The 56,860-nt window shown below is 66.1% G+C and carries 48 protein-coding genes; 11 read left to right on the forward strand and 37 right to left on the reverse strand.

What is annotated here, in order from left to right:
• The first annotated feature begins 45 nt into the window (after positions 1 to 45).
• Complete coding sequence (locus B0E41_RS01810; RefSeq protein WP_143433619.1) at positions 46 to 474, forward strand: thioredoxin family protein; 429 nt, start codon at positions 46 to 48, stop codon at positions 472 to 474.
• Positions 475 to 519: 45 nt separating this feature from the next.
• On the opposite strand, the gene B0E41_RS01815 is transcribed toward B0E41_RS01810, so the two are convergent.
• Together B0E41_RS01815 and B0E41_RS01820 are read right to left on the reverse strand one after the other, a co-directional pair.
• Positions 520 to 939: a PACE efflux transporter gene (locus B0E41_RS01815; RefSeq protein WP_077328326.1), complete on the reverse strand. Its 420-nt coding sequence runs from the start codon at positions 937 to 939 to the stop codon at positions 520 to 522.
• Positions 940 to 953: 14 nt separating this feature from the next.
• Complete coding sequence (locus tag B0E41_RS01820) at positions 954 to 1,166, reverse strand: heavy metal-associated domain-containing protein (RefSeq protein ID WP_077328202.1); 213 nt, start codon at positions 1,164 to 1,166, stop codon at positions 954 to 956.
• 263 nt (positions 1,167 to 1,429) lie between these two features.
• On the opposite strand from B0E41_RS01820, the gene B0E41_RS01825 reads away from it, so the two are divergent.
• A complete protein-coding gene (locus B0E41_RS01825) occupies positions 1,430 to 1,732 on the forward strand; it encodes an RNA-binding protein (protein ID WP_077328204.1) in 303 nt (100 codons plus the stop codon).
• A 68-nt stretch (positions 1,733 to 1,800) separates the two neighbouring features.
• Here B0E41_RS01825 and B0E41_RS01830 read toward each other — a convergent pair whose 3' ends face one another.
• The 4 genes from B0E41_RS01830 to B0E41_RS01845 are packed head-to-tail and all read right to left on the reverse strand — an operon-like array spanning position 1,801 to position 6,651.
• Positions 1,801 to 2,859: a bifunctional nicotinamide-nucleotide adenylyltransferase/Nudix hydroxylase gene (locus B0E41_RS01830; protein ID WP_077328206.1), complete on the reverse strand. Its 1,059-nt coding sequence runs from the start codon at positions 2,857 to 2,859 to the stop codon at positions 1,801 to 1,803.
• A 5-nt stretch (positions 2,860 to 2,864) separates the two neighbouring features.
• Positions 2,865 to 4,565 carry an NAD+ synthase gene (locus B0E41_RS01835; RefSeq protein ID WP_077328208.1) on the reverse strand — a complete coding sequence of 567 codons (1,701 nt, stop codon included), beginning with the start codon at positions 4,563 to 4,565 and terminating at the stop codon, positions 2,865 to 2,867.
• Positions 4,562 to 5,764 (reverse strand): nicotinate phosphoribosyltransferase, encoded by a 1,203-nt coding sequence (pncB, locus tag B0E41_RS01840; protein ID WP_077328210.1) that lies wholly within the window; start codon positions 5,762 to 5,764, stop codon positions 4,562 to 4,564. The genes B0E41_RS01835 and pncB overlap by 4 nt, the downstream gene beginning before the upstream one ends.
• A gap of 23 nt (positions 5,765 to 5,787) precedes the next feature.
• A complete protein-coding gene (locus B0E41_RS01845) occupies positions 5,788 to 6,651 on the reverse strand; it encodes a cysteine hydrolase (protein WP_077328212.1) in 864 nt (287 codons plus the stop codon).
• A 121-nt stretch (positions 6,652 to 6,772) separates the two neighbouring features.
• Here B0E41_RS01845 and B0E41_RS01850 point away from each other — a divergent pair, with 121 nt between their 5' ends.
• Entirely contained in the window at positions 6,773 to 7,492 is a 720-nt protein-coding gene (locus B0E41_RS01850) for an NUDIX domain-containing protein (RefSeq protein WP_077328214.1), read from the forward strand.
• Position 7,493: 1 nt separating this feature from the next.
• On the opposite strand, the gene B0E41_RS01855 is transcribed toward B0E41_RS01850, so the two are convergent.
• Together B0E41_RS01855 and B0E41_RS01860 are read right to left on the reverse strand one after the other, a co-directional pair.
• Positions 7,494 to 8,780 carry an O-acetylhomoserine aminocarboxypropyltransferase/cysteine synthase family protein gene (locus tag B0E41_RS01855; RefSeq protein ID WP_077328216.1) on the reverse strand — a complete coding sequence of 429 codons (1,287 nt, stop codon included), beginning with the start codon at positions 8,778 to 8,780 and terminating at the stop codon, positions 7,494 to 7,496.
• A complete protein-coding gene (locus B0E41_RS01860) occupies positions 8,780 to 9,241 on the reverse strand; it encodes a CoA-binding protein (RefSeq protein WP_077328218.1) in 462 nt (153 codons plus the stop codon). The genes B0E41_RS01855 and B0E41_RS01860 overlap by 1 nt, the downstream gene beginning before the upstream one ends.
• Before the next feature lie 20 nt (positions 9,242 to 9,261).
• Here B0E41_RS01860 and B0E41_RS01865 point away from each other — a divergent pair, with 20 nt between their 5' ends.
• Together B0E41_RS01865 and B0E41_RS01870 are read left to right on the forward strand one after the other, a co-directional pair.
• Positions 9,262 to 9,498 (forward strand): 4Fe-4S binding protein, encoded by a 237-nt coding sequence (locus tag B0E41_RS01865; RefSeq protein WP_077328220.1) that lies wholly within the window; start codon positions 9,262 to 9,264, stop codon positions 9,496 to 9,498.
• Positions 9,499 to 9,567: 69 nt separating this feature from the next.
• Positions 9,568 to 10,176, forward strand: coding sequence for a M15 family metallopeptidase (locus B0E41_RS01870; protein ID WP_077328222.1), 609 nt, complete (start codon positions 9,568 to 9,570; stop codon positions 10,174 to 10,176).
• An 18-nt stretch (positions 10,177 to 10,194) separates the two neighbouring features.
• On the opposite strand, the gene B0E41_RS01875 is transcribed toward B0E41_RS01870, so the two are convergent.
• The 16 genes from B0E41_RS01875 to B0E41_RS01950 form a co-directional block, all read right to left on the reverse strand.
• Positions 10,195 to 12,687 (reverse strand): hypothetical protein, encoded by a 2,493-nt coding sequence (locus tag B0E41_RS01875; protein WP_077328224.1) that lies wholly within the window; start codon positions 12,685 to 12,687, stop codon positions 10,195 to 10,197.
• Between the two features lie 17 nt (positions 12,688 to 12,704).
• Positions 12,705 to 16,235 carry a S8 family peptidase gene (locus tag B0E41_RS01880; protein ID WP_077328226.1) on the reverse strand — a complete coding sequence of 1,177 codons (3,531 nt, stop codon included), beginning with the start codon at positions 16,233 to 16,235 and terminating at the stop codon, positions 12,705 to 12,707.
• Between the two features lie 30 nt (positions 16,236 to 16,265).
• A complete protein-coding gene (locus tag B0E41_RS01885) occupies positions 16,266 to 16,607 on the reverse strand; it encodes a hypothetical protein (RefSeq protein WP_077328228.1) in 342 nt (113 codons plus the stop codon).
• A gap of 15 nt (positions 16,608 to 16,622) precedes the next feature.
• Entirely contained in the window at positions 16,623 to 17,465 is an 843-nt protein-coding gene (locus tag B0E41_RS01890; RefSeq protein WP_077328230.1) for a hypothetical protein, read from the reverse strand.
• Between the two features lie 3 nt (positions 17,466 to 17,468).
• Positions 17,469 to 19,817 (reverse strand): hypothetical protein, encoded by a 2,349-nt coding sequence (locus tag B0E41_RS01895; RefSeq protein WP_077328232.1) that lies wholly within the window; start codon positions 19,815 to 19,817, stop codon positions 17,469 to 17,471.
• A gap of 21 nt (positions 19,818 to 19,838) precedes the next feature.
• Entirely contained in the window at positions 19,839 to 22,529 is a 2,691-nt protein-coding gene (locus B0E41_RS01900; protein ID WP_077328234.1) for a hypothetical protein, read from the reverse strand.
• Positions 22,530 to 22,559: 30 nt separating this feature from the next.
• Positions 22,560 to 25,145, reverse strand: coding sequence for a hypothetical protein (locus B0E41_RS01905; protein WP_077328236.1), 2,586 nt, complete (start codon positions 25,143 to 25,145; stop codon positions 22,560 to 22,562).
• 51 nt (positions 25,146 to 25,196) lie between these two features.
• Positions 25,197 to 26,996 (reverse strand): hypothetical protein, encoded by a 1,800-nt coding sequence (locus tag B0E41_RS01910; RefSeq protein WP_077328238.1) that lies wholly within the window; start codon positions 26,994 to 26,996, stop codon positions 25,197 to 25,199.
• Positions 26,997 to 26,998: 2 nt separating this feature from the next.
• Positions 26,999 to 29,647 carry a hypothetical protein gene (locus tag B0E41_RS01915; protein WP_171984639.1) on the reverse strand — a complete coding sequence of 883 codons (2,649 nt, stop codon included), beginning with the start codon at positions 29,645 to 29,647 and terminating at the stop codon, positions 26,999 to 27,001.
• A gap of 195 nt (positions 29,648 to 29,842) precedes the next feature.
• Positions 29,843 to 30,877, reverse strand: a complete 1,035-nt coding sequence (gene rtcA, locus B0E41_RS01920; RefSeq protein WP_077328242.1) for an RNA 3'-terminal phosphate cyclase — start codon at positions 30,875 to 30,877, stop codon at positions 29,843 to 29,845.
• Positions 30,871 to 31,728, reverse strand: a complete 858-nt coding sequence (locus B0E41_RS01925; protein WP_077328244.1) for a nucleotidyltransferase domain-containing protein — start codon at positions 31,726 to 31,728, stop codon at positions 30,871 to 30,873. Before B0E41_RS01925 ends, rtcA begins: the two co-directional genes overlap by 7 nt.
• 6 nt (positions 31,729 to 31,734) lie before the next feature.
• A complete protein-coding gene (locus B0E41_RS01930; RefSeq protein ID WP_077328246.1) occupies positions 31,735 to 32,721 on the reverse strand; it encodes a ribonuclease Z in 987 nt (328 codons plus the stop codon).
• A gap of 34 nt (positions 32,722 to 32,755) precedes the next feature.
• Complete coding sequence (locus B0E41_RS01935) at positions 32,756 to 33,394, reverse strand: zinc-ribbon domain-containing protein (RefSeq protein ID WP_077328248.1); 639 nt, start codon at positions 33,392 to 33,394, stop codon at positions 32,756 to 32,758.
• 291 nt (positions 33,395 to 33,685) lie between these two features.
• The gene (locus B0E41_RS01940) at positions 33,686 to 35,026 is read right to left on the reverse strand and encodes a hypothetical protein (protein WP_077328250.1); all 1,341 of its coding nucleotides are present in this window, start codon (positions 35,024 to 35,026) and stop codon (positions 33,686 to 33,688) included.
• A gap of 18 nt (positions 35,027 to 35,044) precedes the next feature.
• Positions 35,045 to 36,271, reverse strand: coding sequence for an RtcB family protein (locus tag B0E41_RS01945; protein ID WP_143433620.1), 1,227 nt, complete (start codon positions 36,269 to 36,271; stop codon positions 35,045 to 35,047).
• A gap of 390 nt (positions 36,272 to 36,661) precedes the next feature.
• Entirely contained in the window at positions 36,662 to 38,236 is a 1,575-nt protein-coding gene (locus B0E41_RS01950) for a TROVE domain-containing protein (RefSeq protein WP_077328329.1), read from the reverse strand.
• 199 nt (positions 38,237 to 38,435) lie between these two features.
• Between B0E41_RS01950 and rtcR the strand changes: the two genes are divergently transcribed.
• On the forward strand, positions 38,436 to 40,052 hold the full coding sequence (gene rtcR, locus B0E41_RS01955; RefSeq protein WP_077328252.1) for an RNA repair transcriptional activator RtcR: 1,617 nt from the start codon (positions 38,436 to 38,438) through the stop codon (positions 40,050 to 40,052).
• A 161-nt stretch (positions 40,053 to 40,213) separates the two neighbouring features.
• Complete coding sequence (locus B0E41_RS01960; protein WP_077328254.1) at positions 40,214 to 40,879, forward strand: nitroreductase family protein; 666 nt, start codon at positions 40,214 to 40,216, stop codon at positions 40,877 to 40,879.
• An 18-nt stretch (positions 40,880 to 40,897) separates the two neighbouring features.
• Here the strand turns inward: B0E41_RS01960 and B0E41_RS01965 are convergent, their stop codons facing one another.
• A complete protein-coding gene (locus B0E41_RS01965; protein WP_171984640.1) occupies positions 40,898 to 42,463 on the reverse strand; it encodes a methyl-accepting chemotaxis protein in 1,566 nt (521 codons plus the stop codon).
• A 150-nt stretch (positions 42,464 to 42,613) separates the two neighbouring features.
• Entirely contained in the window at positions 42,614 to 43,033 is a 420-nt protein-coding gene (locus B0E41_RS01970; protein ID WP_077328258.1) for a MarR family transcriptional regulator, read from the reverse strand.
• A 126-nt stretch (positions 43,034 to 43,159) separates the two neighbouring features.
• On the opposite strand from B0E41_RS01970, the gene B0E41_RS01975 reads away from it, so the two are divergent.
• Positions 43,160 to 45,070, forward strand: coding sequence for an FAD-dependent monooxygenase (locus tag B0E41_RS01975; protein WP_077328260.1), 1,911 nt, complete (start codon positions 43,160 to 43,162; stop codon positions 45,068 to 45,070).
• Positions 45,071 to 45,103: 33 nt separating this feature from the next.
• On the opposite strand, the gene B0E41_RS01980 is transcribed toward B0E41_RS01975, so the two are convergent.
• The 3 genes from B0E41_RS01980 to B0E41_RS01990 form a co-directional block, all read right to left on the reverse strand.
• Positions 45,104 to 45,823 (reverse strand): DUF4844 domain-containing protein, encoded by a 720-nt coding sequence (locus B0E41_RS01980; protein WP_171984641.1) that lies wholly within the window; start codon positions 45,821 to 45,823, stop codon positions 45,104 to 45,106.
• Positions 45,824 to 45,851: 28 nt separating this feature from the next.
• Positions 45,852 to 46,364: a DUF5063 domain-containing protein gene (locus tag B0E41_RS01985; protein WP_077328264.1), complete on the reverse strand. Its 513-nt coding sequence runs from the start codon at positions 46,362 to 46,364 to the stop codon at positions 45,852 to 45,854.
• 506 nt (positions 46,365 to 46,870) lie between these two features.
• Positions 46,871 to 47,551 (reverse strand): hypothetical protein, encoded by a 681-nt coding sequence (locus B0E41_RS01990; protein WP_077328266.1) that lies wholly within the window; start codon positions 47,549 to 47,551, stop codon positions 46,871 to 46,873.
• Between the two features lie 189 nt (positions 47,552 to 47,740).
• Here B0E41_RS01990 and B0E41_RS01995 point away from each other — a divergent pair, with 189 nt between their 5' ends.
• Genes B0E41_RS01995 through B0E41_RS02005 form a run of 3 tightly spaced genes read left to right on the forward strand, consistent with a single transcriptional unit; the run spans position 47,741 to position 49,115 of the window.
• Positions 47,741 to 48,079, forward strand: a complete 339-nt coding sequence (locus tag B0E41_RS01995; protein ID WP_077328268.1) for an NIPSNAP family protein — start codon at positions 47,741 to 47,743, stop codon at positions 48,077 to 48,079.
• On the forward strand, positions 48,076 to 48,420 hold the full coding sequence (locus B0E41_RS02000) for an antibiotic biosynthesis monooxygenase (protein WP_077328270.1): 345 nt from the start codon (positions 48,076 to 48,078) through the stop codon (positions 48,418 to 48,420). Before B0E41_RS01995 ends, B0E41_RS02000 begins: the two co-directional genes overlap by 4 nt.
• A gap of 5 nt (positions 48,421 to 48,425) precedes the next feature.
• Positions 48,426 to 49,115 (forward strand): metalloregulator ArsR/SmtB family transcription factor, encoded by a 690-nt coding sequence (locus B0E41_RS02005; RefSeq protein WP_077328272.1) that lies wholly within the window; start codon positions 48,426 to 48,428, stop codon positions 49,113 to 49,115.
• A 79-nt stretch (positions 49,116 to 49,194) separates the two neighbouring features.
• On the opposite strand, the gene B0E41_RS02010 is transcribed toward B0E41_RS02005, so the two are convergent.
• The 8 genes from B0E41_RS02010 to B0E41_RS02045 all read right to left on the reverse strand — a co-directional run bounded on the left by B0E41_RS02010 (position 49,195) and on the right by B0E41_RS02045 (position 56,490).
• Positions 49,195 to 50,292 carry an aromatic ring-hydroxylating dioxygenase subunit alpha gene (locus B0E41_RS02010; RefSeq protein WP_077328276.1) on the reverse strand — a complete coding sequence of 366 codons (1,098 nt, stop codon included), beginning with the start codon at positions 50,290 to 50,292 and terminating at the stop codon, positions 49,195 to 49,197.
• Between the two features lie 36 nt (positions 50,293 to 50,328).
• Positions 50,329 to 51,285 (reverse strand): PDR/VanB family oxidoreductase, encoded by a 957-nt coding sequence (locus tag B0E41_RS02015; protein ID WP_077328278.1) that lies wholly within the window; start codon positions 51,283 to 51,285, stop codon positions 50,329 to 50,331.
• Positions 51,286 to 51,292: 7 nt separating this feature from the next.
• A complete protein-coding gene (locus B0E41_RS02020; protein ID WP_077328280.1) occupies positions 51,293 to 51,871 on the reverse strand; it encodes a MarR family winged helix-turn-helix transcriptional regulator in 579 nt (192 codons plus the stop codon).
• 21 nt (positions 51,872 to 51,892) lie between these two features.
• On the reverse strand, positions 51,893 to 52,594 hold the full coding sequence (locus B0E41_RS02025) for an ABC transporter ATP-binding protein (RefSeq protein ID WP_253194539.1): 702 nt from the start codon (positions 52,592 to 52,594) through the stop codon (positions 51,893 to 51,895).
• Positions 52,595 to 52,602: 8 nt separating this feature from the next.
• Positions 52,603 to 53,349, reverse strand: a complete 747-nt coding sequence (locus B0E41_RS02030) for an ABC transporter ATP-binding protein (RefSeq protein ID WP_077328284.1) — start codon at positions 53,347 to 53,349, stop codon at positions 52,603 to 52,605.
• 61 nt (positions 53,350 to 53,410) lie between these two features.
• Positions 53,411 to 54,409 (reverse strand): branched-chain amino acid ABC transporter permease, encoded by a 999-nt coding sequence (locus B0E41_RS02035; protein ID WP_077328286.1) that lies wholly within the window; start codon positions 54,407 to 54,409, stop codon positions 53,411 to 53,413.
• Positions 54,406 to 55,263, reverse strand: coding sequence for a branched-chain amino acid ABC transporter permease (locus B0E41_RS02040; protein ID WP_077328288.1), 858 nt, complete (start codon positions 55,261 to 55,263; stop codon positions 54,406 to 54,408). The genes B0E41_RS02035 and B0E41_RS02040 overlap by 4 nt, the downstream gene beginning before the upstream one ends.
• 48 nt (positions 55,264 to 55,311) lie before the next feature.
• Positions 55,312 to 56,490, reverse strand: coding sequence for an ABC transporter substrate-binding protein (locus B0E41_RS02045; protein WP_077328290.1), 1,179 nt, complete (start codon positions 56,488 to 56,490; stop codon positions 55,312 to 55,314).
• Between the last annotated feature and the right edge of the window lie 370 nt (positions 56,491 to 56,860).

Below are 56,860 nucleotides of genomic sequence, written 5' to 3' on the forward strand. Positions count from 1 at the left end.
GTTCGGGGGAGGGCGGGTTATGCTGACCAACGATACCGCGACGCCATGCAGTGGCCTCGCCTCTTTCATCGCGCCGCCCTCGGCGTACCCCTCTTTGTTCAAAGGAATCGCGCTGTGTGGGTGGTTTGTCTGTGTGCGGATTGGTGCAGTGCCTGCCGGGACTGGCGCCCGGTGATGGAGGCGCTGGCGGCGCGGCATCCACAGGTGCAATGGCGCTGGCTGGACATCGAGGACGAGGCCGAGCTGATGGACGCGGTGGGGCTGGACATCGAGACCTTCCCGACCGTGCTGCTGGGCCGCGAGGACCAGGCGCTGTACCTCGGCGCGGTCCCGCCGCAGGCGGATTTTCTGGAGCGGCTGGTGACGCGGCTGGGCGCTGAGGGTGCGGCGCCGCCGGAAGTGAGCGCACCGGCGGCTGCGCTGGCGGCGCACGTGTGGCCGCGCTTGCACAGCCCGGAGATGCCGCCGCTTTGACCCACGGCTTTCGCAGGCGGCCCACCGCAACGGGATGGCAGCGTTTCAGGCGGCCGAGGCCGGCAGGCCGAACACCTTGTCGAAGCCGAGGTTGAAGGCGAAGGTGTAGACAAGAAAGAAGAGCGACAGGCCCAGATCGAGCACCAGCGCGTGCCAGAAGCCGATGTCCAGCCACCACGCAAACAGCGGCACGAGCGAGACGATGAAGCCCAGCTCGAAGCCGATGGCGTGCACGGCGCGGCGTTGGAGGCTGCGGCCACGCACGGTCTGGCGCGCTTCCCAGCGCTCGAAGAGGGTGTTGTAGACCAGGTTCCAGACCACCGCGATGATGGAGGTGGCCACTGCGATCACGCTGGCGTGTTGCAGGCTGCTGTCCGAACCGGCGGCGAGGCCGGTGCTGGTGATGGCGACGGCCACCACCTCAAACAGGCTGACGTAAACGATCTTGCGACGGATGCCTTGCAGGTTCATGCCCAAGGTCACGCCTGCACCTGCGCCGCGTAGCCGGCTTCCTGCAACTTGGCCGCGATGTCGTCGGCCGAAATCATGGTGGTGTGGCTGACCCAGGCGGTGTGCTCGGCGAGGTGGACGTCGGCCTGGTTCACACAGGGCAGGTCTTGCAGCTCGAACATGACGGCGTCGGCATCTTCCTGCGTCAACAGGGTGGGAATGTGGAAGGTGGTCTCGGGCATGGGTTTCTTTCAAACTCCTGAAAATATAGAGCTATCTTTATATAAACCAACAGAATATAATCTTGGGCTTGAGCGAGGTTCGCTGGCATTGTCCATCCGGGTCCTCAAGGCCGGTTGCCTAGGCGACGCCAGGCCCGTCTCAGTGCGGTGTTCTGCCCCAGGGCGACCACCGCACACCGTTCCTGCGGTGTCCCACAGACGCCGCTTTCCCTTGCGCCACGGGCCTCGCCCGAGCTCGGCGCACTCTCTCTGAAAGGCTCATCATGAGCAGCAAACTGTACGTGGGCAACCTGCCCTACACCGCCGACGACGCTTCATTGCGCACCAATTTTGCCGAGTACGGCGAAGTGACCTCCGCCAAGGTCATGATGGACCGTGACACCGGTCGCTCCAAAGGCTTTGCCTTCGTGGAAATGGGCAACGCCGAGCAGGCCGAAGCCGCCATCCAGGGTCTGAACGGCATGTCCGTCGGCGGCCGCTCGATCGTGGTCAACATCTCGCGCCCGAAAGAGCCGAGCACCGGCGGCTACGGCGGCGGTGACCGTGGTGGACGCCGCGCTTACTGAGCGCTGTTCGCTTCAGCAAAAAACCGGCCTCTTGGCCGGTTTTTTTTCGTCCGCTGTGGGCCTGCGGGTCAGGCTGGGGTGAGGCCGAGAAAGCTGTCGAGGATGTGGAAGTGGTCGTCGTGGAAGCGGTCTTCGAGCGCCGCGAGTTCGGCGATGGGCACCCAGGCAGCGGACAGCGCGTCGTCGCTGCCGCTCACCTCGGGCAGGCGGCGCGCGCCCAGATCGAAGTGGTGGGCGTGGGTGATGACGCGGCCGCGCTGGCTGCGGTCCGGGTGGTCGAACACGCGCACGCCCTTGAGTGCGTGCGCGATGTCACCGGGCAGCAGGCGCAGGCCGGTTTCTTCCTGCAGCTCGCGCAGGGCCGACTGGTAGACCGTCTCGCGCTGCTCCAGAAAGCCGCCGGGCAGCGCGTACAGGCCCTTGCCGGGCGCACGGCCACGCACGATGAGCAGCACGTGGCCGGCGCACTCGATCAGCGCGTCCACCGTGACGAACACGGGCGGGTAGGGTGCGCTGGCCCAGAGCGCGTGCTCGGCGCGCAGGGCGGCCCATTCGCCCGCGAGTTCGCGGTAACAGGGCAGCTGCGCCCAGGCGCGCAGGAAGTCGGTGGTGGAGGGCGGCACCTGGCTGACCATGGCCGCGAGCGCGGGCTCCAGCGGGTGACCGGCGGCGCCGAAGAAGGCATCGCGCAGGGTGCTGGAGTGCATGGCGCCCTGACTGCCCACGTCGTCGAGCTGCCAGTGGGGGAAATCGCTGAGGTAATCGCTGGTGGCGTCTTTGCGGTGGCCCACGAGCACGGTCTGGCCGGCAGGCACATCGCCCAGCTGCGCCTGCACGCCCGCGAGCACGGCCGCCACCCAGCGCTGGCCATCGAAGTAATCGCGCACGGGCACGAAGCCCACGCGCGCGGCCTCGTCCTCCGACAGGGCCAGGCGGATCATCTCGACGCGCTCTTGCCAGGTGAACGGGTTCTTGGGCGTGCGCGCCTGGAACGCGGAGCCGATGAAGATGACCACGCGCGGTGCGAGCAGCAAGGCGCGGCGGATGACCGCGAGCTGGCCGAGGTGCAAGCCCTGGAAGCGGCCGATGCAGACGGCGGCGGTGAATTTGTGTGTTGTGGCGTTCATGGTGTTCAGAAGTGTTGGGCGGCGATGGGCATCTGCCTTCCCGAACCAAAGGCGCGGGCGCGCACGCGGACGATGGGTGGAGCCTGGCGGCGTTTGTACTCGCTGCGCGCGACCATGCGGCGGATGCGGTCCACCAGCGCGCCGCCATCCGGATGCCGCACGAGTTGCGCCACAAAGGCCTCGACCTGTTCGCGTTCGTCGCGGGCCAGGCCGTGGCCTTCGATCAGGTGCTTGAGCACCTCGTCCAGCACCTCGTAGGGCGGCAGGTTGTCGGTGTCCTTCTGGTCGGGCGCGAGCTCGGCCGAGGGCGGCTTGTCGATGATGGCGCGCGGGATGACTTCGGTGCCTGCGGTCTCGTTCAGGTGGCGCGCGAGTGCGAACACCTCGGTCTTGTAGAGGTCGCCGATGAGGCCGAGGCCGCCGTTGGTGTCGCCATACAGCGTGCAGTAGCCGACCGACATCTCCGACTTGTTGCCAGTGGTCAGCAGCAAGTGGCCCCAGGTGTTGGAATATTCCATGAGGATGGTGCCGCGGATGCGGGCCTGCAGGTTCTCCAGCGACAGGCCTTGCAGCGGCGCGCCGAAGGCGGCCTCGAACCCGGCGCTGTAGCCCTTCACCAGATCGGCAATCGGGTGGCGAAACAGGCGCACACCAAGGCCATCGCACAGGCGCTGAGAGTCGTCCACCGAGCCGGCCGAGGAATACACCGAGGGCATGGTGATGGCGGTGACTCGCTCAGGGCCGAAGGCCTCGGCAGCGAGCGCGAGGGTGATGGCCGAGTCGATGCCGCCGGAGGAGCCGACCACCGCCTGCGTGAAGCCGCAGCGGCGCGCGTAGTCGCGCAGACCAAGCACGATCTGCTGGCGGTAGAAAGCCATGGTGGGCAGACCATCGCTGGGCACGGCGGGCAGGGGCTCGCCGTTGGCGGCCTTGAAGCCGTGGCCGTCAATCAACAGGGTGGTCACGTCTTCTTCAAAGCGGCGCGCTTCAAACACCACGCCCGTCTGGGGCTCGACGGCGAAGGAGGCGCCGTCGTAGACCAGTTGGTCATGGCCACCGACCTGGTTCACATACAGGATGGGCAGGTGGTTGCGCTGGCTGGCGGCGGCGAAGATCTGGTGGCGCTGCTCGCGCTTGCCGATGTTCGATGGGCTGGCGTTGATGGAAATCACCACGTCGGGCGCGGCGTCGCGCAAGCGGTCGAACGGGTTGACGGCGTAGGCGCTGCCGTCGTCGTTCCAACCGTCTTCGCAAATCAGAAACCCCACCTGTGCGCTGCCGATGCGCAGCACCTTGGCCACGTCGGGGCCCGGCTCGAAGTGGCGGCGCTCGTTGAAGATGTTGTAGCTGGGCAGCAGTTGCTTGGCGTATTCGAGCAGCACCTCGCCACCGCGCAGCACGCGCAAGACGTTGCGCAGCGGCCGGCCTGGCCCGCTGTGCGCCACCGGCAGGCCCACCACCCAGTGCAGCGCGGGCATCTGGCGCGAGGCCTGGAGCAGGGCCGCGAAGCCCGCCGCCACACGGGCCATGAAGTGGGGTTCGTCGAGCAGGTCGCCGGGGTAGTAGCCGGTGAGCGAGAGTTCTGAGAAGACGACGAGGTCGGCGCTGTCGTCGCGGGCGCGTTGCGCGGCTTCGATCATCTTGCGCACGTTGCCGTCCATGTCGCCGATGGTGACGTTGAGCTGGGCGAGGGTGATCTTGATCATGTGGCCTCCTGGAGGGTGGGCACCTTGAACACCTGGCGCAGGTAGGCGAGAAAGGTCTGGTCGTCGCACAGGGTCTTGCCGGGCGAGTCGGAGAGCTTGGCCACCGGCTGGCCGTTGGCGCTGGTGAGTTTCATGACGATGTTGATTGGCACCAGGCCCACATCTTTCGTCAGGTGGGTGCCGATGCCGAAGCCCAGCTGCGTGCGGTTGCCCAGCGCGTGGTAGAGCGCGAGCGCGCTGTCGATGGTGAGGCCGTCGGAGAACACGAGGCGCTTGGTGTGCGGGTCGATGCGAAGCTTCTGATAATGCGCGAGCGCCTTGTCGGCCCACACCAACGGGTCGCCCGAGTCGTGGCGCAGACCATCGAAGAGCTTGGCGAAGTAGAGGTCGAAATCGGCGAGGAAGGCGTCCATGCCGACCACGTCGGTGAGCGCGATGCCGAGGTCGCCCCGGTATTCCTGCACCCAGTCTTCGAGCGCGGCCTTCTGGAAGTCGCGCAGGCGCACGCCCAGCGCCTGGTAGGTCTGCAGGTACTCGTGGGCCATGGTGCCGATGGGCACGAGGCCGAGATCGCGCGCCAGCAAGACGTTGGACGTGCCCTTGAAGAACTGCGGTGCTTCGGTCTGGAACGCGGCCACGACCTCGCGTTGCCAGCTGCGCGAGAAGCGGCGGCGCACGCCGAAGTCGAACAGCTCGAAGGGGTGGCGCATGGGCGCTTCGTTGCCCAGGGCGCGCAGTTGGTCGAGCTTGACCTGCAAGCGCAGGCGCCCTTCGGCTTCGGCGACGGCGCGGTCGAAGCGGCGGAAGTAAAGCTCGTTGACGATGGCGAGCACGAAGATCTCGAACGCCATCACGTGCACCTGCGGGCCGCGCGCGACGATGCGCAGAGCGTCGCCTTCGGCACGCGCTTCAATGAAGTTGCGCTGGAACCGGAAGATGCGCAGGAAGTCGACGAAGTCGCTCTTGATGTAGCGCAGGCCGCCGATGTAGGCCAGCTCGTCTTCGCGGAAACTGAGCGCACACAAGGCGTCGAGCTCGGCGTTCACCTGCGACAGCAGCTCGGCCAGCGGGTAGGCGGGCGTGTTGCGGCAGACGAAGCTGTACTCGGCCTGCGTCTGTGGAAAGCGGTGCAGCATGGTCTGCCACATCGTGAACTTGTAGAGGTCGGTGTCCAGCAGGCTGGTGATGACGGGTTCCATGGGGGCTCCTGATGCGGTTCCTCTCAGGCGTTGGCCTGAAGAAGGGGAAGGACTTCGGCGCAGGTGGCCAGGCGGGCGCCCTGGCGCTGCATGTCGCTCAGGAAGGCCTGGGCCTGCGCTTCGAAGCCTGCCACCGGGCTCATGGCGTCGCTGACCAGCAGCAGCTTGTTCAGCTGGCGCGAGGGCAGGTATTGCGCGATGTGCTCGGTGGTGGCTTTGACGCAGTGGCTGCTGGCTTCGCCCGCGATGACGATGAGATCGGCCTCGTCCAGCTGCGCGATGAGATCGCGGTTGAGCTGCGTGTCGAGATCGGCGGCGTCGGGCACCTCGGCCTGCATGGCGCTGTAGTGCTCGGTCCAGGGGTTGCTTCCCTTGCTGACCTTTTGCACCACGCCCAGGCGCTGGTCTTCCCAGCGGTTGTAGGCGGCCTTCACGGCGGGGTGCACGTTGTGGCCCCAGCTGCCGATCTCGCAGTGCACCGGCCACACCATGAGCGTGTAGCGCCCGGCCTGCTCCAGCGCGTCGAGGTAGGCGAGCGTGCGGGGCAGGGCGGCGGGGTCGCGCGGTGCATAGCTGCCGGCGCGCACCTGCGCGGCGGTGATGGCGGTGAAAGGGCTCACCGCTTCGCCCGCACCGGTCTGCCAAAAGGTGGGGTGGGCGATGTCGTAACGCTGGTGCGAGTCGAGCGTGACGACGATGCTGGAGAGGCCGGCGCCGCCCGCGTCGATCAGCGCGGCCAAGCGGAGCATGTCGGCGTGTGCACCGCTGACCGGGAGCGCGGGTGCGGCGACGGCGTTGCGCACCGGGTCGAAACCGCGCCAGTCTTCAGGCAGGTCGCAGAAGTCGTTTTGCGGGTCGATGATCAACAAGGCAATCTGGCGGTTCATGGGGTCCTCCGGGGGTCGATGGTAGGGGATAGGGTTGGGTGAATTCGCGACGTGACTTATGAGTTGTACTGTGCAACTTTCATGGGTTGTATAGTACAACTCAGTCAAACGGTGTCAACACATGTCTGTTTCTCGTGTGGTTTTCAAGGCAACGGATTTCGAGCGGCCGCTGGTCACGGTGGACGTGGTCATCTTCACGGTGATGGCCGATCAGCTGTGTGTGCTGCTGGTGCGCCGTCCCGAGGGCGTTGACGAGCCCTTCCCGGCACGCTGGGCCTTGCCCGGCGGCTTTGTGGACGTGGACCGCGATGCCTCGCTGCTGGCCTGCGCCGAACGCAAGCTGCGCGACAAGACCGGCGTGGCCGCGCCTTACCTGGAGCAGCTGGGCAGCTGGGGCGACGCGCGGCGCGACCCGCGCGGCTGGTCCACCACCCACGCGTACTTCGCGCTGATCCCGCAACCCGAGGCGGTCGAAGGCAACGCCACCACCAGCACCGAGTGGGTGCCCTGCGACCAGGCCGCGCGCCGGCGCCTGGCCTTTGACCACAACACCATCCTGAGCACTGCCATCGAGCGCCTACGCAGCAAGGTGGAATACACCTCACTGCCCGCCTTCCTGTTGCCAGAGCCCTTCACGCTGCCACAGCTGCAGCGGGTGTACGAGGTGGTGCTGGGCCGAGCGCTGGACAAGAGCGCCTTTCGCAAGCGCATGTTGGACGCTGTCTATCTCGAAGAAGCCGGCATGGTGACCGGCGACCACGGCCGCCCAGCCATGGGCTACCGCCTGCGTGAGCGCGGCCAGGCCACGGTGTTTCCGCGCACGTTCAAGTCGGGGGAGTGAGTTAGGCGCGGACTGCCCGGTCCAGCGCCTGGTCGATGTCCCACAAGATGTCGTCGATGTGCTCCAGTCCCACCGAGATGCGCACCATGTCGGGCGGCACGCCGGCCGCGAGCTGCTGGGCCGCGTCGAGCTGGCGGTGGGTGGTGCTGGCGGGGTGGCTGATGAGGGTGCGGGTGTCGCCGATGTTGACGAGGTGGCTCATGAACTGCGCGCTTTCGATGAACTTCACGCCCTGCTCCATGCCGCCCTTCACTCCGAACGCCAGCAGGCCCGAGGCGGCGCGTATCTGCTTTTTCATGAGCGCGTGTTGCGGGTGGTCGGGCAGGCCAGGGTAGTTGACCCAGCCCACGCGCGGGTCGTCCTTCAGGTACTGCGCGACCGCCAGCGCATTTGCGCAGTGCCGCTCCATGCGCAGCGGCAGCGTCTCCACGCCCTGCAATATCTGCCAGGCGCTGGTGGGCGAGAGCGCGGCGCCGAAGACGCGCAGGCCTTCCATGCGGCAGCGCATGGTGAAACCGAAGTTGCCGAAGGTCTCGTAGAACCGGACCCCGTGGTAACCGGGCGAGGGCTCGGTCATGCCGGGGAACTTGCCGTTGTCCCACGGGAAGGTGCCGCCCTCGACCACCACACCGCCCAGCGTGGTGCCGTGGCCGGCGAGGTACTTGGTGGCGCTGTGCACCACGATGTCGGCGCCGTGTTTCAGCGGGTTGCAGAGGAAGGGGCTGGGCACCGTGTTGTCCACGATCAGCGGCAAGCCGTGTGCGTGCGCCACGTCGGCCACGGCCGCAATGTCGAGCACGACCATGCTGGGGTTGCCCAGCGTTTCGGCGAACACGGCGCGCGTGTTGGGGCGAATGGCGGCGGCGAAAGCGTCAGGGTTCGTCGCGTCGACGAAGCTGGTCTCGATACCGAACTTCTTGAGATTCACCGCGAGCATGGTCACGCTGCCGCCGTAGAGCGCGCCGGCCGCGACCACGTGGTCACCGGCCTGCAACAGCGTGGTGAGCGCGAGCGCTTCGGCCGCCATGCCGCTGGCCGTGGCGACTGCTGCGCGGCCGCCCTCCAGCGCGGCCACGCGTTCTTCGAGCGCCGCGACCGTGGGGTTGGAGAGGCGCGAGTAGACGTTGCCGAAGGTCTGCAGGTTGAACAGGCTGGCGGCGTGTTCGGCGCTGTCGAAGACGAAGCTGGTGGTCTGGTAGATCGGCAGGGCACGCGCGCCGGTGGCGGCGTCGGGGATCTGGCCGGCGTGGATGGCCAGGGTTTCGAGTTGGAAGCTGCGGTCGACCATCAGACGGGCCTCCGCGCAGAGATGACCTGGGTGTTCACGCCCGCCCAGTTCAGCCCGCCGAACAGGCGCGCATGTTCGATCTTCACGCAGCGGTCCCAGATCGATTCCATACCCGCCTCGGTGGCGATGCGGTCGGCTTCTTCGCTCCTCAGGCCGAGCTGCTGCCACAGCGTCTTGGCGCCGATGGCAGCGGCGCTTTTCGCGATGGCGGGAATCTCATCGACCTTGCGGAACACGTCGACCATGTCCACGGGGAACGGGATGTCTTCAAGCCGCGCATAGCTCTTCTCGCCCAGGATCTCCGGGTAGCGCGGGTTCACCGGCACGATGCGGTAGCCGTGCTCCTGCATGTACTTGGCGGCGAAGAAGCTCGGGCGGTGCCATTCGGCCGAGAGGCCGACCACCGCAATGGTGCGGTCGCGCGCAAGGATGCGGCGCAGGGTGGGGATGTCGTCTTGCATGGTGCCCACACAATAACGACATGGCGACCGAACGCAAGGCCCTGCCTGTCATTCACAAGACCCGCTGCACCGGCTGCGGCTGGTGCGTGGCGGTGTGCCCGCCGCATGTGCTGTCTCTCGAAGTAGAGAACTGGAAGAAGTTTTCTCAGTTGCACGACGAGGCAGGCTGCACGGGCTGCGCGAAGTGCGCGATGAAATGCCCGTTTGATGCGATCACGATGGTTCGATTGGCCGGAGGTCCCCCAGACGAGGGATGAAGCTCCCTCCGGAGCGTCCTACAGTGGGCGTCCGGCTTCCTGCGGGAAGCGTTTCACCTCGGAGGTTCCATGGACATCACCGACATGATCCGCGCCGTCCAGGGCGCGCTGGGCATTGAAGCCGACGGCCGCGCCGGACCACAGACCTGGGGCGCCATCTACGCAGCTTTGGTCAAGCCGACGATCAACCGCAAGCCTCCCGAGCAGGCCATTTCCGCGGTGGACCCACGCAGCGAGGCCACGATCGCCACCCTGCTGCCGGAGGCCCGGCCTATGGCCCGCGCGCTGGTGCAGAAGGCCGCCGCCAGCGGCATCCAGATCAAGGTCATCAGCGGCACCCGCTCGTTCGCCGAACAGGACGCGCTGTTTGCAAAAGGGCGTACCACCCCTGGTCCCAAGGTCACCAACGCGCGCGGCGGATTCTCCAACCACAACTTCGGCATTGCCTTCGACATCGGCGTCTTCAGCGGCAACAAGTACCTACCGGAATCGCCCAAGTACAAGGCGGTCGGCGTGCTGGGCATGGAGCTGGGACTGGAATGGGGCGGCAACTGGACCACCATCGTCGACCAGCCCCATTTCCAGCTGCGCCCGGCTTGGGCGCAGGACCTCTCTGAGCGCGAGATGCTGGCGAGCTTTCGCGAGCGGCTCACCAGCGGGCAACCGGTGTTCGCCTGAGCGTCACCGGCTGCCCGCTCAGGCCGGCATCGGCACGATCAGGGCCGGCCCCGACTGCTGGCCCGTCTGGCCCGGCACCGGCTGCCCCAGGTTGTTGTAGCCGGTCACCGAGAAGCTGTAGGTGAACGGTCCGCTGCCCGCGGACGGGGGCTGTACCAGTACCACGGTCTTCTCTTCCAGCTGGCTGGGTGTGAACAGGACGCTGGCAAAGTCCGGTTCGTCGCCCGGCCCCCGCAGATCCACCTTCAGGGCGATCAGCGCGCCCAGCGTGGCCTGGGGCAGGCGCACCCGGACACGCTGCGTGACGCCCACGCCGTCCATGATCACCGCAACATTGCCGTCGGCCGCCACCTGGCCCGACTCGAACACCGAGCCGTCGCCGCGCACCACCGTGGTCTCGTAGGTGAACGGCGGGGGCTCGGGCGTGAGTGTGGGAATGCGCAGCGAGCGGCGGTCCAGGCGGGTCTCGTCGTAGATCTCCTGGAACTCGCGCCGGTAGCCGGAGGCCGCCTCGTGGTAGCGGATGTCGACCACCGCCTCCATCAGGTTGCTCTGGTCCAACAGGGGGATGAGCCGGATGTTGAGCTCACCCTCGAACGGCTCGTTGATGATCACCGCCGGGTCCGCGGTGGTGATCCAGTCTTCCTGCACGCGCAGGTTGCCCGACTTGAGGAAGTAGCGCGCCCGGTGGCGGAAGCTGCGGGTGGCGTTGTTGGCCAGCCGCAGCCGCCAGTGCTTGGTGGCTTCGCCAGGTTTGAGCAGCAGGGTCTTCTCGACGTGAAAGGCGTTCGAAGGATCGTCGTAGACCAGCTCGACCTCCACCTGCGTGATTTCGCCGCTGTCCATGTCCCCCAGGGACACCTCCACATCCATCAGTTCCACGTGATCGAGCGGTGCGATCACCAGTTGGCGCGTGCGCTCCACCACCCACCCGGTAGAGACCTGCGTGTTGGCCGCGGTCCAGTCGCTGCTGGGCGTGAAGGTGATGTCCAGCTTGTAGCGGTAGCTCAGGTCGCGCCGGTCATTGAGGAAGGTGGTGAAGGTGCGCGGATCGGTCTTGCCGGGTACAAACAGGAAACCGTCGACGTGCTGGGCATCCACGTTGGGCGCTCGCTCGCCGGGGTATTCCAGGTTGACCGCCACGCTGGCGATGCCCGCCTGCGCAAGGTCGGTGCCCATCGACACCGTGGCGATCAGCCGCTGGAAGAAGCTGTCGTCCAGGCTCACGCTGCGGATGCGGTCGGCCAGGTTGAAGCCGGCCACCACGGTGCCGAACATGCCTTGCGGCGCGGCCGTTCGAGCCTCGGCCGACTGCATCGAATAGTCGAAGGTGCGCACCTGAAGTTCGTCCTGGTGCACGAACTTGAGCGAGAACGCGACCTGGAACGGCGAGATCGAGCTGTTGCCCGCCGGCCCGGCCGCGCCCCCGCTGCCTGTGTTGGCGGCGGCCGCGCTGCGGTTGACGCTGCTGGTGGACGGCACGCCTTCGGAGGGGCCCCGGACCGCCGGCGCGGTGGTCGGTGTGGCGGTGGACGGCGCCCCCATCGGCGGCGCCAGGGCCGTGCCGGTCTGCGGCCCCGACAGGCCACCGAACAGCGACTGCAACTGGCTCAGCATGCCCAGGTTGCCGGACTGCCGCGTCATGAAGCTCGGTGGCTCCAGCGCGGACTCGAAGAAGTCCTCCAGCAGCTTGGTCTGGAACCACTGCCAGGCGTCGTCGGCCTTCTTGCGCAGGTCTTCGTCGTCGGTGAAGTTCATCACCTCGATCTGCACCGAACCGTTGTCGCGCAGCTTCTGGAAGGCCACGCCGATGTCGGCCGCCAGGCTGACCATGCCCACCGAGCCGCGGGCGCCGAGCTCGGCCTCCATGGTTTCGTAGATCCGCTTGTATTCAGCGCGGATCTTGATGCGGAACGAGGGGCGCAGGCCCAGGAATTCCAGGTCGTAGATCACCCCCACCGGGCTGATGCCGGTGCGCAGGCCGGCCTCCATCAAGGTGGCGGCCTCGCGGTCGAGCATCATCGCGAAGGTGGCACGGTTGAACCCAAACAGCGAGGGCTGCGTGGCGCCGTACACCTCCTCGTAGAGCTTGAGGCCGCGCGCCGCGGTGGCGGGCGGCGCGGGAGCGCCCTCGGGCGGGTCTTCTGCGGCGTCCTTGACGACCGACAGCCGCACGCGGCCCTTGCGGAACTGGATCGGCACCAGCTTGACGTCGCCGTCGGCAAAGCGGCCGAGCTCGCCTTTGATGCTGCTGAGCGTGCGGTCGTCGACCCCGAGGTCGACGGTGAAGGCCATGAAGCCGCCACCCAGCGACTGACCACCCGCGTCGGGATCGAAGTCGGGGTTATCGGTGATGTCGCGCCGGTACTTGAGGAACAGGAACTCGGGCACGCCTTCGTTGAGGGCGAGCCGCGGCCGCTCGGGCACGTAGTAGAAGAGGTTGGTGTCTTCGTGATCGCGGTAGATCATCAGGCCACGGATGGGGCCGATCGGTGCGTCCAGGTACAGCATGTCAGGCTCCTCGATGTTCAGGCAGGATGGTGGAACCAGCGGATCCAGGACCCCAGGTCGTTGTCACCCATGGACTCCAGGGTCTGGGCCGGGTCCTCGTAACGGCGGGGCGGTGCCGTGGCGCCGCCGTTGGGCGCGGCGCCTGCGGGGGGCGTGCTGCCGGCGTACTGCGGGTTCTTGAAGAACACCCGCCCGGACTCCCCACGCAGGGCCACGACGGCGTGCAGGCCGGTGTGGGCCGCATCTGTGTGCGGCGCACCCCAGTGCACCACCAGCAGCATCGGGTCGCGCGCCTGCTGGATGCGCTGCACGAAGTCGTTGCGCAGGGCATCGGTCGGCTGCGGGGCCTGCTGCGTCGAATGGGCGCGCCCCAGCAGCCCGCTGAGGGCCTGCTGCAGCTGGGCAGCGGTCACCCCGCGCCGCATGGTCTCCTGAAAGACCGTGTTCACTCCGTTGGGCGCGTCCGGCGGGGCCGACGGGTCGTAGTCGGGCCAGGCGCTGCCGCGCGCGTAGCGCAGCAGGGCGGATTGGAAGCCCAGCTCGGCGTTGGTCCGCACATAGAAAGGCATCGAACTGGCGCCTGCGTAGCGGGCCACCTGGTACACCCCGGGCGGCACCTCGATCAGGTCGCCATTGGCCAGCGTGGCCTTGGCCTCGCGACCCAGCAGGCCACGCAGCAGACGCACATATTCGGACGCATTGGTGTTGATCAGCAGCGTCTGCACGCTGGTGGGTCCGCAGGTGCTGGCCGTACCCTGGTTGGTCTGGCCGTTGGGGTCCATGATTTCGGTCAGCGCGTCGTCTACCAGCTGCTCGGCGGCGGTGACGCCAGCGATGTCGGGATGCGGATCGATCTGGAGCAGCCCCAGCAGATGGTCCACCAGCAGCTCATGGTCCTTCAGATCCGGCTGTTTGAGGATGGACATCTCCAGGTTGGCGGCGTTGCGAAAACGCGTGTCGAGCAGGGTCGGCATCTTCTGGCGCGCGCTGGGACCGGCAAACAGCCACAGCATCAGGATCTTGCCGCGGGTGGCGGTTTCAATCTCGCTGGAGAAGAAGCGGTGGCTGAAGACCGCCGCCAGCGACTGGCGATCGGGGGAATCCGCCGGCAGGTTGTTCCACAGCCACTGCAGGAAGGCACCCCAGGGAACCGGCATCGCGTCGACCGCCGCCTGGTCCGGCGCCACCTGGGAGGCGGCCGACAGGTTGGTCTGGATGATGGCCAGCCGCTGCGCCAGCGGGTCGTTCTGGAAGCTGGCGTCCGGCGGCCAGATCAGCACCGAGGCCGCACCGGTGGGGTTCAGGCGCACGCGGTAGTAGATGTTGGGCGACATGGTGGACTGGTTAACCCGCGCCTTGCGCAGCTCCTCGCGGTAACCGTCCCACAGGGTCTGCGGCATCTGCCAGCGCCCCCGGTTGCCGGTGAGCCGGATCACCTGCACCGGCAGCTGAATCTGCTGGTTGCCGCCCGCGGCTTTGGTGATCGTGACATCCAGTGGCTGGCCGGTGTTGTAGTAGCGCAGTGGCACATAGCCGGTGCTGGGCGCCAGCATGGCCTGCGGGTCCCAGGCCAGCTCAATCACCGCCTCGCCGTTCTCGTTGGCACTGATCTCGAAGGTTGGCGGCGTGTCGGCCTCGGTCCAGTTGTAGAGCATGGTGCGGATGCGCACCCAGTTGCGGTTGGCAAAGGCCGGGTAGTTGTAGGCCACGGCCGCTTCGATGTCGAGCTTGCCGTGGCCCCATGTGTTGTTCGGGACCGCGCTGCCCGTGCCAGTCTGCGCATCCTTGCGGGCGGTGGCCTGGAGTCCCAGCCGAATCTGCTCCTGGCGCAAGGTCGGGTTCTTCTCCAGGATCAGGGCCACGGTGCCCGTGACCATGGGTGCTGCCATGCTGGTGCCCTGCAGCGGGTGGTAGGTGCCACTGGCATCGACGACAGCGGGTAGTGGCAACGGCCGGGCACTGCTCAGGGCGGACATGAGGAACTCGCCCGGCGCCGCGATGTCGGGCTTGATGCGACCGTCCCGGGTGGGCCCCCGCGCCGAGAACACGGAAATCTGGCCTTTCGTGGCGCCCGCATCCGCGCCCGTGGACAGCTTGGTGCGGTAGCTGCCCACCGCAATGGCCTCGCGGGCACAGGCCGGGATGCCGACCGTCTTGCTGACCGAGTCGGGGCTGGCGGTCCAGCGCGGGATCGGATCGGCCTGACCCGTGACCGGGTTGGTGAAAAGGATGCGCTCGATCCAGGCGTCGTACGTCACCGGCGAGGTGCCCGCATCGGTCAGCGACACACTCCACGCGCCAGGGGCAATGTTGGCGGCCGTCCCGCGCTGGATCTCGATGAAGATCCGGTTGTCATGGTTCTGCGGGTCGTTCAGGCGCGAGTCGATCACGATCCGGTTGCCCCCCGGCAGCACGTGGTTCTGCAGCGCGGGGCCGGCGACCAGGGTTGCCGGCGGCGCCAGCACCGGGGTGCTCTGGCCGGCCGGGTTGGTGACGCTCACCGAGAGGCGCCCGGAGCCCGCATACCAGACGTCGATACCATCGCGCTCGCGGTCACTCGGGGGGATGTTGAAAGGCAGCACCATCGCGCCCGGGCCGGGGACTTCGCCGCCGGTGTAGATCTGGTCGTTGGCATCGTTGCCCGCCGAGACGACGTAGGCCCGGCCGGGAAAACCCAGTTCCTGGTTGATGGCCCGTTCGAGCAAGGTGGTGCCATCGTGCGCCCCGGCATTCACGCCCTGGCTCAGGTTGATCACACAGGGTCGGTTCATCGCCGCCGCAGTGGCATAGATGTAGCGGATGGCATCGGCCGTCTGCACCGAGTCCCCGAAGTCTCTCCCGAGAAAGATGTTGCTGACCACAATGATGTCGGCCTCGGGTGCCACACCGGCGAAGGTGCCGGGTGTTCGCCCGTTGCCGGCGGCAATGCCGGCAACGTGCGTGCCGTGTGCGCCCGGGTCGGTGTGCCGGACCACGGAAGCAGGGGTCGCACTGGCGAACGCGGCATTGATTTGCGTGTCGGTGTACTCGACCCCGAAGGTATAGCCGGCAGGCGGCGCCTCCCCGGCCTGGGCAGTCAACCCCTGGTCCCAGATGCGCAGGACGCGGGTCGACCCGTCCGTCTTCCGGAAGGCCGCGTGCTGGATGTCGATGCCACTGTCAACGATGCCGACGATCACATTGCGCCCCTTGTAGGGAACGGGCGGGGTCCCGATCCCTGCGCCATGCAGGGCGCCCAGATGAGCGTCGGCGGTCGCCACGTCCAGATGCGCTTGCGCGACGGCGGCACCTTCAATCCGCACCACACCGTCGAGCGCGACCAGCGCATCGAGTGCGGCCAGGGTCACATCCCCGGTCACCACGTCTTCGAACCGGCTCCTCACCGTCAGCCCCGCAGCGACCAGCGGCTCCATGGCCCCGTTGAACTGCACCAGCACACTCAGTTTCCGTTCGGCCGACACCCCGAGCTGGTTGAATGCCGTGCTGCTCAGATGGTTCTCCTGCAGCAGCAGGCGGGTGATGTTCAATCGCGCGTCAAGTTTGCTCATGATGATTTCTCCAAGTGGTTTCGCCGCGCCTCAGGGCTGCCCGTCGGGTCGTGCGGTGGGTGGCATCTCGCCCGCACCGGATGAGCCCATGGGCTGACCCGCCGAGATCGAAAGCACAGAAGGCATCCGGGCCACGCCTTCGATGGCCCGGACGGGCAAACGCAAGGTCTGGATCGAGGTGGGCGCCAACCCGGCTGGCGACTGCCACTGGCCACCGGCGTCGGCGATCCACTGAAGCTCGGTTGACGTGGGTGTCTGTTTCCACTCGACCGCCGCAGACACGACAGGGTTCTCGTCTGGCGAGAGCCCCTGGAGCGCGATCAGGGTCTGTGCGTCGATCTTGTTCAGGTACGACCGGTCGTCGGTTTCCATGGCTCACTCCTTGGGTCAATGAAGAGGCGGCCGGTGGCCGCCGTGGTCGTTCGCGGCCCGAGGACCGCGCAACACGAAATGCACGCTGTCCAGCGAGCCATCGGGGTGCAGGCCGATTTCCAGCGCCGCACCGATCACCCGTGCCGACTGGTCCGGCGCGTCAGGCGCCAGCAGCTTGTAGAGCGCCTGGGCAAAGCAGCCGTCCCCACCCAGGGTGTGCACCGCCTGCGCCAGCCGCTCGCACTTGTCGCGCGTCTCCGGCACCAGCGCCCAGAGGCTGCTGGCGACACGCAGCGCGGGCGCTGCCCCATCCACCCCCTGCAGGCTCAGGCTCCAGGGTCGGCTGCGCGCCGGCAGGGGGCGGCCCAGCACGGTCTCCCAGACCCCGGCGACCGTCGCCCAGGCAGCCGACAGGCCCAGGGCGCCCAGCGCATCGGCCGCCTCGGCGTGGCGCGGCAGGTGGTAGGCGAACCAGGGGTCGGCCGCCTGGTCGGCGTCGATGCGGTAGAGGGCCGCGAGTTCACCGGCACGGTGGTGGAGGCCGTGTTCGGGACGGTCCCATCCCCAGCGCTGCGGTTGCCAGCCCGGCGCCCCGATGAGCACCTCACCCACGGCCTGGCCGTCGAGCCAGTGCGTCCACTGCTGCACGCCCGGTTCGGCCGGGCGCTGGGTCCAGAGGTGGAGACGGCGCGCACCCGGCGCCTGCACCGCCACCAGCGCGCCGCTGCCGGCCTCGATGCAGGTGCGGAACGACAGGTCCGTCGCCAGGGCGTCGCCTTCGGCCTGGAGCCCGAAAGCGCGCGGCCCGAGTCCGGCCAGCAGGCCCGCGTGCAGCATCCATGAGGGTGTGGTCTGCATGGATCAGCTCCGGGGCGGCACGGTCGAGAGCATCAGGAAGCGGTCCCGCGTGGACCTCCGGCCCGTGCTCTTTTCGAAGCCGGTGTTGAACACGTAGGTCAGCTCGAACGTGTAGTCGCGCAGGGACGCGTCTTGCAGCTTGACGCGCCAGGGGGCGCCGATGCCGGGCTGCACGAACGACTGCTGCTCCTCCTCGTGCACGTTGTTGCCGTCGTCGTCGTAGCGCAGCGTCAGCACGATGCGCTCGACGCCGTTGCCGGACAGCGGCGGGCCGACCAACTCGGGCTGCACTTCCATCAGCTTGACGAAGGTCTCTCCCACGGTAAGGGTGCTCTTGTCTTCCTGCTGAAAGCCGGTGGAGATGACATTGCCATCGACGTCGATGATGGTCTGGCCGTACTCGTAGCGCCGCCGGGACGGGTCGACCACCGGGATCTCCCACACCTGTGCTGTGTTGATGTTGCTGGGGTCGAACACGATGGACTCGCTGGCTGAGACGCCGTTGGCCGGGTCGCTGTAGCGCAGGTCGACGATCAGGTTGAGGATGCGCGTGCGGTCGCCCGCGACAACGATCCGCACCTTGGGGCGCGGCGGCATGGGGTCGCGGACGATCACCAGGTCGCTGGACGTGCGCTGCCAGCCTTCCTCCACCGTGCCACCCGAGGTCTTGAGGAAGCTCAGGCGGTAGTCGATCCCGGGGTCCGCCGTCTTGTCGGTGCGCAGGGCTATGCGGAAACTGCTGTCCCCCTTGTGCAGCAGCTTCGAATCTTCGTGGGTCCAGTGCCCGGTGTTGTGCCGCAGGTGCACGAAGACGCTGGCGTAGCGCTCCCAGGGAAACGCCGTGTCGACCTGGACCTCCAGCGCCAGCCGCCGGTACAGCTCGTCGGGCGAGATCACCAGCAGCTGTGAGTCGTGCGGGCGCCAGCCACTGCCCACGCTGTGGGTCGGGCCGGGCAGGGCCGAGGGTTTGAAGAAGACGCTGTACCGGTAGAAGTACTGGTGCCCGATGTCCGGGTTGTACCAGGACGAGCGCTTGACACGGTCGTCGGCCGAATCGAAGAGAAAAGACCATTCGGCGTCCGGGTCGGCCAGCGGATCGAAGTGGTCGGGCGAGCGGTACTGCACGTCCAGCGCCACACTGTGGATGGCGTCGCCAGCGTAGTCGGCGTTGACCAGCGCGTCGAAGGTGGTGGTGTTCCAGAGCGCGTCGTTGCCGTCCACCACGGTCACCACGTCCTCCTTCTTCAGGCCGAAGTCCTCCAGGAAGAGGCTGATGTGCGCCTGCGGGGCGATCTTGCGCGAGACCGCCTTGTTGACCGTGTAGTCGACCTGGATCGAACGGATCTCCTCCACGCTCACCTCGCGCCGGCTGTAGCCCGCGCTGGGCCAGAGGTGGATGATGTTGCGGATCTGGCGCGCGGTGCTGAGCACCGTGCTCACGGTCTGGTCGTCGGGTGTGGCCTCGTTCGGGTTGGGCACGGGCTCGAAGAACTTCTCCAGCACCAGCTCGGTCAGGTCCTTGCGGACCTGGTTGAACTCGTCCTCGACCACCGCCGCCTCTTCGCCCTCGAGTTCCAGCGAGGCCTTGATGCTGATGATCTTTTCTTCTTCCAGCCGCTCGACGATGTCGTCCAGATCGACCGTGACGAAAACGAGGTCGAGGCCGAAGTGCTCCTGAATGAAGTGGTAGGCCTGCTCCCAGTCGGCCTGGACGTCCACCCGGTAGGCCGTCTGCATGCCCACGAAGTCCAGGTTGTAGACCACGCCCGCGGGCATGAAACCCTCGAACGACCCGTAGAGCAGCTTGGTGGCCTTGCGGCTGAGCATGGCGCTGAAGATCGCCCGGTTGTCACCGTACAGCGAGGGCACCCCGCTGGACTTGAGGAAGGGCACCCAGCGCTGCTTCACATCCGCAGGGTCGGCCGGGGGCGTTGGTGCGGGCGCCGGATTGCTCGGGTCCACCGGTTTGGGCAGCTCGGTGGTGCGGTCCAGAAAGGTCAGTTGCACGGTCCCGCCTTTGTAGGGCAGGGGCGCCAGCCGCGGCGTGTCGGCCAGGTTCATCTCGCGCTGGATGAAGCGTTCGGCCTTGCGCACCGCCTCGGACGCCCAGGCCAGGTCGGTGTCGAACACCAGGAAGCCGGCCACGTCATCCTCGGCGGGCGTGCCGTCGGGGTTGCTCTCAATCTCGTCCTGGGCTTCCTTGAGGATGATGAAGCGGATGGCGGGATGCCCCTGCTCGTCCACCGAGAGCTTGGGGCGGTTGGGGAAGTAATAGAACTGGAGGGGGTCGTGAAAGTCACTCATGACCGTCATCCCCTCGATCTGGAAGTAGGGCGGGCCGAACGAAAGCATGGGGTTCTCCTCGTCCGAGGGTCAGGGCTGGGGTGCCAGCTCGGGCACGAACCGGGGCAACGGGAAGTGCTTCTTGTCCGTGCGCATCGGCGTCTGCGCAAAGGCGGTGCCGTCCTTGTTGAAGTAGGTCACCTGCAGTTCGTACTCGGCCGGGGAATCCGCACGCACGGGGATGCGGAACACCTGGTCCACGGGTTCGGTGAACAGGAAGGAGTCGTTGAAGAGGATCTGGTGGGCCGCGTCCTCGTAGCGCACGGTCACCTCCACCACCGGGGTGTCGATGAAGCTGACGAAGCGCGGCAACAGCGTGACTTTGATCTCGGGGGTGAGCAACCTGGGCAACACCACCTCGGTCCGGTCGTCCACCACCTCGGGCTCCTTCACCGTGCGGCCATCGGCGGTGTGGAAGGTGACCTGGTAGCGGTACTGGCGCGGACTGGTGTCGGTGATCGGCACGAGCCACTCTTCGATCTTGTCCCCCTTGACGAAGGTGAAGGTCTCCACCTTCTGGATGCCGTTGGCCGCGTCGGCGTAGCGCATCGTCGTCTCCACCACCGGGCTGGTGTCGAAGTCCACCACGTTGGGCAGCAGCTTGACCGCCAGCTGCGGCACGGTGCGCACCACGATGGGCAGGGCCTGGTCTCCGTCGACCGCCGTCCAAGGGCTCTCACGCAGGTCGCCGTTCTGGAACGTGGTCAGCACCTTGTATTCGAAGCGGCGCACCTGGCTGTTGCGCAGCACGACCGACCAGGTCTTGAACTCGTTGATGGCCTTCAGCGAGAAGGCCTCGTCGGCGCGGTAGTTGTTGGCCGCATCTTCATAGCGCAGGCTCACCACCGACTGCACCACACCGGCCCAGTCGCCCGACGGCACGAGCCGCACGTCCAGCTTGTCGTAGAGCGGGGCGTTGATCAACAGCTGCCGGGCGTTGGTCTCGGTCCAGTCGGTCTCGATGCGTTGACCGTCCTTGAGGAAGAAGTGCGAGCGGTAGCGGACCGGCCGGTCCCAGGGGGTGAAGATGACCCGGTTGAAGGTCTGCTCCTGCTGGCCGTCGAGCAGGCGGAAGGTTTCGATCTCCTCGTTCACGCCCGACGAGGTGTCGGCGTAGCTGACCTCCACCTGGACCTGTTCGACCGTCTGCGCGAAGTCGATCTGTCCGGCCAGCAGCCGCACGTTGACCCGGCCGGCGTCGGGAATTGAGAGGTTGAGCTGCGGTGTGCGCTCACGCTCCCAGCGCGTGAACTCCCCGGGCGGCTTGCCCTGGAACGCGATCCGGTAGCGGTACTGGTACTCGCGCTTGGCCCCGATCAGGCTGGGGTTCCATTCGCCGCGCGTGCTGTCCTTGTTGAAGGTGAAGGTCTGCTGCTTCTCGACCATGTCACCGTTTTCATCGCGGCCCTCGTACTGCACCTGCGCCTCGACGAAGGCAATCGGGTTGTGTTCCCAGTCGGCAAAGGCCGACACCTTCAGGCCGAGCGTCATGAAGAACGGGTCGCTGAGGTCGGCCACACGCACGTACTTGCTGATCTCCTGGGCCGACATGCCGGCGAAGAAGGACTGCATCGTGCCCTGGGGGTGGACCGGCCACTCGGCGATGCTCTTGATCTCCTCGTTGTAGGAGAAGGAGGTGAACGTCATCTCCTGCTCGGACTTGAAGAAGAACACCTTGCGTTCGTCGCCCAGTCCGACCGGATCCTCGGTCGTCGGGGGAGCCGCCTCCTCCTTGAAAAAAGCCTTCTGGATCATGCCGGTGACGATCTCCATGGCGGTGGCGCGCAGCTCGCTCACGAACTTGTCGTCGAGCTTGAGCGTGCCGGTATCCAGGCGGACCTTGATCAGGTTGGACTCGACTGCCATCTTCAGGTGCTGGTCGAAGTGGGTCACCTCGTCCTCATTGCACTCGTTGCCTTCGAAGTCATGCATGACCGACCGAATGCTCTGGTACAGGGTGCGGCTGTCGGCTTCGATCGAAAGGCGCACGGGCGGCAGCCGCGCCCACATCTTGAGGTCGAAGCGCACCTGGATCGGTGTCAGGTCGCTGCCGCCGGTGCCGTCGCGGTTGACCAGGGTCTTCTCCATGAAGGTGGCGCCGGCCTCGGTCAGGTCCATGTTGGCCGCTGCCACATTGCTGCCCACCAGCGACAGCGGGCCTTCGACCACGCGGTGGCTGACGAGCGACGCGGCCTGCGGCGCGCTCACGCTGAAGGTGCCCTCGGTCCAGGTGGGCACCGACAGGATCACGGTGGGTGGCTTGTTGCCCGGAGGCGCTTCGGGGGCATCGGGGTGCAAGCCAAGCTTCACGTCGTGGATCGACAAGGCCGTGTCCATCCGCTTCCCGTTCGCGTAGGCCCAGCTGCTCAGCCGCATGCCCTCGACCCTCTCGTGGTGGGCCTCGGCCAGCGCCTTCAGGCGCTTGTACTCTTCGTCGACCAGGCCTTGCAGCCGTTCTATCAGCTCGGCCTGGTTCTGCTCGGCCACGCGCATTTCCACGTCGAAGGCCATGAAGCCGCCGCCGCGCCCCAGTGCCGGGTTCGCCAACCGGTCTTCGTCACTGAAGGCGTACTTGATGAGCAGGAAGACCGGGTTGTCGTTCTGGTCGCGCCGGACCGAGATGTAGTCCGGAATCACATAGAACTTCCAGAACATGGTGTCGTCCTGGTAGACGGTGACGCGCAGGTCTTCGAAATACGCGTAGGCAGGCACTTTGAGCATGGTGTTTCTCCTGGCGGGGGGTTCGGTGGGTCAAGGCTGGAAGCGCGGCACGACCAGCAACGGCTTGTCGGTGAACGCCTGGGGAAGGGCATGGGGCACCTGGTCGGGCGCCACGAAGTAGGTGATCTGGTGGGCGTAGAGGCGGCGGTTGACGTCGCGCACGTCGACGACCCACTCCATCGGGGTGCGGTCCGTCAGGGCCACGGCGTGGCTGACATCGATGCCGTGCACCTCGTCCTGGTAGCGCAGGTCGATGGTCACCAGCGGGGTCTTGGTGAAATCGATCAGCGAGGGCACCAGCTGGACCCTGAACAGGCCGGGTCTGGGCGGCTGGTAGGGCGGCAGCACGAGCACCGGGTCTTCTTCTTCGAAGGGTGCCAGCACGACGGGGTCACCCCCAGCCGGAAAGTGCGTGACCTCGACCCGGTAGCGCACCGGCGTGCCCGGGTCCACGTCCACGTTCCAGACCACCGGTGTGTGCGCCCGGAACACGAAGGTCTCCTGGCGACCCGTGGGAAGGTGCGTGAGACTGACCTCGGTCAGCGGCGCGGTGGCCAGGTCCAGGCGGTCCGGAACGATCTGGATCTGGTGGCGCGGCGGGGCCTTGACCACAATGGCCAGGGTTTCCTCGCCGCTGTGCGGCTGCCATTCGCCCTGCTGAAAACGCCCGTCCTTGAAGCTGGCGTTGATGCGGTATTCAAAGCTGCGGCGGTTCTGGTCGCGCAGCGCCACCTCCCAGGTGCGGAACTCCTGGCTGGACTTGAACACCAGGCTCTCCTCGCGCCGCAGGCCGTTGGCGGCATCTTCGTAGCGCAGGTCGACGATCACCTGGGCCACGCCGTCCCAGCCGTCACCGGCGGGCAGCAGGCGCACGCGCAGCAGGCCCCGGGCGGGCTGGTTGACGATCAGCTGGCTGCCGGACAGCGCCTGCCACTCGGCGTCTTCCACCACCTCGCCGCTGTGCATGCGAAAGCGCTGGCGGTACAGCACCGGGCGGGCCCGCGGCTCGAAGATCTGGCGGTCGTACACGCCGCTGGTGCTGGTCTTCTCCAGCACCACGGTCTGCTCCTGGCGCGGCACGCCGGCCGCAGGGTCCTCGTAGGCCAGCAGCACCTGCACCTGCCGCACCTGGTTCTCGAAGTCGACATCGCCCGCTCGCACCTCGACCATCACCCGGCCGGCCCCCGGCACGGCGATGTTCAGGTCGCTGCGGCCGCTGTGCTCCCAAGGGGTGAACGAGCCAAAGGCGCGGCCCGCAAACTTGAAGCGGTAGCGGAACTCGTGGCCGCGCTCGTCGCCGATCAGCTTGGGCTCCCACTTCTGCGGCTGGTTGCCGGTGAAGGTGAAGGTCTTGAGCTTTTCCTGGTGATCGCCGTTGGCGTCGCGCCCGGTGTAGCGCAGTTCGACCTCAACCGCCTCCAGCCCCGCGGCGTCGAAAGGAGCGAACACGCGCGCCGTGACATTGAGCGACTGGAACGCCGGGTCGTCCAGGTGGACGACGCGCACGAAATTTGAGATCTGCGCGGGCGACATGCCCCGGAAGAAGGTCTGCAGCGTGCCCTGCGGGTGGATGGGCCAGGCCACAACGCTGTTCTGCTCCAGGCTGAGCTCCAGCTTCATGCGAACGCTGTCGTGCTGCTGGCGCAGGTATTTCTTGGTCTTGTCACGTCGGCCGCTGAGTGCTTCGTCGGGAATGTCGGTCGAGCCGGCGGGCTGGTGCGCCTCGGCCAGGTCGGTGGTGAAAAAGTTGGACTCCACCAGTTCCTGCATCACCTCCAGCGCATAGCGCCGCAGCTCGGCGATCACCGCGTCGTCCAGCGAGCCGCTGCCGGTGTCGATCTGCACCGTGATCAGGCCGGCCACCTCGGCCGAGGCGGTGTCGATGTCGCTGTGCTGGAAGTCGTAGGTGGTGCAATGGTCGACACCGGCGCCGTCCATGATCTTGCGCACCTGCTCGTACATGCGCTGCGAGTCGGCCTTCACATGGATGCGCACGGGCGGCAGGCGCGCCCAGAAGGTCAGGTCGTAGCGCACCTGGATCGGCGTCAGGTCGGAGGCGGTCGCGGCCCCGCCACCGCCGGTGAGGGTGCGCTCCATGAAGGTCGCACCCTCGCTGGTGAGGTCCATGCTGAAGACCGACACGTTGTCGGCCAGCAGGGAGGGCGCGCCGGTGGCCACGCGCTTGCTCACCAGCACGCTGGACTGCGGCGCGTCCATGGCGACGGTGCCCCCGGTGTAGGTCGGGGTGCCGAAGTCCACCGGGGGCGCGGCGGCCATGCCCTGCACCGAGGCCTTCTCCTCGGCGCTGCCGGACTGGCGCCGCGCGAACTCGGTGTCCACCCAGGCCTGCAGGTCGGCGCGCACCGCCTCGCGCTGTGCGTCGTCCAGCTCGAACACCACGTCAACGTTGAGATAGCCCCCGCCGCGCGGCAGCGTGGGGTTGCGCGCCAGCTCCTCGTCGGAGAGCGCGTACTTGACCAGCAGGAACACCGGCTGGCCGTCCTTGTCCAGGCGGACTCGGGGCTGGTCCGACACCGGGTAGAAGCGGTACCAGAGTGTGTCGTCGGCATAAAGGGTGACGCCGGCGACGGTACGAAAGGCGGGCACTTTCAACATGGGGTCACCTCTGTGAAGGGTTGGCAGGCCGGGACGGCAGGGGCAGTTGCATCACGGCACCTGGTCGATCAGCAGTTCGAGGGCGTGGTCCACGCGCCAGCCGCTGATGCGCAGCGGCCGCGTGGCACCGGTGGACGGCTCGCGCTCGACCAGATGCAGCCGCCACGCATAGGCCGGTGGCTGCAGCAGGCTGCGACGCCAGTACGACCAACTGCGCGCCTGACCCACCTCCAGCGTCAACAGGGTGCCATTCGCGCCTTCGCCGGGCACCTGGGCGCCGGGCAGCAGCTCCACGCTCACCAGCGCGGTCGCCTCGGCCAGCCGCGCGGAGAGACTCAACCGGACCTGTTCGGGACCCACCGGCTCCAGCGCCCAGCCGTTCAGGCGCAGGCCTTCCAGTGGCAGCGGACCGGACCACCATGGCTCTCCGGGTCCGTCAACGGTGAGCGCCGCCACCTGCACCATCGCCGGGCCCTGCATGTCTTCGCCCATGAGGCACACCCAGGCTTGCGCAGCCTGCGGTGTCAGCTCCCGCACCTGCACCGCCCCACCCGCCGTGGTGACCACCAGCTGCATCGCTGCAGCGTGTTCCCACAGCGAAGGGTCGGCGTCGATCGGCACCGGACGCACGCCGACCTCCTTTTCACTGAGTACGACCTGCAAGCCCTGCACCGGGACAAAGTCCGGTGCAGCCAGGGTCAGCGGCAGTTGTCCTTCCCGCGCCACCACCGCCAGCGTCCGGAACGACAGGGACAACCCGGCGCCAAAGGCGGGGCCCACCACCGACAGGGCGTGCAGGCCGGTGTGCCCGTCAAAGGTGAAGGTCCGGTGGACCCACGCACCGCTGGGACCGCGGAAACGCAACTCCACATCCAGCTGCGCCAACCCCCGGGGATGCAGTGGCAAGGCGTTCAGCAAGTGCACGGTGACCCGCTGCATGGGCCGAAACGGGGTGACCACCGGAAACGCCTCGGGACGCCCGGCCCAGGTGGCGTGGCACTCGCTCACCGACCAGCGCAGCACGCGCTCAACGGTGTCAGGCAGGGGCTGGTCCAAACGCCATGACAGCCCGTCGACCGCATCAGACACCAGAACGCCGGGATGCCACTCGAACCTTTCGCCCACGCGTCGAAACAAGCGCTGCCGCGCACCGCGTGCGGCCCGGAGGGTCAGCGCTTCGGTGTCGACAGGGACGCCTTCGTCCTCCAGCGCCTGCCAGCGCAACACGCCGGCCGGCAGACTGAGGAAGGCCCGGTCGAGGTCCTGCGCGGTCGCAGGAAGGTCGGTCGCGAGCAAGGCCTGTAACTGGTCGCGCAAGTCGGTGAAGGTGGTCGTCACGGTCCACGGCAGCCCAGGACTCAGACCCTGGGCGATGACCCGAACCTCCAGTTCGACCGGCTCGGGTCCGACCGAGTCCGCGTCGCGCACCAACGTCGTGAGTATCTGGGTGTCTTCAAGGTCCAGATGCCGGGTGACCGAGAGCGCGTCTGCCGAGCCGCTGGCCACCGGCCGCCATTGCCCGGACGCCAGCACCTGATCACCCGACACCCCCCGCAACACCAGCCGGGCTTCGGCCTGCGCGATCGGTGCGCGCTCCAGCGTGCCGCCGCCGACCATCCCCGTGACCGCCAAGGCATCGACATCGGGACCTTCGAGCTTCAGAAAAGCCTGGAGAAGCCCACCGCCTTGCGCTGCGCCTTCGTCGCTGGTGTGACGCAACAGCGTAAAGCGGGGCAGGCCATCGGCATCCAGTGCCAGCCCCAGGCGATCCGGCAGGACATACAGGCGACGCCCGATCCGGTGGTCCGGAAACACGTCAGCAAAATCCTGAAGCGGCTGGGTGAGCATCATGTTCAGACCTGCAGCAGACTGACCTGCAGATTGCCCACACCGGCCAGCCCTTCGTGCACCCGCTGCCCGCCTTGCGCGTCCATCTCGATCAGGCGGTAGCGGTAACCCGGCTCCAGACCCAGGATGCGGGCGATCACCGGCTTGCGCAATGTCACTTGCCGGGTGGGCACGCTGGCATCGAGCGTGACCGTCGGCCCCTCGTCGAACTCGATCCGCAGGGACATCAGCGCACCGGCGCCAAAGAACAGCGGACTGGCCGACACCTGCACATCGAAGGTGGCCTCGGTGAACGCCTCGGTGACGGTCAGCTGGCCCATCAGCAGGGCGAGGTCGGGCTGGATGTCCACATCCAGCGCCGGCACGATCGAGACCAGCGGGAACGATGCCGGCCTGACCTCGTAGCGAAGGTCAACGGTCTGCCCAGGTCCCACCGGTTCGGCCGGTGGCGGATCGAGCGGCAAGGCCGTCACCCTGTGCAGCTGGCCGCCAACCGGATCGTTCCAGGCGCCCAGCTCCACCGGATGGACCGCATTGATGCGCACCGGACTCTCGATCCGGTTGCGCAGCGAAACGGCGTGGTGCCCCGGAACGCCGTCGGCGTCCGCGCGCAAATGCGGTGGATCGAACGCGGTGCCCGTGTTGTCCTTGAGCGAAACCACGAGCGGGATGTCCACCTGCGTGCCGTCGCTGATCGTGGCCGACACCCATCCCTGCATCCCGATGCCGGAGGGTGACTGGAAAGAAGCCGCCAACCGCACGAACTGCGCCTCGTCGAGCGACAGCTCATCGGTGACACCTTCGTCGAATCGGATCACCGCTGCGGGACGCTCCAACGGCTCGGCAACCGCGCCTTCGGCGGGAGGCACGCTCAGGGTGAGACGGGCCGAGCGGGGTGTGAGGGCGGTCAGCCTGGCTTCGGGACCGAAGTGCTGGCGCGCCAGCAGGCGAAACGCCTGCCCCAGGTACGGCCGGGCCTGGAACGCTAGACGCACCCGGTAGGCCAACGACTCGCTTTCCGTCACCACATCGGTGATGGCAAACACCAGCGACGGCAAGAAGGGATGGGCATCGCTGCGCGCCAGACGGAATTCCTGCGGCTCGTAATACACCTGGTCGCGCGCCATGGAATCCTGGAAGAAAGTGACGCTCTGCCCATCCGCGTCCAGATCGTGCCTGAACAGCACATGTGCCTGCGACGGATCCACCGGCGCGTCAAACATGTAGCCATCGGTCTGCGGATCGAAGGTGCTGTTCAGCGACTGCACGCACTCGACCTCGCGCCGCACCAACACAGGACGGCCCCGCTTGTCGATGGCCAATCGCCGGGGCAGGGTTCGCGTGATGCGTGTGGCCTCTTCCTTCGACAGCACCACGTCCAGATCGGCCGAATGGCGCTGGAGCAGCAGCCCCTCGTTGAGCATCAGCGAGCCCACACTGCTGCGGTCAATCCGCAGGTTGGCGACCGTCGGTACTGCGGCCAACGGCGTGAGGTGGGTCGCCAGTGTGGCGGTCGACACGCTCAGCACAGGCGAACGGGTCATGTGCATCACCAGTGGCGAGGTCCTCCCCACCGTCTTCACCGAAACGGGCGCCACCGGAACGGCGGCCACCGGCGGCGGCACGGGCTTGGGCGCTGGGGCGACCAAGCTTTCGCGCAGTTGTTTCAGCACCGCAGGATTGAGCTGGACCAAATCCATGTCCGGACGCACGGGCTGCACCTTGATCCGGTCACGGATCCACCACTGCTGCCAAGAGCGCTGACCCACCGTCGCCTTGCACACCACCTCCAGGCGTGCGCGGTGCACTGGCGAAGTGACGATCTGGTAGAGGCGGTCGTAGTCCTCTTGAGCATGAAACGGCAGCACACAACGGTGCACGCTGGCGCCGACCGGGTTCAGGGGGCCCAGCGTTTCCCAGATCAGCGGCTGCGCCGGGGAGGTTGCCGCTGAGCGACCCATCACATACTGGCTCAGCCGGTCCTTGCGGCCGTCGGCATCTGTGTAGTCGTCCAGCACGTCCACCAGCAGCGTCTGGCCGCTTCGCCTTGCCGTGATGGTGGTGACCTTGAAGCCGAACGGGTAGACACCGATCAGCGCATCGCCCGAGAGCATGGCCGTGGTCTCGCCCCAGTCGCAGTCGCTGGGGTGGCACTTGCCGAAGCCGTGCATGAACCAGCCGCCGTCCACACGCTGCCCGATCAGCAGGCGGGTCATGCCCCGGGTCGCAGGGTCGGCGTTTTCCCATGGGCCGACCCACGCCTCCGGCACCGATTCACCCGCTGCCACCACCGGCATCTCGTAGCCCAACCTCAGCGACGCCGTGTGGTCAATCGACCGCATCGCGAAGCGCGCATCGACCGCAGACACCGCCAGCAACTCGATGCTCAACCAGCCCAGTGGACCGAACGGATCTTCGTCGGCCGTCCGCAACCGCAGACGGGACGTGTGCCGCCCACCCACCTGGTTCCACTCATACCGGGGCAACTGATACCGGGCACCCACATCGTCCGACGCTTCGTAGAGCGTCTGGGGCAGCAAAGACCCGTCCGCACTCACAGGCACAGCAGACCCGGCAGGCGCTGTCGGCGCAGGGCGCACCGTTGACGTCATGAGCAGCGACTTCAGCTCAAAAGCCTGAAGCCGGTCGCTCATCAAAAGAACTTGCTCGTCGCTCGCCATGTCCTCTCCTGCGAAGGGTGACCCGGTGAGCACCGTCTCTTCACAAGATCACGGCATCAGCGGGAGGACCCAATGTAGGAGCGATGAAGCCGGAGAACATCCCTCAAACAAGGGACAAGGCGGCATCGGCATCACCAGAATGGATGACGCCGATGCCTCTGGCTGCCATCAGCGTCGCCAGGCCACTTCCCACCCAGCAGCTGTTCGGGACACCTCGGCCGTCACCGGCAGAAAGCGCTGGATCACCTCCAGGTTGGTGCGCGTGTGCTCCGTGATCTCGCTGCAGCTGTAGGCCGCCGCTTGACCGCTCTGGTGCACGGCCAGCGCCCAGGGCAGCGCCAGCTGGTCGGCCAGGTAAGGGCCGGCCGCCGCCGTGCTGGCCTCATAGGCCTTCACCTGGCGCAGCAAGCGGCTGGCCACCTGCTCCGAGCTCAGCGACTTCTCGCCGAAGCTGGTGAACACCTCGGTCACGTGCTCAAACGCCAGCGTGGCGATCAGCGCATTGCCCGGGCCTTCGTTCTGCCGCACGTTGGGCACGCGCAGCTGTTCATCAGACCACCCCAGCGCGCCCTTGAGCAGCGACAGCTCGCGCTCGGCCACCCGGCGCGGCACCGCGGCCACCAGCGATTCGGCAAACGGCTCACCGACCGCGCCGCGCTCCAGCAGATCGAACGGGCGCAGGCCGCCCGCAGCGGGCTCGATGGTCGCCACCATCTCACCGCCGCCGGCGGGATAAAAACCATGGCGGCGCAGCGACGCCTCGACCTTCACACCCAGGCGCGCAAGCTGCGGCAAAAATGCCCGCTCGATGAAGTGGAAGTTCGGCGCCAGCGGGTTGTGCGTGCCGCCCGAGAGCTTGAGCTGGCTGGGCGCAGGCGCGAGCATCAGCGCGGGCAGCACCGTCTGCAGCACCAGCAGGCAACTGCCGGCCGAGCCGATGGCAAACGCGTGTTCACCCGGACGCAACGCGCCCGGCTCGAACACCAGCGTCTGCGAGCCCAGCTCGGCCCCGCTCACCTGCGCACCACTCACGGCCTGCGCCGCCAGCACGCAGGCCAGGTGCTGGCGCATCAGGCCCGGCTTGGGACGTTTGGCGCGGATGTTCTCGATGCGCACCGGCTGGCCGGTGATCATCGACAGCGACAGGCTGGTGCGCAGGATCTGGCCACCGCCTTCGCCGGTGGAGCCGTCGATGGTCAACATGGCTGGGGCTCCTGCGCTAGCGTGTGCGCGTCGGGTTCGTACCGCAGCACCGAGTCGAACAACATCGCGTCCAGCGGTACCTGGCCCGCAGGAGGCAAGGCCTGCACAGGCTCGGCCGCGTTGCGCGCCAGCTCGGCCTCGATGAAGGCGTGGATGCCCGGCCAGCGCGGGCTGGTCGCTGCTTCGCCGGCGCGCATCTTCACCTCCAGCAGCGCGTTGATCTCGGCGATCAGCGCAGAGTCTGCGGTGGCGTCCAGCGTGTGCTGTGCGAGCTCGGCAAAGCGCATGGGCGGCACGCCGGGCCGCGTGTGGATCCAGCGCGCCGCCAACAGGGGGCGCAGCACGTAGAGGTACTTCTTGTAGCGCACCTCATCGGCCTGCAGGTGTTCGCGGAAGTTCTTCTTGGCCATGGAGGCGTAGTGGTGCCAGCCTTTGGCGTTGGAGAACACCTGCTCGGCCAGTGCGCGAAAGCGGGTCATCGTGTCGGTCTCTTCGCGGTAGACGATGGGCGAACACAGCCACTCCAGCAGCGTGGGGTTGGACTCGCGCATCAGCCCCAGCGCCTTGCGCAGGTCCCAGCCGTTGATGTCCAGGTCGCCACTGATGGGGAGTTCGATCACATCGCGCCCCGGCGCCACCGTCAGGTACCACGGCAGGCGGTTCACGTAGATGAAGCGCACGTCGTAGTCGCTGTCGGGCGAGGCAAAGCCCCAGCCCCGGCTGCCCGACTCGCAGGCGAACAGGATGGTGACCTGGTGCTGGGCTTCGATGGCGCGCAGGTGGGCCATGACCTGCTCGCGCATGGCGGGGTCGATGGGGTGAGCGGAGTGGAGGAATTCTTGTTGTTTCATGGTGCTTCAAGCGTGTTCATTGCCGGCGTTGGCGCGGTCACTGTGTTGCAGCCGCAGTTGCCCTTGTTCATTCAGTTCGAAGGCATCGAAGTCCCGCCCCAGCCACAGCTGGCCCTGGTATTGCGCGCGCGCCTCTGCTTCCAGTTCGGCCTGTCCTGCGTCGTCGTGGTGGCGTTGGCTGAAGTGCGTGAGCACCAGGTTGGGCACACCCACCTGCTGGGCAAAGGTGGCCACGCCTTTCGCGCTGCTGTGCATGGGGCCAGGCCCCACCTTGTCCAGGGCCGCCTGCGTGTAGGTCGCTTCGTGCACCAGCACCTGGGCATCGGCGCACGCGGTCTGCAGCATCGACGGATCGGCATTGTCTCCGCCGAAGACCGCCCGAACGCGGCGAGACTGGTGCGCAACAAAATCCGCGCTCTTGAGCACAGCGCCTTCAAACTCAAGGTCCTGGCCCGACTGCAAGGCCTTCCAGGCAGGCCCCGGCGGAAGGCCGGTGTCCCGCAAGGCGGTGGTGTCGAGATGCACCGTGTCGTGCCGCACCTCCACACCAAACGCGTGGCACGCCACCCGGTGGTAAAGCGGATGGGCGGTGATGCGAACACCTGGCGACTGCCAGACCACCGGCTGCAGCGCGCTGTCCACATGGTGAACGTCGTACGGCAGATGCAGGTCCGTGCATTCGCGTGTGGACGCCAGCCATGTCCACACCGGCAAGGGCGCCACCAGGGTCAATGGCGCCGTGCGACCGGCCATGCCGGCGCTGGCCAGCAGACCCGGCAAACCATAGCAGTGGTCGCCATGCACATGGGTGATGCAGATGGCTTGCAACGAGCGCAAGGAATGGCCGGTTCGTTGCAGCTGGTGTTGCGTGCCTTCGCCCGCGTCGATGAGAAACCAGTCGCGAGCGCCGGCGGGCTGCACCGCCAGGCCAGTGACGTTGCGCAGCTTGGTTGGCGCGCCGGAGGAGGTGCCCAGGAAGGTGAAGTTCAGCATGATTCTTGTTGTTGTCTTGATCAGTGTTTGGTCTCTATTCGATTCCCAAGCTTTTTAAAGCCGCCGCCGCCGCGTCCGAAGCCACGCGCTCCCAAGAGCCATAGCGACGCCCCTCCATGTGGCGCAACGCAGCCAGCGCCCGCAGTTGAGCGATTTCTTCTGTACCACCCCAACGTCCCAGAACCTGAATCGCGACCACACGATGCCCCCACCACTTGCTCTGCAGCGCATGGGCTATTTGTTCAAGCGCTGCTGCGTCGGGCGGCTTAGACCCCAGCGCGCGCAGCGCCTCGACCTCTTGCGCGAGACGGTTGGCACCCGGCACCGCCAGTGCCTCGTTGATTCTCGCGCGGCGCGCACGACGACATTCCAGGCAGCGTTTGGCCCGGCTGTCTATCGGCGCTTGCACCGTTTCGTACCACCACTTCTGCTGCTTCGCCGTCCATACCTCTTCGCTGGCGCAATCGGCGCAAACGAAAACCTTGTCCAAATAGAACTCGGGGAGAACGCAGCTGTTGTTCAAGCCACTCAGAAGCTGTGTATCGGCCATCACCAGGCCAAGCACATGCCCATCGCGGCCCAAAGGCATTGATTGCAACTGCGTCTGAGCACGCTGCGCGCGTGCCAGTCGCAATTGCTTGATCTCCGTACGTCGCTGTTTATTGCTCTTCATTTCACATCCTCCAAAACGGCGTCCTTGTGGCACCGCCTACCTCTTTACACACAACACTTGCTTGAAAGCGCACGCCACCGCACCAGGTCTTTCTGCGCATCCATCACCGAGGAGAACCCTGTTGCGCCCGCCAGCGGACTGAACCACCAGGCCGGTGACGTTGCGTTGCCTGGTGGGCACGCCTGAGGAGATGCCCAGGAAGGTGAAGTTCAGCATGTTCTTGTCGTTCTTGGTCGAGCGTTTGGCCTATCGCCAACAAAGCTCTGCGAAGTGGGTGATCGTTCTTGGTGTTCACACCACGCCAAACGTCCTCAGATGAAAGTCGAGGGTTTGCTGCAGTTGAGCATCCAAGTGCTGGCGTCTGGCGGACCAAAGCTCCGCCAGACGCGCTGCCTGCACCGAGCCCGGGCCATGGCAATACGAACGGCTTTCCTGGGGCCAATGGGCGAGCGCAGCGATCAGCAGGTTCTCCTTACCCAGTTCCTTGCTCATGGGCCACAACGCCAGCAGGCATTCGAGGCGATCCCATACGGGATACAACGACCTTATGGACAACACGCGAAGCATCTTTTCGATGGTCGGATCACGCTGCACGACCTGCAACAGCTGAGGCAGTGGCGGCACCCAGGCGCCACGGTGCGCCTTGTCGAGCAGAAGCTTCTGCACCCGAGGTGAGGGATCGGCAAAAGCCTGCTGCAACCAATGCGCTTTTCCATCGGCATCGCTCTTGACCAGTCGGATCAACAACGCATCGCGCCGCAAACGGGGCCATGGGCTGTCCAGCCACGAGTCACTCACAGCCGATGCTCTGCCGGGATCGATGTCCAGCAGCCACTGCATGGCCGCCCGACGCAGTCGCGTGGATTTCAGCTCATCGCTGGCCACTTCCGCAGCCCGCTCAGCAACGTGTTCCACGCCTCCGTTCGAGCGCAACCATCGCAAGCACCACCAGCGGACGTGGGAGTTGGCGTCGAGGTCCATGGCTCGAACCACGCCGTCGGTCGCGTCATCGGGGTTCTCCACAAGCCAGCGCACAGCCTCATGCCGCACAGCGGCAAACGGCGTGGCGCACGCGGTCTGGTACAGATGCCGACGTCGTTCGGGAGAGGTCAGCCCCGCAAACTGCGACACCGCCCTCGAAGCCATCAACACGTCATCACCGGACAGCGCCCTCTCCAGCAGCGGCACTCGGTCATCGTCGTCTTGCGCGGCCAACCACTGCGCGTCGAACACAAAGCGCCGCACCCGAAGGCCTGCCGTTCGCGTTGCATCGATCACCTGAGGGAGGTGCTCGGGTCGACTCAGAAACAGCGATATCTCCTTCAACATCGGCGCATGGTCGGCTCGTCGTGTTCGCTCCAGATCGACCACCGCATCGATGGCCGTGATCCAGTCCACCAGATAGGTCGGTTGCATCAGGGATCGCACGGCCGCATTGGCGGCCACACGCACCTGCGGCACCCAGTCATTGAGCCGCACCAGCAGCATCGGCAAGGTGCCGCGCTGCGGCCGAGACACCAGTGACTTGACCGCTGCTTCGCGCACGAAACCGCTGTGGGAGCACAAATCAGAAGCGTCCTCAACGCCACTGTCTGATGCACCGCCAAACAGCTTTCTCAGAAAGTCCTTCATGTCCCCATCTCCCATGTCCTACCCTTTCACACACAACACCTGCTTGAGCGTGTACACCACCTCCACCAGGTCCTTCTGCGCCTCCATCACCGCGTCGATGTCCTTGTAGGCCATCGGAATCTCGTCGATCACGGCTTCGTCTTTGCGGCACTCCACGCCTTCGGTGGCCTTGATCTGGTCCGCGACGGTGAACATTTTCTTGGCCTTGGTGCGGCTCATCACGCGGCCTGCGCCGTGGCTGCAGCTCTCGAAGCTCTCGGGGTTGCCGAGGCCGCGCACGATGTAGCTGCGCGCGCCCATGCTCCCCGGGATGATCCCGAGCTCGCCCTTCTTCGCGCTCACCGCTCCCTTGCGCGTCACGAACACCTCTTCACCGAAGTGCGTTTCCTTCTGCACGTAGTTGTGGTGGCAGTTCACGGCTTCCACGTGCGCCTCGAAGGGCTTGGTGATGACCTGGCGCACGGTGGCGACCAGGTTCTTCATCATCACCTCGCGGTTCAGGCGCGCGAACTTCTGCGCCCAGCCTACGCCGCGCACGTAGTCGCCGAAGTACTGGGAACCTTCCTCGAAGTACGCCAGGTTCTGGTCGGGCAGATGGCAGTTGTTGCGCTCCGCGTCCTTCTTCGCCAGCTCGATGAAGGTCGTGCCGATGGCATTCCCCACGCCACGCGAACCCGAGTGCAGCATGAACCACACGGCACCCGCTTCGTCGAGGCAGACCTCGATGAAGTGGTTGCCGGTTCCGAGCGTTCCCAGGTGCTTGTGGTTGTTGGTGTTCTTCAGGCGCGGGTACTTCTCGCAGATCGCGTCGAACTCGTCCTTGAGCGTGGCCCAGGCCTCATCCACCAGCGAAGGCGGGTTCTCCCAGGTGCCCTTGTCGCGCCCCGCACGCTGTCGGATCGGCGTCATGCCGTGCGGCACGGCCTTCTCGATCGCGGCGCGCAGCGGCCCCAGGTTGTCGGGCAGGTCTTCAGCGCGCAGCGTGGTCTTGCAGGCCATCATTCCGCAGCCGATGTCCACCCCCACCGCGGCGGGGATGATGGCCTTGAAGGTCGAGACCACCGAGCCCACGGTAGCGCCAATCCCCAGGTGCACGTCGGGCATGGCCGCGATGTGTTTGAACACGATGGGCAGGCGCGCGGTGTTGGCCAGCTGCTTCTTCGCTTCGTCTTCGACGGGCACGCCGCGGGTCCACATCTTGATGGGCACGCCACCTTCGGGCTGTTCGGTGTTGTAGTTGTTCATGTTGTTCCTCGCATCTTGATCAAAAGGCATGTCCCGTTGCGACAAGGGTTGGTGAAACATTTTCGTGCTCTACCAGACTGAGCTACGGCCCCCCAGTGATGGAGCCGACGGGATTCGAACCCGCGACATCGAGCGTTGTAGGCTGTAGTTCCACCGGCATTCGCCGCGAGACATGCAAAAAAAGGCAGCGCGACAAGGGATGACAAGACATGGCCATGCCGGTTTCCCGGTTGAGGAGTCGAACCCCCGGCGTTCCGATGTAGTCCTGTCGGCATTCGCGCAAAAAATCATCCTTTCAACAGCCCCCGCGTGGCGACAAACGATTGGTGAGACGAGACAGTTTGGATGTAGTCCCACCGGCATTCGCCACGCGACGACACATTCATCGCTTTACTGCTGGGCCAGTGAGACCTTTTGAATCTCGCCCACCCAGTGGTCTGCGCCGGCATTGCCCTTGGCAAACTGCGCCAGCATCGTGAACACCGCGTCCGAGAAGCCACCGACATTCAGGATGTCGGCCCGCTCCACGGCCTGCGAGGTGCGGCCCGGCTGGATGTCGATGCACACCAGCCGCGCCTGCGGGCAACGCTGCTTGAGTTTTTCCCACTCGATCAGCGTCTGCGTCGCGCCACCGCGCCGCGCATCGACCCACGACTCGTTGTCCGAGACGAGGACCACCAGATCCACCTTCGCGCGCTCCTTGTTCAGCAAGGCCAGCGGCGCGCTGCAGTTGGTGCCACCACCGCCGATGGCGGCCAGCGCCTGGGCGTTGGTCATCACCGAGTCGCGGGGGTTCAACGTCAGCTTCACCACATCGCGTTCGAACGGCAGCACACGGGCCTGCGGGTTCTTTCGCAACACCGCCGCCGCCACCAGGGCCGCCACATCGATGCAACGCACTGAAGAGGTGGCACCCACGCGGTGGCCTGTCACGGGCGAACCCATGGAGCCCGACACGTCGGGGCACACCACGACCTGGCCTTCCAACGCAGGCACGTTCACCAGCGCGGCTTCCATCGCGTCCTGCAGCGCCTCGCGCACCGCTGCGGGCACGCCCTCACCACAGGCCTTGAAGGCCGCCATCAACTGGTACGGGAACACCCGCGCCTTGGCCACCGCCACCGGGTCGCGCAGCTTGGCCGCGATCACCTCGGTCATGCCGGCTTGCTCGAACACACCGTGCCGCGCAAAGGTGTTCAGGTTCTGACGCACCATCTGCCACGAACCGGCGCGGGCCATCTGCGCCCAGTGCGCGGCTTGCAGCTCCAGCGCGGTCAGCATCTGGAACGGCACGTCCGGCACCTCCGTCATTTCGCCCTGGGCCAGCGCGCGCTTGAAACGCTCGAAGGCTTGGGTGGCGGGCGGCAGCCCGGCTTCGTCGAACGGCTTGCCGATCAGCCAGGCGAACCAGGCCGCGCGCCAGGCCTCGGTGGGCTTGGGGTGCACCATCTTCACCACGTCGGCGAGCGTTGGCGTGTTGCCCACGGCGGCGTTCAGCAGCTGCTTCTCGCTCGCGTTGAGCAGCCATTGCTGCACCAGCTTCTTGGGCCGCGTGCCCAGGGACTTGCGACCCAGGGCGCCGCTGCGCAGCATCTGCACGAAACCGCGCAGCGTCTTGCCGTTGTCCACCACGCGGCCGAACACCTGCGACAGCAGATTCACATCACGCACCGCCAGCATCGAAGCCAGCAGCACAGGCATGTCCTTCATGAAGGCAGCCTGGCGGGCGTACACCGCCGTCTTCGCCACGAAAGCGGGCTCCACCTGCGCGGCCAGCGCCTGCACAGCGTCGAGCTGCGACTGCGCGTCGGCGTAGAAGGTCTGGCTCAGGCAACCGGTGGCTGCGATCTGCGCCAGTTGGTGCTGGGGGCTCAGGGCGTAGGCGGGAGCGCCCGCCTGGTTCTGGGCCGTGGCCTGGGGCAGCAGCTGGCCCTTGAGCGTTTGAAAGAGTTGGGTGTTGACCATGTTGTTCTCCGTGTGCATTCAACTTGTGTGCCTTCTTCATTGCAACGGGTGTGCCAGGTCTGGGTGTTGTGGAGACGATTTCTGAAAGCTTGTTGATTTCATTGATGAATATCTCTTTTTTGGTGTTGATAGATGCATCAGCTTCCGCGTCGATCACACACAGAACTAGAATTTGAACCAGTTTTCTATCTATAAAGCTATGCCAAAAAAAACCGTCGTCATCGGATTCCTCGGTACCCAGCTCGACAGCGGGCGTGGCGCGGGGCGCTGGGAGAAGTGGCGCCCCACGGTGTCGCTGGTGCAGCACGAGGACATGCAGGTGCACCGGCTGGAGCTGCTCTACACACGGCCGCACCAGGCGCTGGCCGACCAGCTGAAACAGGACATCGGCACCACCTCGCCCGACACCGAGGTGCGCTTGGTGCCACTGGAGATGGCCGACCCCTGGGACTTCGGCGAGGTCTATGGCGTGCTGTACGACTGGGTGAAGCAGTACCGCTTTCAGCCCGAGAAAGAGCGCTACTGGACGCACATCACCACCGGCACGCACGTGGCGCAGATCTGCATGTTTCTGCTCACCGAGTCGCGGCTGATCCCGGGTGTGCTGCTGCAGACCTCGCCGCCCAAGAAGCAGACGAGTGCCAACCCGGGCAGCTACGCGCTGATCGACCTCGACCTCTCGCGCTACGACGGCCTGGCGCAGCGCTTTGACCAGGCGCAGCGCGACGCGCTGGATTTCCTCAAGAGCGGCATCGCCACGCGCAACGCCGATTTCAACGCGCTAATCGAAGAGATCGAGCGCGTGGCCCTGCGCTCGAAGGCGCCGATCTTGCTCACCGGGCCGACGGGCGCGGGCAAGTCGCACCTGGCGCGACGCATGTTCGAGCTGAAGAAATCGCGCCACCAGGTGGCCGGCGATTTCGTCGAGGTGAACTGCGCCACGCTGCAGGGCGAGGGCGCGGCGTCCACGCTGTTTGGCCACAAAAAGGGTGCCTTCACCGGCGCCGCGAGCGACCGCGCGGGCCTGCTGCGCACGGCACACGGGGGCGTCTTGTTTCTCGACGAGATCGGCGAGCTGGGCCTGGACGAACAGGCGATGCTGCTGAAAGCCGTGGAAGAAAAGCGCTTTTACCCGGTGGGCAGCGACCGCGAGGCGAGCAGCGACTTCCAGTTGATCGCCGGCACGAACCGCGACCTGCGGGTGGATGTGCTCGAAGGGCGTTTTCGCGAAGACCTGTACGCGCGCATCAACCTCTGGTCGTACACGCTGCCCGGGCTCGCGCAGCGGCCTCAGGACATCGAGCCCAATGTGGACCACCTGGTGACGCGCTGCGCCGCCGAGCTGGGCCGCGCGGTGCGCTTCAACGCCGAGGCCAAGGCGCTGTACCTGCGCTTCGCGCAGTCGTCCGAGGCCCTGTGGAGCGGCAACTTCCGCGACCTGGCCGCGAGCGTGACGCGGCTGTGCACGCTGGCCGAAGGCGGGCGCATCGCGGTGCCGCTGGTCGAGGCGGAGCTGCAGCGCCTGCGCTGGCTCTGGCAGATGAACCAGGCGGGGGGCGACGTGGCCCGCCTGGCCGACGACGCCGTCGATCTGGCCGATCTGCTGAGCGCCGACGCGCTGGGCCAGATCGACCTGTTTGACAAGCTGCAACTCCTGGCCGTGGTGCGCGTGTGCCGCGCCTCGCGCACGCTCTCGGAAGCCGGGCGCACGCTCTTCGACCGCTCGCGCACCCAGCGCTCGGTGGTCAACGACGCCGACCGCTTGCGCAAGTACCTGCAGAAGCACGGTCTGCGCTGGGAGCAGGTGTCGCGCTGAGCGCGCGTATACCCGATCCCGCCCATCCGTGCTGACCGCCCCACCCATGTCGTGAGCGGTGCCGCTGCCGGCGCCATCGCCAGCAGAGTTGCCTGCGCTGCGACAAGATGCACGGTCCGCCCACGCCGTGTGGGCGCCCCACCCCATCGGAGAATTCCCCCATGAGCGATCTGTCGCAACCCATCCAAGCCCCCGCCCTGATTGACAAGCTGCAGTGGCGCTACGCCACCAAGAAGATGGACGCCGCCAAGGCCGTGCCGCAAGACAAGGTGGACCGCATCGTCGAAGCCGCGCGCCTGGCACCCACGTCCAGCGGCCTGCAGCCCTACGAGATCATCGTCGTCACCAGCAAGGCCGTGCGCGAGCAGATCCAGCCCATCGCCTGGAACCAGGCGCAGATCACCGACGGCTCGCACCTGCTGGTGTTCGCCGCCTGGGACAACTACACCGCCGAGCGCATCAACCACATGTTCGACCTGACCAACGAACAGCGCGGCGGCACCAACGAAGGCTGGGAAAACTACCGCCAGATGCTGCTGAACAGCTACCCGCAGCGCGATGCCGAGGTGAACTTCAACCACGCCGCGCGCCAGGCCTACATCGGACTCGGTGCTGCGCTGATCGCCGCCGCGTTTGAAGAGGTGGACAGCACGCCCATGGAAGGCTTCGACCCGGCCAAGCTGGACGAGATCCTGAAGCTGCGCGAGCGCGGCCTGCGCAGCGTCGCCATCGTGCCGCTGGGCTACCGCGCCGACGAAGGCGACTGGCTGGTGAACCTGAAGAAGGTGCGTCGCCCGCTGGAGCAGTTCGCGACCGAAGTGAAGTGATGTGATCGGCTGCGGGCCTCACGCGGCCTGCAGCGCGTGTCGGTCGATCCGGAGCACCGACACAGACGCCACCAGCCCGCGCGCCTGATCGTCCAGGCTCTGCGAGGCGGCGGCGGTCTCTTCGACCAGTGCCGCGTTCTGCTGTGTGGCCTGGTCCAGCTGGGTGATGGCCTCGCCCATCTGGCCCACGCCGATGCTCTGCTCCTGCATGGCACCCGCTATGTCGACCACCAACTGGCTCACACGGCGGATGGCGCCGACCACCTCGGTCATCGCGGTGCCGGCCTGGTCGGCCAGCTGCGTGCCCGAGCCGACCTGGTCCACGCTCGCCTGAATCAGTTGCTTGATCTGCCGCGCCGCGTCGGCCGACCGGCCGGCCAGCGACCGCACCTCGGCGGCCACCACCGCGAAACCCCGGCCCTGTTCGCCCGCGCGGGCCGCTTCCACCGCGGCGTTGAGCGCGAGGATGTTGGTCTGGAAAGCGATGCCGTCAATCACCCCGATGATCTCGGCGATGCGCCGCGACGAGCCGTCGATGCTGCGCATGGTGCGCACCACCGCGGCCACCGTTTCGCCGCCGGCCTCGGCCACGCGCGAGGCGTCGGTCGCCAGCGTGCGGGCCGCCTGAGCGCTGTCGGCCGTGATGGCGATGGCGCTGCCCAGCTGTTCCATCGACGCGGCCGACTGCTCCAGCGCACTGGCCTGGGCTTCGGTGCGACTGCTCAGGTCTTTGTTGGCGCTGGCGATCTGTGCCGAGGCCGAGCCCACGTGCTCTACCCCGCGGTGCACCTGACCCACCAGGCTGCGCAGCCCGTCCTGCATGGCGCTCAGCGCCCGCATCAGATCGGCCACTTCGTCCCGTCCCTGCACCTCGACGGTCTGCGTGAGGTCGCCGGCCGCGATGCGCCCCGCCACCGCCACGCCCTGCCGCAGCGGTCGCACGATGCTGCGCGCCAGCACCACCGAGGCCAGCAGGCCCAGGACCAGCGCGGCCGCGCCCAGCCCCAGCTGGAGGCGGTCGGCGAACACGATGGCGCCGCTCACGGTCTCACCGCGCTGCTGCGCCAGTTCGTCCTGCAGGCGGCGCAAGGTGTCGATCGGCTGCTGCAGGCGCGCCAGTGCCGGCAAGGTCTCGCTGCGCATCAGCTGCTGCGCCTCGTCGAGGCGGCTGGCTTGCACCAACGGCCCGACCTTGACGAAGGACGCCACGTAGGCGGCGCGGGCCGAGCGCAGGTCCGCCAGCGCGGCCTTGCCCTGGGGCAGCGCCACCAGCCGGTCCAGCGTGAGCAGGGCCTCGTCGATGGCCTTGCGGTTGGCGTCGATGCGCGCCTGCACCGCCGGCCACTGCGACGGCTCCACCAGCAGCAGCTCGGCCGTGTTCAGACCGTTGGCGCGCGTGGCCGTGTCGATGACCGACACCGCGCCCACCTTCACCAGCTCCTGCCCGATCAGCTGGCTGTTTTCACGCCCGATCTCCTGCAGCGACAGGACCGCCGACACCACCAGCCCGACAATGAGCAACAACATCAACCCGAAACCGGCCGCCAACCGCGCACCGATCCGGAACCTCGACACATCCCACATGTTGGACTCCTGGCGCACGGACACCGTGGCCTGATCAGAGGTTTTCGACCGGTGGAGGTGCCGCTGCATACCTCGGAAGAACGATGCGACCGCAGCAGAAGGAGGACCCTGCATCGTCCCGCCCGCGGCGGCGCGGCGGAACCAGGGCGGTTACTGCCCCACGGCCTGCCGGGCCAGCTTGAGAAAGCGCGCGCGGTCGGCCTCGCTCAATGACGGCAGGATGTCGTCTTGCAGGCCCCGCACGACCGGGACCAGTGCCTTGAAGATGCGTTGCCCTTCGGGCGTCAACGACAGTTCGCGCGCCCGGCGGTCCCGCTCGCTGACGACGCGGCGCACCCACCCCTTCTGTTCCAGACGCTCGATGACGCCGCCAATGGTGGCGCGGTCGTAGGCAATCATTTCGGCCACCCGCGCCTGGTCCGTTCCGGGCTGGTTGTGGATCGCGTCGAGTGCCGCGAACTGCACCGGCGTCAGATCAAAACCCGCTTCCTGCGTGCGCTGCACGAAGACCAGGGTGGACTGCTGGTGCAGGCGGCGGATCAGGTGCCCGGCCATGTCGAGAGAGTCCATGCTCGCGCTCCGTTTCAAAGGTTATTGATAAGTATACGTACCTTATTGACAAACAATAGTAAGCATAGATATCATTTGCACACGCACCGACCTTTCATGGTGTTCTTCAAACCCAGGAGACAAGCAATGCAGTTCTACAAGGATGGCTTCCGCGGCGGCAACCCCGACGTCAAGCAGGCCGCACCCAACCGGCGCAACCGGGGTGTCAACGAACCGCTGCCGGAACAGGTCGACGTGCTGATTGCCGGCACCGGCCCGGCGGGTCTGTGCCTCGCCGCCCAGCTCGCGCAGTTCCCGGACATCGAGACCATGATCGTCGAGCGCATGCCCACCAACATCATCAAAGGCAAGGCCGACGGCATCAACACGCGCACCATGGAAATGTTCCAGGCCTTCGGTTTTGCCGACAAGGTCAAGCGCGAGACCTACTGGGTGAACCAGACCAACTTCTGGATGCCCGACCCCGTCAACCCGCAGCACATCAAGCGCGTCGGCCGCGTGCAGGACGTGGCCGACGACAGCTCGGAGATGCCGCACATCCTGATCAACCAGGCGCGGCTGCACGAGCTGTTCCTCGAAGTCATGAAGAACTCGGCCTCGCGCCTGGAGCCCGACTACAGCTGGGAGATCGTGAGCCTGACGGTGGACCCGACGACCGACGACCACCCGGTGACGGTGACGCTCAAAGACGCCAGCGGCGTGAACTGGTGGGCCACGCGCACGGTGCGGGCCAACTACGTGGTCGGCTGCGACGGTGCGCACTCCGCCGTGCGCAAGGCCATCGGCGGTGAACTGCACGGCGATGCCGCGCACCAGGCCTGGGGCGTGATGGACATCCTGGCCAACACCGACTTCCCCGACGTGCGCCAGAAGTGCCTGATCTCGTCCGCGAGCGAAGGCAATGTGTTCATCCTGCCGCGCGAGGGCGGCTACGTGTTCCGCATGTACGTGGAGCTCGACAAGCTCAAGGACGGCGAGAAGGCCGCGAGCCGCAAGTTCACGCAGGACGACATGATTGCCGCCGCCAACCGCATCATCCGGCCCTACGCCATCGACGTGAAAGAGGTGGTCTGGTGGTCGATCTACGACATCGGCCACAGCATCACCGACAAGTTCGACGACGTGCCCGAAGGCTCGGACCGTTGCCCCCGCGTGTTCACCGCGGGCGACGCCTGCCACACCCACTCCCCCAAGGCCGGCCAGGGCATGAATGTCTCGATGCAGGACACCTTCAACCTGGGCTGGAAGCTGGTGCACGTGCTCCAGGGCCGGGCCGACGCCAGCCTGCTGCGCAGCTACTCGAAGGAGCGCCTGACCGAAGCCAAGCGACTGGTCGAGACCGACCACGAGTGGGCGCGGATCGCATCGGCACCGACCACCCAGGCCGAGCGCGACGGCACGGAAGAGCCGCGCATCATCCGCCAGTTCAAGGCCAACCTCGAATTCACCGGCGGCACCGCGGTGAAGTACGACACCTCCACCCTCTTCGCGCCCGGTACGCACCAGGCCCTGGCGAAAGGCGAAGAAATCGGCCGCCGCTTCCACTCGGCCCCCGTGGTGCGCCTCTCCGACGCGAAGCAGATGCAGCTCGGCCATGCTGCCGAGGCCGACGCGCGCTGGCGCATCTATGCCTTTGCGGGCCAGGCCGACAGCTCGAATCCCGGCTCGGCCATCCACCAGCTCGCCGACTGGCTGGAGACCGACCCTAAATCACCGGTGGTGAAGCACACCCGCCAGGGCGAAGACATCGACGCCATCATCGACGTGCGCGCCATCTTCCAGCAGACCTTCGACCAGCTCGCCTACGAGCACATGCCCTCGCTGCTCAAGCCCCGGACCGGCCAGCTCGGCCTGCAAGACCACGAGAAGATCTTCTGCATCGACCACAAGGGCGCGGGCGACATCTACGACATGCGCGGGATTGATCGCGAGCGCGGTTGCATGATCGTCGTGCGGCCGGACCAGTACATCGCCAATGTGCTGCCGCTGGATGGGTTCGAGGAACTGTCGGCGTTCTTTGCGGGTGTGCTTCGGTGAGGTGAGGTGGTGCAGGACGCGACAGGGCAGGCCTCAGAGCCTGCGGAAGTAGGTGAACCCACGAAACTGCCAGATGAAGGCGATGGAGCCCCAACGCATCATCAGCCCCAAGGTTGAATCGCTGTCGGGCGTGGTCATCGACCACATCTTGCCGAAATCGTCTTCGACCACGGGGGCACCGAGAAGAGATCGCAGCGTCTCTTCGGCGTTGGCCTTCGTCATGTCCTGAAGGCGTTCCAGCAACGCGCGTTCATCGGATGTCATGGCTGCGAGCGCCTGGGCGTTGCGCGCTTGCATCTGGGCCTCGTGCGCTTTCACCTCCTCTGTCATGTCATGGCCGTAGCGCCACTTGCTCAGCAGGCCGTCCGAACTCTCGATGCCGAAAATCTCCATCAGCTCCTCAAGGTACCCAAGGAACCGGTCCTGATCCTCGCCTTCGGTGTTCTCGAACTTCTTCATCACCGGCTTGAACTTCTCCAGCACGACCGGTTTGATCTGTCTGGACGGCGCCAGCTTGCGCAGTGAGCGCGCCAACTGGTTCACCCAGGCCTCGTACTTGAGGCGGTCTGCTTCGTCCAGGTCGACGAGATAAAACGGCTCCTTCACGAACTTCTTCTTTGCGATGAAACGGTCCAGAGCCTGCCTGCGTTCGTCGGGAGTCATCCCCTGGTCTACAGGGTTGGCCCACACGTGGACGGACGCCGCACAGAGCAGGGCGGACAGGAGAAGGGTTCGGCGGGAAGGGATGGGCATGCTTCGGCTTGTCTGAGGGGAGAAACGGTCATTGACCCGGGGATCTGTTGGCGGCTGAGGGATACCCGCTTTCGCCGTGGCAATGCAATGCCCGCAGCGCGCTGACCGCATGGCGTCCCCAGTGAACGTCAAAGGTGAACTTCCAGCTCCAAACGGCAGCCCGTGTGTGGCCACGGTCCAGAAGCCACAGCCCCTTGGTCAGATCTGAGTAGATGTCTGTCAGGTCGTCCGCGACATCGCCCACCACCGGTTCGTCGGAGTCTTCAATCGAAGGGTCATAGACCTCGCGGTAACAGTTGAATGGCAACGAGCCAAAGCTCTTGAACATGGCGTTCCAAGCGTCCTGATCCAAGGCGGGAGGATCGGGGTAATCCGAAAACCCCACCTCAGGTAATTCAAGCGCGGCAGCGTACAGGCGAGCGAGGTGACGCGTTGCCTCCCGCAACAGCTGCCCCGGATCGGACGCCCGAGGCCCCTCGCACCAGGCGCAATAGTCTCTGGAGAGCTCGACAAAGGCGCGGATTGCTTCGTCTTGGTTCATCGGTCTGCGTTCGAAATCCAGCCCTCGATCTCCAGAGGGATCCTGATGTCGCGCGCGGACCCATCGATTGAGTTGTTCTTCGTCCGGCTTCGCCAGTGGGCAAAACCGCCCGGCAGCCAGTTCGAGCGCGACAACCGAATGGCCATCTTTCTTCGCATGTCATGCGAAAAGGAATCCTCACCAAATCGCAGTTCGTAAAGCGCAAGAAGCCGATCAAGTCGCCGTGCCAACATGCGGCGCGCGCCACCTGGAGCGAAGTTTCTGAACCTCGCAACGCTGCCGCGCACGACGCCTCTGAAGCTTTCCCTCGGAATGCGGGCCATCCGTGCACGAAAGTGCTTCGAGTGCTTGACCAAGGTTTGGTAGCGGCGTCGACTATGTTGCACAACTGATCCCGCTGCGAGCTGGCGATGAAGTTACCAAGAGCGGCGTTTGACCCACATCGCATGCACGGGCGTCTATGGGTGGAACCCTGCATGAGGTGACGTCCATTGTGATCCGCGCGATCAAGAACCAGCCTCCTGTTCCAGCACAGGAATCTCACCCGGGAACTCCTTCGCCAGACGCGCTGCGTCGTAGTCATGCACGACGCGGTCTGGCCTGACAAGGATGTTCTCGTCAAACCCTTTGTGCTTGTCTTCCCGGAAATCGAAGGCCAGCCGAATCCAGAAGTTCCACTTCGCCTCTTGGCGCACCAACTGCTGGCAAAGGCGGATCAGCTCTGGTTTCAGGACAGACGGCTTCAAGGCCAATGCATAGATGCCATCCGACGGCATGTAGTCCGTGATCAGGTGGATGTCGCAGCCTTCCGAGGAACCAACGGTGTAACCCATGGAATCCAGCTCCCCCTCAAGCGACTCAAGCAACCGGTACCAGGCGTCCATGTGCTCCTTGTAGCGAGCATCGTCCTCTTCACTCGAGTCAGTGGACGCGGGTAGGGTGATGGATTCGGTGTCCTTCATAAGGCACGAGCCGAACGTGAACATTCCGATGGTCATGTTGCTGTATGACTCCGGGAAGGAGATGTCCACATTCATCGACCAGCTTGACTGAAGCAGGCGCGGCTCGGAGACATGGCTTACCGCGCACGCTCCAACGTGAGGGACGTGGACGACCGTTCCCTCGGCAAGGGTCTTGGCAAGGCCTTGCATGAAGAACTCGCCGAATCGTGTGAATTTGTCTGGCATATGACTCCCCCTGAGCTTGTGTCGTATGACGCAACGAAGCGAAGTGGCATCGTATCCGGTGGCAGGGATCGTGCCGTGATCGCCTCAGCCGCTGGCAAAGCCGAAGTACCCACACTTCGACCCACACCAAAGCATTCGACGACCGACCCGCCGCACAGTGGACCTCCTGCTTCACACCGGTACCCGCCCATGCCCATCACCTGCTTCATCCGCTACCAAATCGACCCCTTTCAGCGCGAAGCCTTCCGCCGCTACGCCGAGGCCTGGGGCCGCATCATTCCCCGCTGCGGCGGCGAGCTGCTCGGCTACTTTTTGCCGCACGAAGGCAGCAATGACATCGCCTGGGGCCTGATCGGCTTCGACAGCCTCGCCGCCTACGAACGCTACCGCGCCGTGCTGCGCGTCGACCCCGAAGGCCGTGCCAACTTCGAGATGGCGCAGGCGCAGCGATTCATCTTGCGCGAGGAACGCAGCTGGCTCGAAGACGTGGCCGGCACCCGCAACCAGCCCCGGCAGGTGGCGCCGTGATCGCGGTCATCTTCGAGGTCGAACCGCACGAAGGGGCCGCGCCGCGCTACCTCGACATCGCGGCCAGCCTGTTGCCCGAGCTGCAGGCCACCGATGGCTTTGTGTCGGTGGAGCGGTTTGAAAGCCTCGCCCGGCCGGGCCGCTACCTCTCGCTGAGCTTCTGGCGCGACGAGGCCGCGGTGCGCGCGTGGCGCTGCCAGGCGCACCACAGGGCCGCGCAGCAAGAGGGGCGCAGCGCCGTGTTCGCGGGCTACCGCCTGCGCGTGGCCGCCGTGCTGCGCGACTACGGTCTGCTCGCCCGAGCGCAGGCGCCCGCCGACTCGCTGGCTGCACTACTCTGAGGGCCATGACCAGCACCCCGCACGAACCCCGACTCGCCCGCGTGGCCGCCATGGTGGCCGACCCGGCGCGCTCGCGCATGCTCGCCTACCTGCTCAGCGGCGAATGCGCCAGCGCCAGCGAGCTGGCCAAGGCCGCGTCCGTCACGCCCGCCACCGCCAGCGGCCACCTCACCCAATTATTGGAAGCGCGCTTCGTGGTCTGCGAACCGCGCGGGCGCCACCGCTACTACCGGCTGGCCGATGCCGACGTGGCGCACGCGCTGGAGGCGCTGGCCGTGGTGGCCGAGCGCGGCGAACACGACAGCGAGTGGTCATCGCCCGAGCGGGCGCGCCTGCGCTACGCGCGCTGCTGCTACGGGCACCTGGCCGGGCGGCTCGGCATCCAGCTGTTTCAAGGCCTGATGGCCGCGGACGGGCTGCAACCTGTGAGCACGGGTTACGCGCTCACCGACAGCGGCCACGCGTGGTGCCAGCGCCTGGGCTTCGAGCCGCCTGCGCCCGGCAAGAAAAGGCGCTATGCCTACCCCTGCCTCGACTGGTCCGAGCGGCGCGACCACCTGGCGGGCGAGCTGGCCGACCAGCTTTATTTGCATCTGGTGGCGCAGGGGTGGGTGCGGCGTGGGGCCGGGAGGGATGTGGTGGTGACGCCGCTGGGTCACCAGTCCTTGATACCGCTGCTGGGACGAGAAGGCTGAGTCGCGGTGGCTGTTCGAGAGGGCGCTTGTCGGCGCGATTTTGTCGACTGCGCTGGCATTGCCGACCCGTCGCGGCAGGTCAGGCGTCTGCCATTCTTTCAGCGTGTTGCTGTTCGAGCAGTCGCGAAACGATGCGCCGGGCGCGGTTGGCACCCACGTCGACGTGGATATCGGTCCAGGTCGCCTGCTCCCCAAATTCAAGCATGTTCTTGTACTGAGCCTCGATCACCACGCGGTCTTCGTCGAAAGTGAAGGCTGTCTGCCTGATCACTTCGTCGATGTTCTCGGGCATGTCGGGGTGCTTGTTGCTGGCCATGCTCCAGAAGTAGTGGCAGGTCTCATCGGTCTCGGGCGTGATGCCGTGGAAACCGCGCATGTGGAAACCGCCTCGATTCGGGTCATCAATGGCGTCGGTGCCGGGTTCGACCGCTCCGGTCCAGATGCGGAGGTGCGAAAGGTGAAATTCGATCTCCTGCCAGCGCTCGCATTTGTCACCGAAGGGCCAGGCCGCCTTGTAGGTGGGAGGCGGTGCGGAATCCGGCATCAGCCGCACGACACGCACCTGGTCGCCCTCGGTCGACACCTTCATCTCGGCATTCATGTGCAGGCGCGCATTGCCACCGATGGTCTTCAGGTGCACATACCCGAGGTGGCTGAGGTCCAGCAGGTTGTCGTGAATGAGTTGCCACGGCGCTTTGTAGTGGTAATTGCCGCTACCGAACTTGTAACGCGGGCCGTTGTGATGGGGGTAATCCGGCGCATCGGTGGTGGGCTCGGAACCTTCTGTCCTGGGCATCCATATCCAGAGGATGTGGTCCTTTTCCACCACCGTGTACGCCTTGACCTTGGCCTTGGCGGGAATGCGCTCCTGCCCGGGGATTTCAATGCATTGACCACTGGGTGCGTACAGCATGCCGTGGTAGCCGCAACGCACGCCGGCACCTTCCACCGTGCCGCACGAGAGCGGCAGGGAGCGGTGGCAGCAACGGTCTTCCAGGGCCGCAAACTGCCCGTCGCCCGTGCGGAACAACACCACCTTGTGGTTCAGGAAGGTGCGCGCGATGGGCTTGTCGGTGAGTTCGGACGAGAACCCGGCCACGTACCACTGATCAAGCGGGAAGGGGCTGGCGGCGGGAGGCGCCTTGACGGGTTGGATGGAAATGCAACTGGTGGTCATATGAATCTCCTTGCGTGGTAGGTGGTCAAAGCAGGGTCAAAGGTCGAGCACCAGCAGCGGCGAGCTGGCCCGTGAGCAACACGGCGTGAACTGGTCGTTGGCTCGGCGTTCGCTGTCGGTCAAAAAGCTGTCGCGGTGGTCGGGCGTGCCTTCGAGCACGCGCGTCAGGCAAGTACCACACACCCCGGACTCGCAGGACACTGGCACGTCCACACCATGGGCTGCCAACGCGTCGATGACGCGCTGGCCGGACCCCACCCGGAGCACCAGGCCACTGCTGGCCACGCGCACGTCGAACGCCGCGTCGTCTGCCGAGGCAGTCACCGTGCCGGCAAAGTACTCGCGGTGGAGCCGGGACTCGGGCCAGCCCAGGCGTCTCGCGGTGCCGAGCACGTGGTCCATGAAGCCCGAGGGGCCACACACGTACAGATGGGTGTCAGCATCGGGCTGTGCCAGCAACTTTTCAGCGTCCAACCGCTGCTCAGCTGCACCATCGTCGGTGTGCACCTGCACATGCGAGGCAAAGGGAGACTGCGCAAGCTCTCCCACAAAGGCCATGCGATGGCGTGAGCGGCCGCAGTAGTGCATTTCGAAAGCGCTGCCTGCCCGGTGCAGGGTGGTCGCCATCGCCAGAATGGGGGTGACGCCAATGCCACCCGCCAGCAGCAGGCTGCGTGTGGCCGGTGCGAGTGGGAAGTGGTTCTTGGGCGAGCTCACCTGGAGCCGGTCCCCCACGCGAACCCTTTCATGCATGCCGGCCGAGCCACCCCGCGACGCCGGTTCGCGCAGCACCGCGATGCGGTAGCGGGCCGTTTCAGCAGGGTCGTTGCACAGCGAGTACTGGCGAATCAACCCAGGTGCCACGTGCACGTCGATGTGTGCACCCGCCGTGAACGCCGGCAAAGCCGCCGCTGAATCAACCACCAGCTCGAAGCTGCAGATGCCGTCTGCCTCCTCTATGCGTTGCGTTACCCGAACCGTCAATTCATTCATGGAGATATCAGTCGTCTGAGGAAGGCCGTCGCTTGGCGACGGCCTGGGAAAAATGGACTTGTAGGTAGTCCTGCGTGGCCGTCTCTACGGCCGGAAGGTTTTCGTGCAGACGGCGCAACAGGCCGAGCAGCACGTCTACTTCTTTTTTGTTGAGCACCGAGAGGAAGGCACGCTCTCGCTCCATCGCCACGCCCTTGATCTGGTCGTGCAGCTCCCGGCCCTTGGGCGTGAGCACGGCAATGCGGAAGCGTCCGTCCGTTTCGTCGAGTTCGGTGCGGATCAGTCCTTTTTCCTGCATGCTCTTGAAGCAACGGCTGACCGACCCTTTGTCCATGCCCACGATGCGCGACACCTTCTGTGCCGAGATCGAGCCATCGATGGCCAGCAGCACCAGGCAGCGCCAGGTTTCGATCCCCACGTCAAAGATGTTCAGGTAGTGCTGTGATGCACCGCGCGACAGCTTGTTGGCGATCCAGGTCAGGTAGGCCGGTGCATACCGATCAAGGTTGACCGTGTCGGCCGCCGCGTTGTCGGCATCGACCTCGTTGGTGGCCTTAGAGGGAGGGGTGGTTTTGCGGGTGTTCATGCTGCGATGCTAAACACCCGGTCAATGCACAGCCATGCCCACCCAGCGCTCCAGCGTCTCGGTGTCTGCGAGCAATTGACCCGCGTTGGCAGTGTGCACAACCGTGCCGTGGTCCAGGATGACGGCGCGCTGCGCGTAGCCCAGGGCCTCATCGACCTGCTGCTCCACGATGACGACGGCGATGCCGGTCTCGTGGCTCATGTTGGTGATGGCGCGCAGCAGCTCCAGGCGGATGAGCGGCGCCAGTCCCTCCAGCGGTTCGTCCAGCAACATCATCGACGGCCGCCCCAGGAGCGCACGGGCCACCGACAGCATTTGTTGTTCACCACCCGACAGCTGGGTTCCACCATTGCTGCGCCGTTCGGCCAAGCGAGGAAACAAGGCATAGGCCTCGTCGAGCGCACTGCGCGGACGCCGCTTGAGCCCCGCCAGCAGGTTCTCTTCGACCGTCAGCGAAGGGAAGATGTCGCGGGTCTGAGGCACATAACCCAGCCCCAGCGCTGCGCGTTGATGGGGCATCAGGGCCGAGACATCCTGCCCTTGGAAAAAGACCTTACCGCTGCGCAAGGGCAGCAGGCCCATGATGACGCGCAGCGCCGTGGTCTTGCCGACGCCGTTGCGGCCGATCATGGCCAGGCGTTCACCGCCGCCCACGTCAAGGGTGAGCCCGTCGAGGACTGTGGTCGGGCCGTAGCCAGCCACCACGCCGTCGAGTTTCAGCATGGGTTCGCTCACTTTCCATTCCCCAGGTAAGCCGCGCGGACCAAGGGGTCGCGACGGATCTCGTCGGGCGAGCCATCGGCCAGCACCGCCCCTTCGGCCAGCACCACGATGCGGGTGGCAAACCGGAACACCAAGTCCATGTCGTGCTCGATGATGAGCACGGCGATGTCGCGGGGCAGCGCGTCCAGCGCAGCCAGCAGGCGCGCGCCGTCGCCCTTGGGCACGCCGGCCATGGGCTCGTCCAGCAGCAGGACCTTGGGTCTCAAGGCCAGCGCCAGCGCCATTTCGACCAGGCGTTGTTCGCCGTACGCCAAGTCCTGGGTGGCGGTGGCCGCGTGGGCGGCCATTCCGAAGCGCCGCAGGATGTCGTGGGCTTCGTGTTGAAGCGCGGGGTAGGTGTCGATGCTGCGCCACATTCGCCCGGTCAACCCTTCGCGCTCGAACAGCGCGAGTTCAATCTGCCGCTGCACCTCAAAGTGCGGCGCCAGCGTGGTGATCTGGAAGGTGCGGGCCAGGCCCGCTCGCACCCGGTGGGCCTGGCTGAGCGCGGTGACGTTCTCGCCACGCAGGAACACCTCGCCAGTGTCGGGTTGGAGCACACCGCTGATCTGGTTGACCAGGGTCGTCTTGCCCGCGCCATTGGGTCCGATCAAGGCGAGGCGGTCACCTTCCCGCAGTTGAAACGACACGCGGCGCGTGACGTGCAGGCCCCCGAACCGTTTGTCCAGTGATTTAACGTCGAGCAGAAGGCTCATAGGGCAACTTCCGCTCTTCGAGCTGCGGTGCGAGCTTGCTTGGGGCGGCCCGGCGCGGCGCTCATGTGGCACCTCCGGCGCGATGGCGCATCCAGGCCCATGCCTTGGCCGGGGAGACCAGCACCACCAGCATCAGCAAGGCGCCGACCACGAACAACCAGTGATAGGGGTTGATCGACGAGGCCGTGTGGTGCAGCAGCGTGAACACCGCCGCGCCGACCAGCGCACCGGTCAGGCGGCCAGCGCCACCCAGGATGAGCATGACCAGCGCCTCGGCCGACAAAGCAAACGACAGGCTGTCCATGCCGACCACGGCGTTGGTCTGGGCCGACAAGGCCCCCGCCGCCCCGGCGACGGCACCCGCCACGGTGTAGAGCACCCACAAGCGGGCGAACACCGGTGTGCCGAGCGCTGTCATGCGAGCGCGGTTTTCGTGAATGCCACGCACCGCCAGACCAAACGGCGAATCCACCACGCGGCGCGCCGCATAGAAGAAAACAACCAACACCGCCAACGCGTAGTACGAAGCCACCTGGCCTTCGAGGTCGAATTCAAACCGACCCAGGAGCGGCCCCATGACAAAACCAGCCAGTCCATCGTCACCGCCGGTCCAGTCGCGCGCCTTCTGCGCGAGGCTGAGCAGGATCTGCGAGATCGCTACCGTCAGCATCAGGAAGGTGAAGCCCTGGTAGCGCAACAGAAACGCGCCCGACAGCCCGGCCAGCGCGGCACCGGCCAGGATGCCCACACCGAGTCCCACCAAAGGGTCGGGGTAGGCGTGGAGCGCAAAAATCCCCGCAGCGTAGGCGCCGACACCAAACAGGGCGGCGTGCCCCAGCGTGGCCAGGCCCGCGACACCCACCACCAGATCGAGCGAGAGCACGAACAGGGCGGTGATGAAGATGCGCGTCAACAAGCCCAGCTGTTCGGGCATCAGTGTGCAGGCCAACAGGCCGAGGGCCAGCAAGACCAGTGGGGCGCGCCAGGCGGGTGCACAGCGCGGGGCGCCGAGCCTCTGGGCGGACGGTGTGCGCGCAGGGCGCAAGGTGGAGGTGTTCATCGCTTGAGCAACCCGTTGGGACGCCAGGCCAGGATGGCAGCCATGGCCAGAAAGAAGAACAGGCTTCCCCATTCCGAGGCGAGGTACTTGCTGGCGGTCTCGATGACGCCCAGCAAAACGGCCGCAGCCAGTGAGCCAGCGATGCTGCCCATGCCACCCACGGCCACCACCACCAGAACGAGCACCAGGTACTTGAGGGCGTAGTACGGCTCCAGCGGCATCAGCTCTGCGCCCAGGATGCCCCCGAAGCCGGCCAGCGCTGCGCCGGCCGCGAAGCTGGCGCATTGGACCGTGCGGATCGGGATGCCCAGGGCGGACGCCGTGCCGCTGTGGTCGACAGCAGCGCGCAGCCAGACGCCAAAGCGGGTTCGCGTCACCGTCCAGGCCGCCGTCAGCGCCACCAGAAGCCCCGCGCCGATCACCAGCAAGCGCTGGGCGGGCAGGGTACGGAAACCCAGGTCAACCGAACCCGCGAGAGACTCGGGCAAGGTGATCAACTGCACCTGCGGGCCGGCCAGCGCGTTGGTGGCGGCGATGAGCACGAAGCTCAGACCAATCGTGAACAGCACCTGGTCAAGCTCCTTGCGTTGATACAGGTGGCGCAACACCAGGGCTTCAAGCGCTGCGCCCAGAAGACCCGTCAACAGAATGGCCGACGGGACCGCCAGCCAGAAGCTCCACCCTGCTTCGCGGGTCAGCAGCGCTGCGCAATAGCCGCCCACCATGGCGAATGCGCCGTGGCTGAGGTTGACGAAGCGCATCAGGCCCAGCGTGACCGACAGGCCGACCGCGATGACGAACAGCACCATGCCGTAGGCCAGCCCGTCGATCAGGATGTTGAGGAAGGTGTTCACGGGCAAGCGCTCATCGCAGGGAGGTCAAAAGGTGGCGCGTCATGCCGCTCATTTGTCCAGCCCGTGATCGATGTGCGCACCGAAGTTCTGTACTTCTTTGTTGACCAGCTGACCGCCTACCTTTTCAACCTTGCGCAGGTACACGTTCTGAACAATGTGGCGTGTTTTGGCGTCGATGCGCACCGGGCCACGGGGGCTCTCCCACTTCAGGGCCCGGGCCGCCGTGATCGCTTTCAGGCCGTCCTTCTGTCCGCCGGTGGCTTCGATCATCTTGTGGATGACGTACATGCCATCCCAGGCGCCCACCGAGGCGTAATTCGCCACCGCGTTCGGATCCTGCTTCTTCAGTGCCTCGACGAACTGCTTGTTCGCCGGGGAATCGTGAGCGCCGGAATAGTGAAACGCGGTGGTCAGACCGATGGCCGCATCGCCGAGTTTTTGCAGGTCGAACTCATCGGTCTCGGCCGTACCCAGGAACTGAACACCGGCCTTGGCAAGACCGTTTTCGTTGTACGCCTTCACAAAGCCCAGGTTGGGTGGGCCGCCTGGCAGAAAGGTGTAGACCGCCTGCGCGCCACTGGCCTTGATGCGCTGCACGAATGGACCGAAGTCGGTGGTAGCGATGGGCATTCGGATGCTCTCGACCACAGTGCCACCCAGCTTGGTGAATTCGCTCTTGAAGGCGGTTTCGGCGTCGATGCCCGGGCCGTAGTCGGTGACGGCGGTCACCACCTTTTTCATGTTCTGCTTCGCCGCCCACTGCGCCATGGGCACCGTCACCTGCCACAGCGTGTAGCTGGTGCGGATGAAGTACTCGGATTTGTCGGTGATGGCCGATGTCGCCGCATTGAAGATGACTGCGGGCGTTTTGGACTGCTGGATCAGCGGCGCGACCGCCATGGCGTTCGGCGTGAACACGAAGCCGCCGAGGTAGTCGACCTTGTCCTTGACGATCAACTCCTGCACCAGGGTTTTGGTTTGTCCGGGGTTGGGGCCACCGGTGTCGCGGTAGATGAACTCGATGTCTCTTCCCGCCAGCTTGCCACCTTGCGTGGCCACATAGCCTTCTGCACCGGCCTTGAACAGCGCACCGTAGTGGGCGAAGGGACCAGAGAAGGGTCCCACGATGCCGACCTTGATGGTCTGAGCTTGCGCCTGAGCGGTGGCCAGCGAAAAACCGGTTGCGACGAGCAATGCGCAGCTGAGAGCGCGGCGGGTGAGGTTCATGGTTGTCTCCAGGTGTTTGCGAAGCGCCCGGGACATTCCAGGAGCACGCGTCTTTGATCTGGATCAAATTATTGTTGGTATATCAACCAGTTGCAATGCCAACTTAATAGGGTTTTCCCTTGTAACGGCTGAAAGCCGGTACCCCGCCTTTGATGCAAGGCGAGCAAGCGTCGGCGCTGCAGAGCCGGGTGGCCCGGTTGCCCGCACGGGGGTCACAGTGGTGGCGCTGCGGCCGCTGTTGCGAGGCATGAATGGACAGCGCATGGTCATCGCCCGAGCGGGTGCGCCTGCGTTATGCGCGCTGCTGCTACGGGCACCTGGCCGGTCGGCTGGGCATCCGGCTGTTTGACGGCCTGATGGCTGTGGACGG

This window comes from Hydrogenophaga sp. A37, from assembly GCF_002001205.1.
Taxonomy (GTDB): Bacteria; Pseudomonadota; Gammaproteobacteria; order Burkholderiales; family Burkholderiaceae_C; genus Hydrogenophaga.

Excerpts from the sequence above, each read along its gene's own strand:
- B0E41_RS01810 (WP_143433619.1), top strand. The coding sequence starts at position 46 with ATGCAGTGGCCTCGCCTCTTTCATCGCGCCGCCCTCGGCGTACCCCTC.
- B0E41_RS01820 (WP_077328202.1), bottom strand. The coding sequence starts at position 1,166 with ATGCCCGAGACCACCTTCCACATTCCCACCCTGTTGACGCAGGAAGAT.
- B0E41_RS01825 (WP_077328204.1), top strand. The coding sequence starts at position 1,430 with ATGAGCAGCAAACTGTACGTGGGCAACCTGCCCTACACCGCCGACGAC.
- B0E41_RS01830 (WP_077328206.1), bottom strand. The coding sequence starts at position 2,859 with ATGAACGCCACAACACACAAATTCACCGCCGCCGTCTGCATCGGCCGC.
- B0E41_RS01835 (WP_077328208.1), bottom strand. The coding sequence starts at position 4,565 with ATGATCAAGATCACCCTCGCCCAGCTCAACGTCACCATCGGCGACATG.
- pncB (WP_077328210.1), bottom strand. The coding sequence starts at position 5,764 with ATGGAACCCGTCATCACCAGCCTGCTGGACACCGACCTCTACAAGTTC.
- B0E41_RS01845 (WP_077328212.1), bottom strand. The coding sequence starts at position 6,651 with ATGAACCGCCAGATTGCCTTGTTGATCATCGACCCGCAAAACGACTTC.
- B0E41_RS01850 (WP_077328214.1), top strand. The coding sequence starts at position 6,773 with ATGTCTGTTTCTCGTGTGGTTTTCAAGGCAACGGATTTCGAGCGGCCG.
- B0E41_RS01855 (WP_077328216.1), bottom strand. The coding sequence starts at position 8,780 with ATGGTCGACCGCAGCTTCCAACTCGAAACCCTGGCCATCCACGCCGGC.
- B0E41_RS01860 (WP_077328218.1), bottom strand. The coding sequence starts at position 9,241 with ATGCAAGACGACATCCCCACCCTGCGCCGCATCCTTGCGCGCGACCGC.
- B0E41_RS01865 (WP_077328220.1), top strand. The coding sequence starts at position 9,262 with ATGGCGACCGAACGCAAGGCCCTGCCTGTCATTCACAAGACCCGCTGC.
- B0E41_RS01870 (WP_077328222.1), top strand. The coding sequence starts at position 9,568 with ATGGACATCACCGACATGATCCGCGCCGTCCAGGGCGCGCTGGGCATT.
- B0E41_RS01875 (WP_077328224.1), bottom strand. The coding sequence starts at position 12,687 with ATGCTGTACCTGGACGCACCGATCGGCCCCATCCGTGGCCTGATGATC.
- B0E41_RS01880 (WP_077328226.1), bottom strand. The coding sequence starts at position 16,235 with ATGAGCAAACTTGACGCGCGATTGAACATCACCCGCCTGCTGCTGCAG.
- B0E41_RS01885 (WP_077328228.1), bottom strand. The coding sequence starts at position 16,607 with ATGGAAACCGACGACCGGTCGTACCTGAACAAGATCGACGCACAGACC.
- B0E41_RS01890 (WP_077328230.1), bottom strand. The coding sequence starts at position 17,465 with ATGCAGACCACACCCTCATGGATGCTGCACGCGGGCCTGCTGGCCGGA.
- B0E41_RS01895 (WP_077328232.1), bottom strand. The coding sequence starts at position 19,817 with ATGCTTTCGTTCGGCCCGCCCTACTTCCAGATCGAGGGGATGACGGTC.
- B0E41_RS01900 (WP_077328234.1), bottom strand. The coding sequence starts at position 22,529 with ATGCTCAAAGTGCCTGCCTACGCGTATTTCGAAGACCTGCGCGTCACC.
- B0E41_RS01905 (WP_077328236.1), bottom strand. The coding sequence starts at position 25,145 with ATGTTGAAAGTGCCCGCCTTTCGTACCGTCGCCGGCGTCACCCTTTAT.
- B0E41_RS01910 (WP_077328238.1), bottom strand. The coding sequence starts at position 26,996 with ATGATGCTCACCCAGCCGCTTCAGGATTTTGCTGACGTGTTTCCGGAC.
- B0E41_RS01915 (WP_171984639.1), bottom strand. The coding sequence starts at position 29,647 with ATGAGCGACCGGCTTCAGGCTTTTGAGCTGAAGTCGCTGCTCATGACG.
- rtcA (WP_077328242.1), bottom strand. The coding sequence starts at position 30,877 with ATGTTGACCATCGACGGCTCCACCGGCGAAGGCGGTGGCCAGATCCTG.
- B0E41_RS01925 (WP_077328244.1), bottom strand. The coding sequence starts at position 31,728 with ATGAAACAACAAGAATTCCTCCACTCCGCTCACCCCATCGACCCCGCC.
- B0E41_RS01930 (WP_077328246.1), bottom strand. The coding sequence starts at position 32,721 with ATGCTGAACTTCACCTTCCTGGGCACCTCCTCCGGCGCGCCAACCAAG.
- B0E41_RS01935 (WP_077328248.1), bottom strand. The coding sequence starts at position 33,394 with ATGAAGAGCAATAAACAGCGACGTACGGAGATCAAGCAATTGCGACTG.
- B0E41_RS01940 (WP_077328250.1), bottom strand. The coding sequence starts at position 35,026 with ATGAAGGACTTTCTGAGAAAGCTGTTTGGCGGTGCATCAGACAGTGGC.
- B0E41_RS01945 (WP_143433620.1), bottom strand. The coding sequence starts at position 36,271 with ATGAACAACTACAACACCGAACAGCCCGAAGGTGGCGTGCCCATCAAG.
- B0E41_RS01950 (WP_077328329.1), bottom strand. The coding sequence starts at position 38,236 with ATGGTCAACACCCAACTCTTTCAAACGCTCAAGGGCCAGCTGCTGCCC.
- rtcR (WP_077328252.1), top strand. The coding sequence starts at position 38,436 with ATGCCAAAAAAAACCGTCGTCATCGGATTCCTCGGTACCCAGCTCGAC.
- B0E41_RS01960 (WP_077328254.1), top strand. The coding sequence starts at position 40,214 with ATGAGCGATCTGTCGCAACCCATCCAAGCCCCCGCCCTGATTGACAAG.
- B0E41_RS01965 (WP_171984640.1), bottom strand. The coding sequence starts at position 42,463 with ATGTGGGATGTGTCGAGGTTCCGGATCGGTGCGCGGTTGGCGGCCGGT.
- B0E41_RS01970 (WP_077328258.1), bottom strand. The coding sequence starts at position 43,033 with ATGGACTCTCTCGACATGGCCGGGCACCTGATCCGCCGCCTGCACCAG.
- B0E41_RS01975 (WP_077328260.1), top strand. The coding sequence starts at position 43,160 with ATGCAGTTCTACAAGGATGGCTTCCGCGGCGGCAACCCCGACGTCAAG.
- B0E41_RS01980 (WP_171984641.1), bottom strand. The coding sequence starts at position 45,823 with ATGCCCATCCCTTCCCGCCGAACCCTTCTCCTGTCCGCCCTGCTCTGT.
- B0E41_RS01985 (WP_077328264.1), bottom strand. The coding sequence starts at position 46,364 with ATGAACCAAGACGAAGCAATCCGCGCCTTTGTCGAGCTCTCCAGAGAC.
- B0E41_RS01990 (WP_077328266.1), bottom strand. The coding sequence starts at position 47,551 with ATGCCAGACAAATTCACACGATTCGGCGAGTTCTTCATGCAAGGCCTT.
- B0E41_RS01995 (WP_077328268.1), top strand. The coding sequence starts at position 47,741 with ATGCCCATCACCTGCTTCATCCGCTACCAAATCGACCCCTTTCAGCGC.
- B0E41_RS02005 (WP_077328272.1), top strand. The coding sequence starts at position 48,426 with ATGACCAGCACCCCGCACGAACCCCGACTCGCCCGCGTGGCCGCCATG.
- B0E41_RS02010 (WP_077328276.1), bottom strand. The coding sequence starts at position 50,292 with ATGACCACCAGTTGCATTTCCATCCAACCCGTCAAGGCGCCTCCCGCC.
- B0E41_RS02015 (WP_077328278.1), bottom strand. The coding sequence starts at position 51,285 with ATGAATGAATTGACGGTTCGGGTAACGCAACGCATAGAGGAGGCAGAC.
- B0E41_RS02020 (WP_077328280.1), bottom strand. The coding sequence starts at position 51,871 with ATGAACACCCGCAAAACCACCCCTCCCTCTAAGGCCACCAACGAGGTC.
- B0E41_RS02025 (WP_253194539.1), bottom strand. The coding sequence starts at position 52,594 with ATGCTGAAACTCGACGGCGTGGTGGCTGGCTACGGCCCGACCACAGTC.
- B0E41_RS02030 (WP_077328284.1), bottom strand. The coding sequence starts at position 53,349 with ATGAGCCTTCTGCTCGACGTTAAATCACTGGACAAACGGTTCGGGGGC.
- B0E41_RS02035 (WP_077328286.1), bottom strand. The coding sequence starts at position 54,409 with ATGAACACCTCCACCTTGCGCCCTGCGCGCACACCGTCCGCCCAGAGG.
- B0E41_RS02045 (WP_077328290.1), bottom strand. The coding sequence starts at position 56,490 with ATGAACCTCACCCGCCGCGCTCTCAGCTGCGCATTGCTCGTCGCAACC.